This window comes from Colwellia sp. MB02u-14, assembly GCF_014076915.1.
In the GTDB taxonomy this organism is placed as follows: Bacteria; Pseudomonadota; Gammaproteobacteria; order Enterobacterales; family Alteromonadaceae; genus Colwellia_A.
On the sequence record NZ_JACGUX010000007.1, the window covers coordinates 1 to 57,671 of the forward strand.

Annotated in this window: 54 protein-coding genes (1 of these 54 running past the window's edge); 28 read left to right on the forward strand and 26 right to left on the reverse strand. The window is 36.9% G+C overall.

The window, feature by feature from the left end:
• Nucleotides 1-309: 309 nt before the first annotated feature.
• The gene (locus H4J52_RS02510; protein WP_182181510.1) at nucleotides 310-1,425 is read left to right on the forward strand and encodes an MltA domain-containing protein; all 1,116 of its coding nucleotides are present in this window, start codon (nucleotides 310-312) and stop codon (nucleotides 1,423-1,425) included.
• Between the two features lie 3 nt (nucleotides 1,426-1,428).
• Here the strand turns inward: H4J52_RS02510 and H4J52_RS02515 are convergent, their stop codons facing one another.
• The 4 genes from H4J52_RS02515 to H4J52_RS02530 form a co-directional block, all read right to left on the reverse strand.
• Nucleotides 1,429-3,366: a nucleoside-diphosphate sugar epimerase/dehydratase gene (locus H4J52_RS02515; RefSeq protein ID WP_182181509.1), complete on the reverse strand. Its 1,938-nt coding sequence runs from the start codon at nucleotides 3,364-3,366 to the stop codon at nucleotides 1,429-1,431.
• Nucleotides 3,367-3,462: 96 nt separating this feature from the next.
• Nucleotides 3,463-4,647 carry a DegT/DnrJ/EryC1/StrS aminotransferase family protein gene (locus H4J52_RS02520; RefSeq protein WP_182181508.1) on the reverse strand — a complete coding sequence of 395 codons (1,185 nt, stop codon included), beginning with the start codon at nucleotides 4,645-4,647 and terminating at the stop codon, nucleotides 3,463-3,465.
• Between the two features lie 11 nt (nucleotides 4,648-4,658).
• Complete coding sequence (locus H4J52_RS02525) at nucleotides 4,659-5,294, reverse strand: acetyltransferase (protein WP_182181507.1); 636 nt, start codon at nucleotides 5,292-5,294, stop codon at nucleotides 4,659-4,661.
• The gene (locus tag H4J52_RS02530) at nucleotides 5,291-5,887 is read right to left on the reverse strand and encodes a sugar transferase (RefSeq protein ID WP_310649627.1); all 597 of its coding nucleotides are present in this window, start codon (nucleotides 5,885-5,887) and stop codon (nucleotides 5,291-5,293) included. Before H4J52_RS02530 ends, H4J52_RS02525 begins: the two co-directional genes overlap by 4 nt.
• 157 nt (nucleotides 5,888-6,044) lie before the next feature.
• Between H4J52_RS02530 and H4J52_RS02535 the strand changes: the two genes are divergently transcribed.
• From H4J52_RS02535 to H4J52_RS02570, 8 genes are all read left to right on the forward strand, one after another.
• On the forward strand, nucleotides 6,045-7,277 hold the full coding sequence (locus H4J52_RS02535; RefSeq protein ID WP_182224168.1) for an oligosaccharide flippase family protein: 1,233 nt from the start codon (nucleotides 6,045-6,047) through the stop codon (nucleotides 7,275-7,277).
• Nucleotides 7,274-8,353, forward strand: a complete 1,080-nt coding sequence (locus H4J52_RS02540) for a CapA family protein (RefSeq protein WP_182181504.1) — start codon at nucleotides 7,274-7,276, stop codon at nucleotides 8,351-8,353. The genes H4J52_RS02535 and H4J52_RS02540 overlap by 4 nt, the downstream gene beginning before the upstream one ends.
• A 325-nt stretch (nucleotides 8,354-8,678) precedes the next feature.
• On the forward strand, nucleotides 8,679-9,521 hold the full coding sequence (locus H4J52_RS02545; RefSeq protein WP_182181503.1) for an O-antigen ligase: 843 nt from the start codon (nucleotides 8,679-8,681) through the stop codon (nucleotides 9,519-9,521).
• Nucleotides 9,518-10,888 (forward strand): phenylacetate--CoA ligase family protein, encoded by a 1,371-nt coding sequence (locus tag H4J52_RS02550; RefSeq protein ID WP_182181502.1) that lies wholly within the window; start codon nucleotides 9,518-9,520, stop codon nucleotides 10,886-10,888. The genes H4J52_RS02545 and H4J52_RS02550 overlap by 4 nt, the downstream gene beginning before the upstream one ends.
• On the forward strand, nucleotides 10,885-11,994 hold the full coding sequence (locus H4J52_RS02555; RefSeq protein WP_182224169.1) for a glycosyltransferase family 4 protein: 1,110 nt from the start codon (nucleotides 10,885-10,887) through the stop codon (nucleotides 11,992-11,994). Before H4J52_RS02550 ends, H4J52_RS02555 begins: the two co-directional genes overlap by 4 nt.
• A gap of 127 nt (nucleotides 11,995-12,121) precedes the next feature.
• Nucleotides 12,122-13,282, forward strand: a complete 1,161-nt coding sequence (locus tag H4J52_RS02560) for a porin (protein ID WP_182224180.1) — start codon at nucleotides 12,122-12,124, stop codon at nucleotides 13,280-13,282.
• Nucleotides 13,283-13,396: 114 nt separating this feature from the next.
• Nucleotides 13,397-13,909 carry an FMN-binding protein gene (locus H4J52_RS02565; protein ID WP_310649693.1) on the forward strand — a complete coding sequence of 171 codons (513 nt, stop codon included), beginning with the start codon at nucleotides 13,397-13,399 and terminating at the stop codon, nucleotides 13,907-13,909.
• Nucleotides 13,910-13,958: 49 nt separating this feature from the next.
• Nucleotides 13,959-14,723 (forward strand): PepSY-associated TM helix domain-containing protein, encoded by a 765-nt coding sequence (locus H4J52_RS02570; RefSeq protein ID WP_182224170.1) that lies wholly within the window; start codon nucleotides 13,959-13,961, stop codon nucleotides 14,721-14,723.
• Between the two features lie 85 nt (nucleotides 14,724-14,808).
• Here the strand turns inward: H4J52_RS02570 and H4J52_RS02575 are convergent, their stop codons facing one another.
• Nucleotides 14,809-15,300, reverse strand: coding sequence for a TlpA disulfide reductase family protein (locus H4J52_RS02575; protein ID WP_259367804.1), 492 nt, complete (start codon nucleotides 15,298-15,300; stop codon nucleotides 14,809-14,811).
• A 144-nt stretch (nucleotides 15,301-15,444) separates the two neighbouring features.
• Here H4J52_RS02575 and H4J52_RS02580 point away from each other — a divergent pair, with 144 nt between their 5' ends.
• Nucleotides 15,445-15,933: a hypothetical protein gene (locus H4J52_RS02580; protein ID WP_182224171.1), complete on the forward strand. Its 489-nt coding sequence runs from the start codon at nucleotides 15,445-15,447 to the stop codon at nucleotides 15,931-15,933.
• A gap of 160 nt (nucleotides 15,934-16,093) precedes the next feature.
• Here H4J52_RS02580 and H4J52_RS02585 read toward each other — a convergent pair whose 3' ends face one another.
• The 4 genes from H4J52_RS02585 to uvrA form a co-directional block, all read right to left on the reverse strand.
• Nucleotides 16,094-17,983: a formylglycine-generating enzyme family protein gene (locus tag H4J52_RS02585; protein WP_182224172.1), complete on the reverse strand. Its 1,890-nt coding sequence runs from the start codon at nucleotides 17,981-17,983 to the stop codon at nucleotides 16,094-16,096.
• A gap of 189 nt (nucleotides 17,984-18,172) precedes the next feature.
• Nucleotides 18,173-19,075, reverse strand: a complete 903-nt coding sequence (locus tag H4J52_RS02590) for a spermidine synthase (RefSeq protein ID WP_182224173.1) — start codon at nucleotides 19,073-19,075, stop codon at nucleotides 18,173-18,175.
• A complete protein-coding gene (locus tag H4J52_RS02595; RefSeq protein WP_182224174.1) occupies nucleotides 19,068-19,724 on the reverse strand; it encodes a fused MFS/spermidine synthase in 657 nt (218 codons plus the stop codon). Before H4J52_RS02595 ends, H4J52_RS02590 begins: the two co-directional genes overlap by 8 nt.
• 94 nt (nucleotides 19,725-19,818) lie before the next feature.
• Nucleotides 19,819-22,668: an excinuclease ABC subunit UvrA gene (gene uvrA / locus H4J52_RS02600; protein WP_182181494.1), complete on the reverse strand. Its 2,850-nt coding sequence runs from the start codon at nucleotides 22,666-22,668 to the stop codon at nucleotides 19,819-19,821.
• Nucleotides 22,669-22,871: 203 nt separating this feature from the next.
• On the opposite strand from uvrA, the gene H4J52_RS02605 reads away from it, so the two are divergent.
• Nucleotides 22,872-24,236, forward strand: coding sequence for an MFS transporter (locus H4J52_RS02605; RefSeq protein WP_182224175.1), 1,365 nt, complete (start codon nucleotides 22,872-22,874; stop codon nucleotides 24,234-24,236).
• 152 nt (nucleotides 24,237-24,388) lie between these two features.
• Here H4J52_RS02605 and H4J52_RS02610 read toward each other — a convergent pair whose 3' ends face one another.
• The gene (locus H4J52_RS02610) at nucleotides 24,389-24,871 is read right to left on the reverse strand and encodes a hypothetical protein (RefSeq protein WP_259366718.1); all 483 of its coding nucleotides are present in this window, start codon (nucleotides 24,869-24,871) and stop codon (nucleotides 24,389-24,391) included.
• A gap of 152 nt (nucleotides 24,872-25,023) precedes the next feature.
• Here H4J52_RS02610 and H4J52_RS02615 point away from each other — a divergent pair, with 152 nt between their 5' ends.
• From H4J52_RS02615 to pssA, 3 genes are all read left to right on the forward strand, one after another.
• Entirely contained in the window at nucleotides 25,024-27,090 is a 2,067-nt protein-coding gene (locus H4J52_RS02615; protein WP_182181491.1) for an NADPH-dependent 2,4-dienoyl-CoA reductase, read from the forward strand.
• 125 nt (nucleotides 27,091-27,215) lie between these two features.
• The gene (locus H4J52_RS02620) at nucleotides 27,216-29,168 is read left to right on the forward strand and encodes a methyl-accepting chemotaxis protein (protein ID WP_182224176.1); all 1,953 of its coding nucleotides are present in this window, start codon (nucleotides 27,216-27,218) and stop codon (nucleotides 29,166-29,168) included.
• A gap of 74 nt (nucleotides 29,169-29,242) precedes the next feature.
• Nucleotides 29,243-30,571, forward strand: a complete 1,329-nt coding sequence (pssA, locus tag H4J52_RS02625) for a CDP-diacylglycerol--serine O-phosphatidyltransferase (RefSeq protein ID WP_182181489.1) — start codon at nucleotides 29,243-29,245, stop codon at nucleotides 30,569-30,571.
• Nucleotides 30,572-30,589: 18 nt separating this feature from the next.
• On the opposite strand, the gene H4J52_RS02630 is transcribed toward pssA, so the two are convergent.
• Nucleotides 30,590-31,291: a 2OG-Fe(II) oxygenase gene (locus tag H4J52_RS02630; RefSeq protein WP_182181488.1), complete on the reverse strand. Its 702-nt coding sequence runs from the start codon at nucleotides 31,289-31,291 to the stop codon at nucleotides 30,590-30,592.
• Nucleotides 31,292-31,430: 139 nt separating this feature from the next.
• Between H4J52_RS02630 and H4J52_RS02635 the strand changes: the two genes are divergently transcribed.
• The 3 genes from H4J52_RS02635 (at nucleotide 31,431) to H4J52_RS02645 (ending at nucleotide 34,497) form a co-directional block, all read left to right on the forward strand.
• The gene (locus H4J52_RS02635) at nucleotides 31,431-31,826 is read left to right on the forward strand and encodes a thioesterase family protein (protein ID WP_182181487.1); all 396 of its coding nucleotides are present in this window, start codon (nucleotides 31,431-31,433) and stop codon (nucleotides 31,824-31,826) included.
• 180 nt (nucleotides 31,827-32,006) lie between these two features.
• Nucleotides 32,007-32,630, forward strand: a complete 624-nt coding sequence (gene ssb / locus H4J52_RS02640) for a single-stranded DNA-binding protein (RefSeq protein WP_182181486.1) — start codon at nucleotides 32,007-32,009, stop codon at nucleotides 32,628-32,630.
• Between the two features lie 259 nt (nucleotides 32,631-32,889).
• Nucleotides 32,890-34,497, forward strand: coding sequence for a methyl-accepting chemotaxis protein (locus H4J52_RS02645; RefSeq protein WP_182181485.1), 1,608 nt, complete (start codon nucleotides 32,890-32,892; stop codon nucleotides 34,495-34,497).
• 142 nt (nucleotides 34,498-34,639) lie between these two features.
• Here the strand turns inward: H4J52_RS02645 and H4J52_RS02650 are convergent, their stop codons facing one another.
• The 3 genes from H4J52_RS02650 to H4J52_RS02660 all read right to left on the reverse strand — a co-directional run bounded on the left by H4J52_RS02650 (nucleotide 34,640) and on the right by H4J52_RS02660 (nucleotide 37,512).
• Entirely contained in the window at nucleotides 34,640-34,831 is a 192-nt protein-coding gene (locus H4J52_RS02650) for a hypothetical protein (protein ID WP_182181484.1), read from the reverse strand.
• A gap of 162 nt (nucleotides 34,832-34,993) precedes the next feature.
• Nucleotides 34,994-36,118 (reverse strand): anhydro-N-acetylmuramic acid kinase, encoded by a 1,125-nt coding sequence (locus H4J52_RS02655; RefSeq protein WP_182224177.1) that lies wholly within the window; start codon nucleotides 36,116-36,118, stop codon nucleotides 34,994-34,996.
• 32 nt (nucleotides 36,119-36,150) lie between these two features.
• On the reverse strand, nucleotides 36,151-37,512 hold the full coding sequence (locus H4J52_RS02660; RefSeq protein WP_182181516.1) for a peptidoglycan DD-metalloendopeptidase family protein: 1,362 nt from the start codon (nucleotides 37,510-37,512) through the stop codon (nucleotides 36,151-36,153).
• Nucleotides 37,513-37,775: 263 nt separating this feature from the next.
• Here H4J52_RS02660 and tyrS point away from each other — a divergent pair, with 263 nt between their 5' ends.
• The 10 genes from tyrS (at nucleotide 37,776) to H4J52_RS19825 (ending at nucleotide 45,092) form a co-directional block, all read left to right on the forward strand.
• Complete coding sequence (gene tyrS, locus H4J52_RS02665) at nucleotides 37,776-38,981, forward strand: tyrosine--tRNA ligase (RefSeq protein WP_182181515.1); 1,206 nt, start codon at nucleotides 37,776-37,778, stop codon at nucleotides 38,979-38,981.
• Between the two features lie 360 nt (nucleotides 38,982-39,341).
• The gene (locus tag H4J52_RS02670; protein WP_259367805.1) at nucleotides 39,342-39,620 is read left to right on the forward strand and encodes a hypothetical protein; all 279 of its coding nucleotides are present in this window, start codon (nucleotides 39,342-39,344) and stop codon (nucleotides 39,618-39,620) included.
• 786 nt (nucleotides 39,621-40,406) lie between these two features.
• Nucleotides 40,407-40,907: an RNA polymerase sigma factor gene (locus H4J52_RS02675; RefSeq protein ID WP_182181482.1), complete on the forward strand. Its 501-nt coding sequence runs from the start codon at nucleotides 40,407-40,409 to the stop codon at nucleotides 40,905-40,907.
• On the forward strand, nucleotides 40,904-41,506 hold the full coding sequence (locus H4J52_RS02680; RefSeq protein ID WP_182181481.1) for a hypothetical protein: 603 nt from the start codon (nucleotides 40,904-40,906) through the stop codon (nucleotides 41,504-41,506). The genes H4J52_RS02675 and H4J52_RS02680 overlap by 4 nt, the downstream gene beginning before the upstream one ends.
• A 1,118-nt stretch (nucleotides 41,507-42,624) precedes the next feature.
• The gene (locus tag H4J52_RS19820; protein ID WP_259366715.1) at nucleotides 42,625-42,738 is read left to right on the forward strand and encodes a nitrous oxide reductase accessory protein NosL; all 114 of its coding nucleotides are present in this window, start codon (nucleotides 42,625-42,627) and stop codon (nucleotides 42,736-42,738) included.
• 180 nt (nucleotides 42,739-42,918) lie between these two features.
• Nucleotides 42,919-43,458 carry a DUF4136 domain-containing protein gene (locus tag H4J52_RS02690; protein ID WP_182181480.1) on the forward strand — a complete coding sequence of 180 codons (540 nt, stop codon included), beginning with the start codon at nucleotides 42,919-42,921 and terminating at the stop codon, nucleotides 43,456-43,458.
• Complete coding sequence (locus H4J52_RS02695; protein WP_182181479.1) at nucleotides 43,451-43,933, forward strand: hypothetical protein; 483 nt, start codon at nucleotides 43,451-43,453, stop codon at nucleotides 43,931-43,933. The genes H4J52_RS02690 and H4J52_RS02695 overlap by 8 nt, the downstream gene beginning before the upstream one ends.
• Nucleotides 43,934-44,001: 68 nt before the next feature.
• Nucleotides 44,002-44,325, forward strand: coding sequence for a ribonuclease E inhibitor RraB (locus tag H4J52_RS02700; protein ID WP_182181478.1), 324 nt, complete (start codon nucleotides 44,002-44,004; stop codon nucleotides 44,323-44,325).
• Nucleotides 44,326-44,481: 156 nt separating this feature from the next.
• A complete protein-coding gene (locus H4J52_RS02705) occupies nucleotides 44,482-44,769 on the forward strand; it encodes a hypothetical protein (RefSeq protein WP_182181477.1) in 288 nt (95 codons plus the stop codon).
• Nucleotides 44,770-44,963: 194 nt separating this feature from the next.
• Nucleotides 44,964-45,092, forward strand: coding sequence for a hypothetical protein (locus H4J52_RS19825; RefSeq protein WP_259366714.1), 129 nt, complete (start codon nucleotides 44,964-44,966; stop codon nucleotides 45,090-45,092).
• A gap of 53 nt (nucleotides 45,093-45,145) precedes the next feature.
• Here H4J52_RS19825 and H4J52_RS02710 read toward each other — a convergent pair whose 3' ends face one another.
• The 10 genes from H4J52_RS02710 to H4J52_RS02755 form a co-directional block, all read right to left on the reverse strand.
• Nucleotides 45,146-45,784 carry a trimeric intracellular cation channel family protein gene (locus H4J52_RS02710; protein WP_182181476.1) on the reverse strand — a complete coding sequence of 213 codons (639 nt, stop codon included), beginning with the start codon at nucleotides 45,782-45,784 and terminating at the stop codon, nucleotides 45,146-45,148.
• 5 nt (nucleotides 45,785-45,789) lie between these two features.
• Nucleotides 45,790-46,773 (reverse strand): cobalamin biosynthesis protein, encoded by a 984-nt coding sequence (locus tag H4J52_RS02715; RefSeq protein ID WP_182181475.1) that lies wholly within the window; start codon nucleotides 46,771-46,773, stop codon nucleotides 45,790-45,792.
• A gap of 32 nt (nucleotides 46,774-46,805) precedes the next feature.
• On the reverse strand, nucleotides 46,806-47,516 hold the full coding sequence (mtnN, locus tag H4J52_RS02720; protein ID WP_182181474.1) for a 5'-methylthioadenosine/S-adenosylhomocysteine nucleosidase: 711 nt from the start codon (nucleotides 47,514-47,516) through the stop codon (nucleotides 46,806-46,808).
• A 98-nt stretch (nucleotides 47,517-47,614) separates the two neighbouring features.
• Nucleotides 47,615-48,295 (reverse strand): DUF3313 domain-containing protein, encoded by a 681-nt coding sequence (locus H4J52_RS02725; protein WP_182181473.1) that lies wholly within the window; start codon nucleotides 48,293-48,295, stop codon nucleotides 47,615-47,617.
• A gap of 154 nt (nucleotides 48,296-48,449) precedes the next feature.
• On the reverse strand, nucleotides 48,450-49,124 hold the full coding sequence (locus H4J52_RS02730; protein ID WP_182181472.1) for a DUF2726 domain-containing protein: 675 nt from the start codon (nucleotides 49,122-49,124) through the stop codon (nucleotides 48,450-48,452).
• A 173-nt stretch (nucleotides 49,125-49,297) separates the two neighbouring features.
• Entirely contained in the window at nucleotides 49,298-49,927 is a 630-nt protein-coding gene (locus H4J52_RS02735) for a dUTP diphosphatase (protein WP_182181471.1), read from the reverse strand.
• Nucleotides 49,928-50,011: 84 nt separating this feature from the next.
• Complete coding sequence (locus tag H4J52_RS02740; RefSeq protein WP_182181470.1) at nucleotides 50,012-50,581, reverse strand: hypothetical protein; 570 nt, start codon at nucleotides 50,579-50,581, stop codon at nucleotides 50,012-50,014.
• 142 nt (nucleotides 50,582-50,723) lie between these two features.
• Nucleotides 50,724-51,983: a hypothetical protein gene (locus H4J52_RS02745; protein ID WP_182224178.1), complete on the reverse strand. Its 1,260-nt coding sequence runs from the start codon at nucleotides 51,981-51,983 to the stop codon at nucleotides 50,724-50,726.
• A gap of 90 nt (nucleotides 51,984-52,073) precedes the next feature.
• A complete protein-coding gene (locus H4J52_RS02750; protein WP_182181468.1) occupies nucleotides 52,074-52,865 on the reverse strand; it encodes an outer membrane lipoprotein-sorting protein in 792 nt (263 codons plus the stop codon).
• Between the two features lie 9 nt (nucleotides 52,866-52,874).
• Nucleotides 52,875-55,454, reverse strand: a complete 2,580-nt coding sequence (locus tag H4J52_RS02755) for an RND family transporter (RefSeq protein WP_259367806.1) — start codon at nucleotides 55,452-55,454, stop codon at nucleotides 52,875-52,877.
• 116 nt (nucleotides 55,455-55,570) lie between these two features.
• Here H4J52_RS02755 and H4J52_RS02760 point away from each other — a divergent pair, with 116 nt between their 5' ends.
• Complete coding sequence (locus H4J52_RS02760) at nucleotides 55,571-55,879, forward strand: metalloregulator ArsR/SmtB family transcription factor (RefSeq protein ID WP_220460101.1); 309 nt, start codon at nucleotides 55,571-55,573, stop codon at nucleotides 55,877-55,879.
• 61 nt (nucleotides 55,880-55,940) lie between these two features.
• Here the strand turns inward: H4J52_RS02760 and H4J52_RS02765 are convergent, their stop codons facing one another.
• On the reverse strand, nucleotides 55,941-57,059 hold the full coding sequence (locus H4J52_RS02765; protein WP_182181467.1) for a beta-ketoacyl-ACP synthase III: 1,119 nt from the start codon (nucleotides 57,057-57,059) through the stop codon (nucleotides 55,941-55,943).
• A gap of 104 nt (nucleotides 57,060-57,163) precedes the next feature.
• Nucleotides 57,164-57,671, reverse strand: partial view of a GlxA family transcriptional regulator gene (locus H4J52_RS02770; RefSeq protein WP_182181466.1) — the 3' portion only. Its footprint extends 497 nt past the window's final position; 508 of the gene's 1,005 nt are visible here — the last part of the coding sequence; its start codon lies beyond the right edge, outside the window; the stop codon is at nucleotides 57,164-57,166.

Sequence of the window (57,671 nt, forward strand, 5' to 3'; positions counted from 1 at the left end):
TCAGAAGTGAAACGCAGTAGCGCCGATGGTAGTGTGGGAGTTCCCATGTGAGAGTAGGACATTGCTAGGCGCCTATTAAGAGAAGCCCGATTCGAAAGAGTCGGGCTTTTTGCTGTCTGGCATTTCTGTAAATTTCTTTATTTTAAACTTGTCAGTATTACAGATAAAAAAGGGATAGCTTGCAATATCACATTTATTTTCAATGTAACGTGTGTATCAATGCGTAACTTGCTAAAATCTACACAATAAAATCATGTCTTTTCTTAGCCTAAAAGTTACAATATCGAAAAGTTTTAACAGGCAACACTGATGCGTTACTTAATATATATATATTTTCCCATATTACTCTGCTCATTCTCATTAAGTGCATACGAGTTTTTTCTCGAACGATCCCCTTTAATTAATCAGTTAGTTGATTTTAAAGCTAGCGAACTATGCAAAGTTTCTGAAAATACGCAATATTATTTACAAAACTTCACTGATGATAAATTTGCTGTTCACCCTGGCACGATATTCGTTAATAAAATTAGCATGAAAAATATTAAGAAAACGTTAGCGTTTATCTGTAAAATTTATCGTGAAGATGTTCGGGCAAACCGACAGAGCCGCTTACATGATATAAAGTTTATAAAACAAAACTTTGATTTTTATCGTTGGCTCCCTGATAAAAAAACAGCAGATACTATTGCAGCAAAAAGTACCAATGCGGTTAAAACTAGATTATTAAATGACATTCCCATAGATAAGATTTTTCTTACCAAATATTATACGAAGCTATTAGATGCAAGTCCGATAAAAACCGTAAAATACGTTCATGCTTTGTATGCTTTACCCTCCGACGAAGAAAGTCTCTCTATAGATCAAGCTGAAAGTATAAAAGATGAACTCATCCGATATAGATATAGTCGTCAAGAAGTTATGGCAGGTGCTTTGCTAGATAATAAATCAGTTAAACCGCTAATTTGGTTAACTGAAGAAGCACTTCATGATGTTTTACTGCAAGGTACGGGTGTCGTAAATGTAGGGGGGACAACTCGCTATTTTAATGTCCACCGTAATAATGGTGTTGACTATGATTATGCACTAGGTAAAAGAGAACAAGCAAGATACTGGTACTTTATCGAAGTGCCTAGCATAATGGGCTATGGTCAAAAACAAGAGAATAAAATAGCTATCAAATCTCAAGTAACTTTTGCGGGCAATGTAAAACAATTAGGCTTGGGGAAACTCTTTATGGTTAGCTATGAGCGTAATAATGTTAATATCTCACGTATAGGCGTATTAGCTGATCAGGGGGGCGCTTTTGACGGTAATTTATTTCAATTAGATATGTTGGTTGATAGCTATAAAGGCTGGAATGACTATTACCAAGCCAATAATCAGTTACCCGATTATGCTATGGCTTGGCTCATACTAGTTAAATAAATATTATGATTGAACGGCGTTGCAAATTGAAGATTTAAGCTCTTGATCAGTAATTAGATCAGCTTTATTTTTAGATTTCAAAAGTCTACTTGGGGTAGGTTGATAATCTAAATGTGCTTCAGTCAGTATTTGCTTTATTTTTGGTACATCCTCTTGGCGCATAGCATCGTTGAGGTCAGAAATAATCTTCTTTACCTCATTCCATGGCAGAGAACGTTCATTGGCACTAAGGATACGTTTATGTTGGGTCTTTTTAGCATTGTCATCAATCAGTAACTCCTCATAGAGCTTTTCACCAGGTCTTAATCCGCTAAATTTTATTTCTATATCACCCTTTGGATTTAATTTATCTTTAATGGTTAACCCCATCAAATGGGTCATCTTATAAGCTAAGTCAATTATCTTAACAGGTTTACCCATATCTAAAACAAATACATCTCCACCAGAGCCCATGGCACCTGCTTGCAAAACTAATTGTGCGGCTTCGGGGATAGTCATAAAATAACGAATGATATCAGGGTGAGTAATAGTAATTGGACCACCTTTCTTTATTTGCTTTTTAAATAAAGGAACAACGGATCCAGATGAACCTAATACATTACCAAATCTTACCATTACAAATCGCGTACTGTGATTTTGCTTCGCTAGGGCTTGTAGAACCAATTCAGCTAAACGCTTTGTTGCCCCCATTACATTGGTTGGGCGTACCGCTTTGTCAGTAGAAATGAGTACAAAGGTCTCAACTTCACAAAAAATAGCCGCCTGCGCTATTTCACTGGTACCCAATACATTATTAGTGACACCAGCAATAACATTATGTTCAACCATAGGAACATGTTTGTATGCAGCAGCATGATAAATAGTTTGTACTTGGTATTTATGAAAAATATGTTTCATTAACATACCATTTTGTACATTTCCAATGAGTGGCTCTACTATTAAATCATTTCGAGTTTCTGATAAGAATTCAGTTAACTCTTGGTGTATTTCGTAAAGAAAAGCTTCTGAAACATCAAGTAAAATAAGTGTTCTGGGTTTATGATGAGCAATTTGTCTACATAACTCTTTGCCTATTGAACCGCCTGCACCTGAAACCATGACAATTTTATCATTGATATTAGCGAATAATAGTTCTGGTATCGGCTCTACCGCTTTCCTACCCAATAACTCATCAACAGAGACTTCACGAAGTTCATCAATGGTTCGCTTACCAGAAACAATATCAGACATACTCGGTACAATTAAAAGTTCAAGTGCATGGGGTTCTAAAGAAGATACTATTTGTTTCAATCTAATAGGATCGACTTGAGGAATAGCAATGAGAACTTTAAATTGTCCATATTTTTTTATCAGTTGATTAACTTTAAAATGAGAATAGATCTTCAAACCTAATACTGTGCGCCCCTGATAGCGTTTCTTTTCATCAATGAATGCAAGAGGTTGGTATGTGCTCCCTAATGATAAGGCGTTAACTAATTGGCGACCTGTATTACTTGCTCCATAAATAACGACTCCTTCACGTTCATCGAACCACTTTTTGTGAACGATAATACCGACCAATGCTCTTGCACCTGCAATCATTATACTGGTCAAAACTAAGAAAACTATGGGAACCGAACGAGGAACAAAAGCACCAAAAACAATCCCAGAAAGATAGAATATTATGGTTGTTACTATTAGTAAACTTTGAACTTTTAAAAAGGATTTAGCGTTAAAATACCTAACAATAGAGCTATACATATCAAATGTATAAAATAAAACTAAGGTGCAAAGTGTAACAGTGGAAAATACAGCCATTTCAGGCCAAGAAATATGAATACCTTCAAAGCCCACACGAATAAAGTAGGAAAGAAAGAATGCCGAGCATATGGCAAATAAATCATAGGCTAATACGATTATTAACTTAAGGGACCCAGGAATTAAATCAATTCTTCTTACCATTACAACAACACCTTAGAATAACACTTTTATTATAACCTCAAGGATTAACAAATATTCTACAAGTTTTATTACAATTGTCATTAACTATTAACACATTTATTTGGTCATTTGTTCGATTTTGTCAAATACGGAAGTAAGTGTATGGCATGTTTTATCGATTTCTTGGCGTGTTAATGATGGATGAACTAAAAACATAAGGCTGTTTTCTCCAAGTAGCTGAGCATTCTTCAGAGGTTGAAGAGGCTTAAACTGGGTCTTGTCAAACGCTTTTTCTTTGTAAACCTCTGAACAACTTCCTGAGAAGCAAGGAACACCCTTACTTAAGATTGCATCAATTATTTTATCACGGGAATAATGAGATGGGAGCTTATCCATGTCTATCTGTATATAACATTTATAGTAGGCATGTTCTATATACCCAGGAACTTTAGGAACGATCAGCCAATTATATTTTTGGCATGTAGTACGAATTCTATAAGCATTATCTGTTCGTTTTTTTTGCCATTCTGGCATCCGTGTTAATTGAATTCTGCCAATTGCTGATTGCATTTCAGTTAAGCGCCAATTAGTACCAAATGATTCATGTAACCAACGAAATCCTGCTGGGTGTTCAGTTTCATATACTGCAGCATAAGATTTCCCATGATCTTTATAGGCCCAAGCTTTTCGCCAAAGTTGCTCATTGTTAGTAGTAAGCATGCCACCTTCGCCGCCAGTGGTCATTATCTTGTCTTGGCAAAAAGACCACGCCCCTATATGACCAATACTCCCTACAGGCTTACCTTTGTAGGTGGTTCCGTGAGCTTGTGCACAGTCTTCAATAACAGATAAATTATATTGCCCTGCTAAATGCATTATTTCATCCATTTCGCATGGCCAGCCAGCTAAATGAACACATATAATTGCTTTGGTTTTATTGCTGATTACTTCGGCAATAGTCCGGGCACTTATATTTTGGCTATTGAGCTCTACGTCAGCGAAAATCGGGGTAGCACCTGCATTTATTATGCTACTTATTGAAGCTATAAATGTACGGGAGGTTACAATGACTTCGTCACCTGCTTTAATATCCAATACTTTAAGAGCTAAATCTAGAGCAAGGGTACCATTGGCAACGGCTACTGCATATTTACTGTCACAGAACTGAGCAAACTCTTTCTCGAAAGCTTTACCTTCTTGCCCTGTCCAGTAATTTACCTTGTTAGAACGAAGAACAGCACTGACTGCATCAATTTCTTGTTCAGTAAAACTTGGCCACGGAGAAAAGGGTGTATTAAGCACGGAATATCCTATTAAATTTTGGTTAAAGAACGTACACGTTTTGCCGGTACACCTAAATAGAGTGAGTTGGCTTGTGTTGATTGGGTAACTACAGCGCCAGCACCAACTTGTGTATTATCTGCAAGGGTTATGCATTCAACGATAGTACTACCAATGCCAATCCAAGAAAGTTGCGCTATATGAACGCCTCCTGCGATATTGACGCCCGGTGACACATGTACGCATTGATGAAGTTCACAATCATGATCAACGGTAGCACCAGTATTAATAATACAGCCGTCAGCAATACTTGCACCTATGTTTATCACTGCGTTAGCAAATACTACAACGCCTTTACCAATGAAGGTATGTGGACTTACTGCTGCTGTTGGATGAATAAGAGAAACAATATTAGCTTTTGCTTGTTTTAGCTGTGTAAGGATCTTTTTACGTAAACGGTTATCACCAATTGCAACAACAAAATCGGCTTCATCAATATATTGTGGAAAGTCTTTCGCTGAACCAATGACTTGCCACTCGCTGTTTTCTTTACGCTCATAAAAGCAGTCATCTAAAAAAACAATTTGGCTATATTTACCTTGTTGCTGTGCACAATCAGCAACTACTCTGCCATGTCCGCCAGCACCAATAATGATCAATTTTTTCATGATTTATTCCCTGTGAATTTTTTCATGGTAGCCTCACCCGCAGCATTAATATCGCTACGTGCAAAAACTTTTTTCACCGTTAAATAAAGGATTTTTATATCTAACCAAAAAGACTGATTATCGACATACCAGACATCGAGCTCAAACTTTTTTTCCCAGCTAATAGCGTTACGACCATTAACTTGTGCCCAACCAGTGATACCTGGTTTTACATCATGTCGACGGGATTGTACTTTGGAATATAAGGGTAAGTATTCTACAAGTAGTGGTCTTGGGCCAACTAAACTCATATTACCTATCAATACATTCCACAGACCAGGAAGTTCGTCAAGACTCGTATTACGTAGCTTTTCACCAAAGGGTGCAAGGCGCTCGCTATCAGGTAAAGACTGGCCATGTTGATCAATTGCATCTCGCATAGAACGAAATTTAATTATTTCAAATATCTTGCCATGTAAACCAGGACGTTTTTGTTTGAATAGTACCGGTCTGCCAAGTTTTATTGCAACAATAACGCTCAAAACAATGATTACTGGAGCAAATATCAGTAATGCATTAGCAGAACAAATTCTATCAATTAGTGATTTTATCATTTTATTCATGTAGGGTATTGAGTAATAGCAAGTTTCAATTAATTTATCATAGCTATTGTATATCTGCAGGACAATCTTTATCTTTTTTTAAGCAAGCTAAGTCTACTTTCCTAAAATTGAAAAAAAGGTATGATTAAAACGAAAGTAGGGTTGATTTGTGAGTTTTGAGAAAAAAAATATAATTAAAAATTTCACCTATTTAGTTATAACTAAAGGGGGGGACTTTATCGTTCCAATTGTGCTTTTACCCTATTTGGTTAATGTTTTGGGACTGACACAGTTTGGTTTATTATCCTTTGCTCTAGCAATCGGTGTTTATTTTAGCTCAATGATGCAGTATGGCTATAATATAAGTGCTGTACGCACTATTGCACGCGTTCGTGATGACCCTTCACAATTAACTATATCATTTAGTGAACTACTCATATCATCAATTTTAATTTGCGTACTCTTTTCAGTTTGCTACCTATTTATGTTTTTCATTGATGCTATATACAATGAATATTTATTGTATCTAAGTGTACTTTTTTTTGTTTTGATGCAATCACTTTTCCCTGCTTGGTTGTTTCAAGGGCTTGAAAAAATGCATTTTATTGCGGTTAGCAATAGTTTGTGTAAATTTTTATATTTATGTAGTGTTCTTTATTGGGTTAATAATCCGGATGACACTTATTTAGTACCTTTTTTACAAGGACTTAGCTGGCTTATTGCTTTAGTTATTTCAGTAGTGATAATTTATAAGAATAAGTTGGTCAGGGTTGTAATGCCTTCTTTTAAAGGTGTTATAGAAACGTACAAACAAGGCTGGCCTGCATTTGTAACGCAATTTTCTCCAACACTCTACTCGAATAGTATGACGTTTATTTTAGGCGTTTTCCATGGCAATACAGTCGTTGGTTTATATAGTGCAGCGGTAAGAGTGATTGAAATAATTAATGCCATTGCTTTTTTATTGGTAAATGCCGCTTTACCACTTTTATCGAGAAATATTGAATTACACAAGTGGTTAAAAAACATGATGGTAATTACAGGCATAATACTTTGCTTTTTTGTCATGTTTGGTTCCGCATGGTTTGTGCCAGTGCTTTTTCCTGACGAAAGAGGCAAAGTACTAGAATTAGTCCAATTAGCTTCTCTAATGATCCCTTTTGTTTTTATTAGGTTAGCATGTGGCCCTGCATATTTAATGTTGGTAGGGGCGGAAAAAATCTATCAACGCATTGTTTTGTTTACATCCTTAAGTGGCTTTATTGCAGCATGGCTAGTTATTCCACAATGGCAAATAAAAGGTGCTATTTACGTTATGTTAGCTACAACGGTAATTATGACGCTGATGACTTATTTGGCATTTAAAAATTTTGAGAACCGTAAAAAGGTAGAAAAAACATGAAAGTAGCTTTACTTGGTGATATTGGTTTATTTGGTCGCTATGCGCTTGAAAATAATGATTCGATATTTGAGTACTTTAGTAAAGTAGCAAAATATTTAGAACAATTTGATTATGTAGTAGGTAATTTAGAGCTACCATTTTTAGCCGAAGGTAATGCTATAGGGGCAAAATCGGCGTATTTAAAGTCGTCGCCCAAGAATGTCGAACTGCTGAAATACTTGAATATAAATGTTGTAACCTTAGCGAATAATCATATTTATGATTATGGTAAAAAAGGACTCGATTCCACTATTTCATTGCTTGATAGTCATGATATTAAATATTTTGGCGTAAATGATAAGGATTTATTGCTTAGCGATGCTAAAATTGCCTTACATGGTTATTGTTGTTATTCAACTAATCCTTACGGTTTAAATAAAGGCGTTAATAAGCTTAATGTCGCAGCAGTAGACGAAAAATTAGCCCTGTATTCTCAACAAGGTTATCTTAATATCATTAGTGTTCATGCTGGACTTGAACATGTCAATTTCCCCGCTTATCACGACGTTAAGATGGCCCGCCAACTTAGTAACACCTGCCCTTATATATATTATGGTCACCACCCTCATGTGTTGCAGGGTATAGAAAAGCATAACGACTCCTTACTGGCATATAGTTTAGGAAATTTTTGTTTTGATGATGTGTATACGGATAAATCTTCTCACCCATTGGTGAAACAAAATGAAAATAATAAAACATCGAGTATTGTTGTATTAGACATTGTTGATGGAAAGTTGATTTCTCATGATGTAGTGAGTTTGTATATGGCTGAAGATGAAATGAAAGTCGGCTCTTTAGACATAAAGTCAATATTGAAAAATTATACTGATTTTTTACAAACAGATAGAACTAGTTACGTACAAGAAAGAAATAAATTACTGACAACTTATATCGATGGTAGAAAGTCGATGCGCGACTTTCAGTGGTATGTAAAACGATTGAATTATCGCAGTGTCATTATTCTCTTACGAGCTAGATATAATGCTTGGTTACATAAACGTAATGTTTTGAATTACTTGCGTTTTAATGATGACTGATAATGCAAAGAATATCAGGCGGTTAATTGTCTTTGGTTTAGTTATATCAACCTTTACGCAATTACGGTTTTCTTTCCTTGGCGTCGGCGAACTTATTTTTTTAATGTTAGGCGGTATCGCATTAATTCAATTATGGGATATGCCGGGATATAAGCATTACTTATTTTCAAAATTTTGGTTTTTTTACCTAATTTTATCCGTAATTGGCGGACTTTATAATCGTGCCGTTTATCTTAATACCGGCACTTTGGTTGGCACAATATTCGACTTCGCGGCCTACTTCATGCTATTGATTAGTTGCTTAAGTATAGAAAAGCGTTTTTTGATGTATCAAGATAATGCTTATTTGTATATCAAAGCGATATTTTATTTTTTCATTTGTTTTCTCAGTTTTTTTTATTTTTTAAGTTTTTTTACCAGTTCAATCGCTGGATTACAAATTAAGTATTATCAGTATTTTGCACCGCTGGTAAAAAACTTACACCAAGTGGCAATGGTGTTAACTCCCATGCCATTTATTGGTCTGTTGCTCTTGAAACGCGAAAAGAAACTCATGATGAAGGCAATAGTAATTGTACTCATTGCTTTGTCGGTTTTAATGATTTTTGAAACGGGTGCAAGTAAAGCCATATTGGGGGTAATATTAGGTCTTTTAGGCTACAGCATTGCTCAAGTATATCGTTACAGTGTTGTGTATTCGGTTATTTTAACGATCATTGTCTTTAGTATTTTAGCTGTGTTTTTTACCTTTTTTGTCGATATTTCTACTTTTTTCACAGAGCTGTTTAACCAGCATGACGGCAAGGGAGGACGTGCAGATCTTTATGGAGCGGCAATTGAGCTAATTAAAGAATCCTGGTTGCTTGGTCGAGGCACAGGGCCTCATATTTTTTACCTAGGCGAATATAACGATAGTCATCAAACTTTGTTGACGGTTTTACTACAAGTGGGCATTGTCGGGTTTTTTTTATTAATACATTTGTTATTTAAAATTTTCCATAAAGCGTTTTATTATGAGCCAGCAGTGTTTGCGGCCATTTTATCTATTATGTCTTATGCTGCCGGAGGAGATATTTTAAGGCGTTTGCCGATTTGGGGACTATTAATTATTTTATTTTATATTGCATTACAGAGCCAAGAAAACCTGCTGAAGAGAAAAAAACCATGAGCTTCAAAAATAAATTTTTAGAATTACTACCTGTTTTTGTACAAGATATTATTATCAGTTTTTATGGCTATATATTAATAAAGCAACGTTATGGTGATGAATATTATCAATACCGAAACAGCTTATTAGAGCAAGAATCTAAGTCATCTGCTGATTTATTGGTTGAGCAAAATATCTTACTTGATGACTTTGTTCGTTTTTCCTATGAAAATAGCAAATTTTATCAATCACTTTATAAGAAAGTTGATTTTGACCAAGCTATTACCTTAGAGTCATTAGCTGAACTCCCTATAGTAACGAAAGAAATGTTGAGAACTAACCTTGATGATGTTTACACCATTGACTGTGACCAAGGCATTTCCTCATTTACGGGGGGAACAACAGGTAAATCTTTGCAAGTTGTTTTTACTAAAGAAGACTTTCAAAAAAGAATGGCCTACCTCGACGCTTATAAAATTAGACTGGGCATTGACCCTTTTGAAAGTAAAAAAGCGACTTTTAGTGGGCGTGAATTTACGCGAGGTTGGGCAACATCTTTCACTAACAAGTTTTGGCGAAATAATTGGGCTTATAAGCAACGCTTGTATTCGACCTTCGACATGGTTGAAGGCAACTTACCTTTTTACGTGCAAGACCTAAATCGCTATAAGCCAGAGGTGATCAATGGTTTTGTATCGGCGATATTCCAGTTAGCAAAATTCATCGAGCAAAAGCAATTAACCTTAGATTTTCAAGTTAAAGCAATATTTACCACTTCAGAAACTTTACTACCTTTTCATCGAGAATTAATTGAAAGGGTTTTTAAATGCCCTGTTTACAATCAATACGCCTCAGCTGAAGGGGCACCTTTTATTACGGAATGTTCGGCTGGAAGTTTACATTATAATACTGATACAGGTGTAATTGAGGTGATTGAAACTAATGCTGGAACAGAGATGTTAGTTACCTCATTTACGACGCATGGCACGCCACTGATAAGATATAAAATTGGTGATTTAATTAAATTTAAAACAGGTGAGTGTCGTTGCGGTTCATTGCACCCCCTCGTTGATTCAATAGATGGGCGTCAAGTTGAATTTTTAATTTCTAAGCAATATGGTCATGTGTCTTTGAGTCATTTAGCTGATGTAATAAAAGGGCTTCCTAATTGTGTTATAAATGTTCAATTCCAACAGCATAAAGTTGATCTTATTGAGGTGCTGTTAAATGTGGATCAAACCTTATATGACCAAGAAGCAGAAGATAAAATAGCTAAAGCGTTAATGCATAGGTTCGGCAAAGATACAGAGTTTATCTTTAAGTTAGTGGGCCATATTCCGAAAGAAAGTAGTGGTAAGTTCTCCTTAATTAAAAACTTTATCAAATGAAAATACTTATCATTGGCGCTTACCCTCAATCTATAATTAGTTTTAGAGGGCAATTGATCAAAGATTTAGTTAGAAAAGGGCATGATGTAACGGTCATGACCGCAGAGGCTGACGACAGTGTTGTTAAGGACGTTAGGGAACTAGGTGCAAAATTTTGTTCGTATAGCGTACAAAGAAACGGCTTGAACCCTTTAGCTGATTTACAAACGTTTCTCCAGCTTAAAAAATTAATAAAATTCTATCAGCCAGATAAAATCTTAGCCTACACCATAAAGCCTATAATATGGGGAGGAATCGCTGCAAAATTCATAAAAAATGTTGATTTTTTCCCAATGATTACAGGGCTTGGCTATGCCTTTTCTACAGATACATTCAAGCGAACAGTTGTTAATTTCATCGCAAAAAATCTTTATCGACTTGCTTTAACTGACGCAAAGGCCGTTATTTTTCAAAATAACGATAATATGAATACTTTTGTTGAAAATGGTTTGATAAGTGGTCAAAAATGTCACCGTGTATATGGCTCAGGTGTAGATATCGATTTATTTGAACGATATCCCTTACCAAATAAAGAAATTACTTTTTTACTTATTGCACGTCTATTGGGTGATAAAGGTATTCGGGAATATGCTGAAGCGGCAGAAAGAATTAAATTAATTTATCCCAAGGTTAACTTTGAGCTGCTTGGGCCATACGATTCTTCTCCTGATGCCATCTCTGAAACAGAAATAAATAACTGGCATCACAATAATATAATTAACTATTTAGGTGAAACAAAAAATGTATTACCTTTCATAAAAAATTGTCATATATTCACTTTACCCTCTTATCATGAGGGACTACCAAGAACCGCATTAGAAGCTATGGCTGTTGGCAGGCCAATATTAACGACAGACACTTCTGGGTGTAGAGATACAGTCATTGAAAGAAAAAATGGCTTTCTTGTTCCAATTAAGGATAGTGAAGCACTTTTTCAGAAAATGAAATGGTTTATTGAGCAGCCAGAGTCATGGGAAAAGATGGCAGTTGAAAGCAGAAAGTTAGTTTGTGAATATTTTGATGTAAAAAAAGTGAATTCATCTATTTTGAAAATATTAAATTTATAACCTTTGATCTACATCAAATACAAACAAAAGACTTAATGATAATCGTTTGCATTAAGTTTTATTTGTATGTATCATCACCTCAATTAAAATTATCTCTCTACAAACTTTGACGGACATGAAATCCATGATGAAGAAAACCTTAATTGCTTCGGCACTTGTTGGATTATTTACTAGTTCGGCTGTTCTTGCAAATAACGATACTAAAGAATTACGTAAAGTTATTGCACAGCAACAAAAAGTATTAAAAAACTTAGAAGAACGTTTAGACGAAACAGAGCAACGTCTTGAGGCTACTGCTGACCAAGTTGAATCAAGCTCGACGGCAAGCTCATTTGCTAAAACGACCATTGGTGGCTATGGCGAATTACATTACAACAACTACGAAGATAAAGATGCAAAAGTTGATTTTCATCGCTTTGTTTTGTTTTTTGGCCATGAGTTTACAAACAAATTACGTTTTTTCTCTGAGTTTGAATTAGAGCATAGCATCGCTGGTGAAGGGCAAGATGGTGAAGTTGAGCTAGAGCAAGCTTATGTAGAGTATGACTACAGCGATACAATAACAACCAAAACAGGCTTATTTTTAGTGCCTGTAGGTATTATTAATGAAACGCATGAGCCGCCAACTTTTTACGGTGTTGAGCGCAACGGCGTTGAAAAGAATATTATCCCAGCCACTTGGTGGGAAGCGGGTGTTGCAGGGAATTTTAAATTAGCTCCAGGCTTAGCCGTTGATGCTGCTATAACAAGTGGTTTAAATGTAGGGAATGATTATAAAATCAGAGGCGGACGTCAAAAAGTTTCTAACGCTTCAGCTGAAAACTTAGCCTACACTGGTCGTATTAAATATACCGCTATTCCAGGATTAGAGTTAGCGGCAACTGTTCAGTATCAAACAGATTTGACTCAAAGTGCTGCTGGTGTTGACGATGCTGCTGCGACATTAATTGAAGCTCATGCTATTTATCAAGTTAATAACTTCACGGTTCGTGCTTTGTATGCAACCTGGAATATTGACGGTGATGAAGCCAAAGCTTTAGGTCGTGATGAGCAAACAGGTTGGTATATTGAACCTTCATATATGTTAAATGAAGACGTTGGCGCTTTTGCTCGTTATGCTCAATACAACAATGAAGCAGGGCTAAGTGGCTCTGATGCTGTTGAATCTACAAGTGTTGGTGTTAACTACTACTTGCATGAAAATGTTGTATTAAAAGCAGATTATGAAGAATTGGGTGGGTCGAAAGACTCAAAAGGTTTTAACTTAGGTTTTGGCTACCAGTTTTAATTTTACTTACTTTATGTAAATTTGCGTTAGGTCATAGTACACAAGGAAGTGAATGGATATTATATGTCCATTCACTTTTGTGCTTTAAACTATCTTTACTATAAGAGGTGACATGTGGTTAAAATTATATTCACTTTACTCGTCATGTTTAGCGTGGCAACACAAGTATCAGCGAACGGTACTTACCAAACCTCAAAACAGTTTGTTAGCACCTCCTTTCAGGGTGAAGTGCCAAAATCTAAAGCTTTATGGTTATCAGCAGACGACAAGCTCGTTATTAGTGAAATTATGAGCCACGAGTATAGCCGTTTACGTTTAAAGTATTGGCAACAAGCAAGTGAAACGGTGTGGGTACTTGAAGAGATAGGAAAAGAAAAACCTATTACTATTGGAGTGCACATTAATAATGAGCAAATTGTCGATGTTAAAGTTCTGGCTTATCGCGAATCTCGTGGTGACGAAGTACGACATGACTTTTTTACTAATCAATTTAAATCAGCATCTTTAACCAAAGAAAACATGCTTAATCAACATATTGATGGTATAACAGGCGCAACCATGTCAGTACGAGCGCTTACTAAAGTTGCACGGTTGGCACTTTGGTTAAATAAAAAGGTAAAAGTTTAATATTTTTGCCCATCATAATTTTATTTAGATAGGTTTAATTCACATCCCAATGATTAAGAATAAATCAGCACAAGCAATAGGTAATCGCCTTATTCGCCATTTACGAAAATGGCACCGTCGACTAGGTATCTTTGCCGCTTTCTTTCTTATTTTTCTCTCTATTTCGGGTATTGCCTTAAATCACACCACCGCATTTTCTTTATCACAGCATTCGATTACGAGTACTATACTGCTTAATCATTATGGTATTAAACCACCGACTGACGTTCGTTTTTATCAACAAAAAGAATGGTTAGTCACTAACCAACTTGTTTGGTTAGGTGATAAATTGGTTTTTCAAAGTGATAACCCTATTATCGGTATTAGCACTTTTCAATCATATCGCTTGGTCGTTACCACAAAGCAATTGGTCATTTTTACCGAAAAGGGCGACCTTGTTGATAAAATGGACAGTTCAAGTGATTTACCCATTCCAATCTCAGCATTTAGCGTTACAGACGAGCGGCTCATTTTAAATACACCACAAGGCTACTATCAAGGAGACAGTGACTTTTTTGAGTGGCAAATAATCAATACATTAATTGAACCTACTTGGGTTAATAATACTCCCCCAACAAAGCATGAGTTAACCATTGCCAATAGGCAGTTTCAGTCACAGTTTTTGAACTGGGAGCGCGTGATACTTGATGCACACTCAGGACGACTATTTGGTAATCTCGGCGTATGGTTTATGGATATTGTCGCTTTTATGCTTATTTTACTTTCAGTGAGTGGCATTTATATCTGGTTAAGGTATAAAAATAAGAAACGCTAATTCTCAATTTTTTATCGGCTATCGGCTTTTTAAAGCAGAAGTAGTTCATCATTTATCAGCCGCATACTTCGTTTAAAAAAACGCTCTAGTTAACCGTATTGAGTAACGCTATTAATTCTTGTTCATACTTTGTTTTCTTGCTTTGAGAGAAGCCTACATGAGCACTAACAACCTTTCCTGAACGGTCTATTATGTAGCTACTTGGCATACCTTTTAGCTTATATTGTCGAGCAACTTTTCCTTTTGGGTCATAAAAAACCGTAAAGTTAGAGGGGATTTCAGCAAGAAATTTATCTGCTAGAGCTTTGTTGTTATCAACGTTTACACTGATGATAACTAAGCCTTGTTGTTGATATTTATCTTGTATGTTGTTCATCCAAGGGAATGATTTTCGACAAGGACCACACCAAGATGCCCAGAAATCTACATAAATAACTTTTCCTTTATGAGAAGAAATTAACGTCTCAAAATTCTGTAATACATTTTTTTCAGCTGTTGTCTCAGCAAAACTTACATTTGACAAACAGAGACTAGTGATGAAAACGCATAACAGGGTAACTAACTTTTTAGACATCATAATATTTTACTTAAATAGATTTTTTCTTATTAAAGCATGAATATTTCATTGGGTGAAGTTATGGTTGATTATAAAAACGATAGTTGTATTTTTACTTATTAGTAGGGTAAATTGCAGCGTATACTTTACCCATAGAGCAACGTTATGAAAAAATTGTTACCAACAAACGCTTTGTTTGTTTTTTTGATTTTATCATCAAGCATAGCGAGTGCTTCACAAGATAATACCTCAGACAAACTTGAGCATGATAAGTGGCTAAAATTGCGTTTTAGTGCCCAGCATGAACGTTTAATACCTATCATTGCAGTGGCTGATATGTTTTTTGCTTGTAACAAGGCTAAAAACAGTGGTAATGCCAATTATCAGGTGAAAGAGCTTGTCGAGGATATGGATCGTGATTTACTGGCAGAAAAATTAATAACTTGTTTAGCGGGCGCGGCAACAAAATCAGATATCGCGTTGAATTACGGTTTGCAGGGGTGCTTTTTTGAGCAGTTGTCAGGTTTACCGCAACAAAAAAAATTAGAGAGAATGGCAATTGTAGTAGCTAGTATCTCATCATTAAGCCGTGAAGAAAGGCAAAAAAGTTTTTCTAAGTGTGTCACAGATCAAACTATCAGCTATTTAAAGTAAGGACATTCACCGCAGTAACTGCTGTTGGGTAAACACAGTAGTTACTCATACTTGTGAGAATACATTATTTATCAAGTGAGGTATTAATCCATTTAATTCTAGTTAATTTAAGGTATAAAAAAAGGAGCGATAAGCTCCTTGGATTTATTTAGACTGGCGATTAATTCTCGCGTAATGCTCTAAAACCTAAATAATTAGAACGAAATCCTGAAGATAACTCTAAACGTACTGAGGTACGGGCTAATTTAGGGGCAAAGTTCCAAGCACCGCCACGAGCAACAACTTTATCGCCATTCGTTAGTTCCCAAACATTACCTACTGTGTCATATAAGCCTAATTTATTGGCTCTAAATGATTTTACTGGCGCTGTGCTTCGGTTTGACCATTTGCTACCACAATAGGCACAATTCGCTTTACCATTGCCAATGTCATTACCCCACCAGTAATTTTCTACACTGCCGGCGCGAGCAACATATTCCCACTCCATTTCATTAGGTAAACGATATTCACGTTCTGTTTGCTTTGATAACCAAGTTAAATAGGCTTTGCTATCAATATCGCTAACGCATACTACAGGATGATCATCTGCTTGGCTGAAACCTGGGTTGCGCCAGTTTAATACATTATTATATTTTGGTTCGCCGTCAATAAAAGCAGCACAGCCATTAGTACTTTCAGCTTCTGTTACGTAATTTGTTTCTTTAACGAATTGCTTAAAGTCACCTACTGTTATTTGGTTTTGGCCAATGGCGAATGCTTTTAAAATTTGTTCGCCACGAGCAGGTTTCTCGTTGCTTAAACCCGCACCTTTCATATCGCCCATTTGAAAACGACCAGCGGGTACACCAATTAATTCTGGCCCTAATTCATCACCAGGCAAAATATCTTGAATTTTTTCACCATTAGCGAGGTTTATCGCCGCTTTTAAGAGCTCAACTTTAATGAGTGTGTTTTTTGATAAACGAATCTGTTGTTGATAATCACTGTAACCCGGCTTGGTCACATTAATATCATGATGACCCGCTGAAAGCATCACTGAAAGTTTTGTCGAGCCGTAGCTTACGCCATCAATAAAAACTTCGTCGTCGTACTGGTCAGAACGAACAGTTAATTCATACATTAATGTATCATCACTAAGGCCAGCTGTTTGTTGAAAGTTTGCTGTTTCATCAACAATAGGGGTCGAAGGTTGACCCTCTTGATAGCCACAATAGCGCGCAGAAATATTCAATAACACACAGGCTTCGTTATTGGGTAAAGAGCCTTGCATTTCAACAATAATAGTTGTGCCATAGTTACCTTGGCCACTAAATTCACCCGCTTTAACTTTATGCTTTACTAAGCGAACCTGCGCAGCAGAATCTTTTTTGTATTGATTAATCAAACTTGATTCAGTTGCAACATTAAACAATTTATCTAAAAATGTTTTTGATGCTTTTTGTTTGGCTAAACGATTGCCACGGGTAATACATTTATTAAGAGTCTCTTGAGTGTCACAGGTAACAACTTGGTAAACTTCGAGTTCATCTTGTTTTTCAAACTCACGACGTAAGCGCTTCACTCGGGCAATACGAATTTCCTCGATTAAAGCTTCACGGTTGTTTGCAAGTGTAAAACGGTCAATATTTGCTTTTGCTACTTCAGTTTTAGCGTCAGACAAATTAGTGACACTTGCTTTAATGGCATTTTTATTTTGTGTTTGATTGATAATAGATTGACGATAATTATTTTGCGATTGCGCAATATCTTGTTCGGGGTTATCAACCATCGACTCATATTGTTCATTCATATTAAGCAACGCTTCTTGGCGAAGCGTTTGTAATGCTTTACCTTGTGCACGCAAGCCGCTTAAGCGATCTTCTTCTGTCGTAACTTGTGCATTCAAATTATCTAAAGCATTGATGAAAACACTGTATTGAGTTTCTTTATTACTTAATTCAATTTCTAGACTTTCAACCGTTGTACTTTTGGATGAAGTGGTTTCAAAAGCATGAGTAAACGAACTTAATGAAAGACAACTTATGGTAAGAGCGAGTAAAGCCAAGCGCATGTTTAATATTCCCAAACAATAGAAGTTAATCGTAAATTCAAAAAATCACCGAAATGGAAGATAATGAATAACTACTGATTTATTTCAATTTATTATTGATATAATTTTAATTAACTCATCATATTTGCTCAACGCGAAAATCGCAAGTGATAAACATGATTTCCTACTGATTTATCTTGAATTAAAGGTTTAATTATTCAATAAATTCGCTGGTGAAAACTGGTCAGTCAGTAACTTAGTATCTTCTGACCAGTCTTGCTCTATGCTTGTTGGCGTCATTTGTTGGCTTACTTCTAATAAGTCAACATTGAAAGGTGTTAAACGACTTTGTAATTTTTTTGCTCGCTGATTTATTAATGCAAAGCTAGGTAATTGGCCTTTAGTGGCTAAAATAATGCGATTAGTGTTTTTATAGTTACGCACATTATAAAAATCGCCAAACACTTTTTTATATGTTGCTGACTCATGTGCATATAACTCACTCACTGAAAAAGTATTTGCACTTAATATCCCCTTCGGACTGAGTAGATCTTTAGTTTCCTGCAAAAACTCTTGTGTTAATAAATGTTCAGGTATGTAGTCACCGTTAAATGCATCAAGAATTATCCAGTCGTATTGTTGTTTTTTGATAAGTGCACGTTTGATAAAAATCCTTCCATCTTGAATAACAGAAGAAACATGTTGATTTTCGAAAAAACCAAAGTGTTTTCGGGCGACTTTGACAACCGCAGGATCTATTTCAACATTGATGATTTTACTGGTCGGATAGAGTTGTTGCAGGGTGTTAGACATAGTACCGCCACCTAAACCAATAATAAGAATGTTCTTTGGCTCTTCAATGAGTAGCAATCCAGAAAAAATTAATTTGGTATAATTAAACACTAAACGGTGTGGGGCGCTTTTATAAAAACAACTTTGATTAGTTTTACTTGTTTTAACATTAAATTTTAAACAACGTAAATCACCTTGATCATCAACCAAAATGTTCCGGTATAAAGAACGTTCTTGATGAACAGTTGCAGCAAAAACATTCGTCGAAAAAACGGCAGATATCAGAGCAAGTATGACTATTGAACTGCATAATTTATTCATGAACAACACCTGCTGTACTAATGTGAAGTGGCTTGACTGATTTATTTAATAAAATAGCGCAGATACCGAGTATCGCTAATACTGAACTAAACACCGTAATGATGTTGTTTACTTCAAAAAACAGCACAAAATAAAATGATGTAATAATCGTACCCAAGGCACTACCTAAGGTAGACACAAAGTAAAGTTTCCCCGCTGTTTGCCCACTACTATCTTTATCAGTAACTAATAAACGCACAGAATATGGGGATATCATGCCCAAAATAATGGTGGGTATGAAAAATAATGCGCCACAGGCAAGTAGAGAACCATAGCGAGAGTCTTCAACATTGAGGAATATTATTTCCATAATGCCCGTTGACCAAAATGCAACAGGTAAAATGGTAATGCCTGCTAAGACAAAAATTAAACCATATTTTTTTAAAGAAGCATTTTTTGTCGACAACTTACCACCAGCAAGGTAGCCAAACGATAGGCTCAACATAAATACGGTAATTATACTGCCCCAAATATGAACACTACTGCCAAAAAAAGGCGCAAGAATTCTACCGCCTAAAAGTTCAATACCCATAATGCAAAAGCCACTACAAAAAGCAAGCAGGTAAATAAATGGATTTTGCCATGATGGTTGAGCTTGATGATCCGTCATTTATGGTGTCAGTAATATGGTCTATTAAGTCACACTATCTTAACGACAAAAGGTGCAATATGCCAAGTTAACGCACCTTTTTGTTTGTTAAGATTTATTTCCGTTTTTTAGCTGATTGCTTATCAAGCAAAGGCTTTAAAAATCTAGCCGTGTGCGATGTTTTATGTTTCGCAACGTCTTCAGGCGTACCCGACACCAGAATTTCGCCACCACCAGAACCACCTTCAGGCCCTAAATCAATAATCCAATCTGCTGTTTTTATTACGTCTAGGTTATGCTCTATCACTACAACGGTATTGCCATGGTCACGTAAACGATGAATAACATGCATCAATTGTTTAATGTCGTGAAAATGCAAGCCGGTTGTTGGTTCATCAAGAATATAGAGGGTTTTACCGGTGTCACGCTTTGATAACTCTTTCGATAATTTAACACGTTGTGCTTCACCACCCGAAAGGGTAGTCGCCGATTGACCTAATTTAATATAACTTAAGCCAACATCCATTAGTGTTTGTAATTTACGGTTAATCGCGGGTATGGGCGCAAAAAACGTTAAAGCATCTTCAATGGTCATATCAAGCACTTCATGAATACTCTTGCCTTTATACTTTACTTCTAAGGTTTCACGATTATAACGCTTTGATTTACAGGCATCACAAGGTACGTAAACGTCAGGTAAGAAATGCATTTCAACTTTGATTAAACCGTCACCTTGACAAGCTTCACAACGTCCACCTTTTACGTTAAAACTAAAGCGGCCTGGCTTATAGCCCCTTGAACGTGACTCTTGCGTCGCAGCAAAAATCTCACGAATAGCGGTAAATATACCGGTATAGGTTGCAGGGTTTGAACGCGGTGTTCTGCCAATCGGGCTTTGGTCAATATCAATCACTTTATCAAGTAAATCTAAACCAATAATTTCTTTGTATGGTGCGGGTTCTTGTGTGGTTGCGCCATTTAATGCAATGTGAGCAAGTTTAAATAGGGTATCGTTAATTAAGGTCGATTTTCCAGAACCCGAAACGCCGGTCACACAAGTCATTAAACCATTGGGAATGATTAAATCAACATTTTTTAAGTTATTACCTGTTGCTCCTTTAAGTTCAACGACATTCTTTTTATCAAAGGGAACACGAACCTTCGGTATTTCAATGCCCTCTCTGCCTGAAAGGTATTGCCCGGTTAGCGAATTTTCACAGGCTAAAATATCATTTACATCGCCTTGTGCAATAATTTCACCGCCATGAACACCAGCCCCAGGGCCAATGTCAATGACATAATCGGCGGCACGAATGGCGTCTTCGTCATGTTCAACCACAATCACGGTATTGCCTAAATCACGTAAGTGGATCAAGGTTTTTAACAAACGTTCGTTATCGCGTTGATGTAAGCCAATTGACGGTTCGTCTAGCACATACATAACACCGACTAAACCAGCACCTATTTGGCTTGCTAAACGAATACGTTGTGCTTCACCTCCTGATAAAGTGCCAGCAGCACGTGAGAGATTAAGGTAATTTAAGCCAACGTTAACTAAAAAGCCTAAGCGTTCACACACTTCCTTAAGGATTTTTTCTGCAATTTGTGCTTTTTGGCCTGATAAATTTAAGTTTTCAAAAAAGGCTAGGGCATCAGAAATAGAAAGTTCAGCAATTGCAGTTAAGGGCGTATCAGCAATAAATACATTGCGCGCCTCAAGGCGTAAACGACTGCCATTACAATCAGGACAATGCTGGCTATTCAAATATTTTGATAATTCGTCACGAACCGCATTTGACTCCGTTTCACGAAAACGGCGTTCCATATTATTGATAATGCCTTCAAAAGGATGCTTGCGAACGATTACATCACCACGATCGTTCATGTATTTGAATTCAATCTCTTGTTTGCCACTACCGCGGAGAATAACGTCTTGGTCGTTTTTGGATAATTTTTCAAAAGGTTTATCAAGGGCAAATTTATAATGGTCTGACAACGCTTGTAGCATTTGAAAATAGTAAAAGTTGCGCTTGTCCCAGCCACGTATTGCACCACCTGACAGACTCAGTTCAGGGTTGGTGATCACTCGAGCAGCGTCAAAGAACTGTTGATTACCTAATCCATCACACGTTTTACAAGCGCCAGCAGGGTTATTAAATGAAAACAGCCGTGGTTCGAGTTCTTGCATGCTATAGCCACACTTTGAACAAGCAAAGTTGGCTGAAAAAATCAATTCTTCACGATCAGGTTCGTCCATAAAGGCAATTTTAGCGGTACCAGCGGTTAAATTTAATGCAGTTTCAAACGACTCAGACAAGCGAAGTTGAATATCGTCACGTACTTTTAATCGGTCAACGACCACTTCAATAGTATGTTTTTTATGAAGCTCTAGCGTTGGAGGATCTGATAAGTCACAAACCTCGCCATCGATTCTCGCGCGAATGTAACCTTGTGCTGCAAGATTATCGAGCAACTTTACATGCTCACCTTTTCGGCCCTGCAATACGGGGGCAAGCACCATAACTTTGGTGCCTTCTTCAAGCGACAAAACCTTATCCACCATTTGTGAATTTGTCTGTGCAGCTAAAGGCTGGTGGTGGGTCGGACAACGTGGTTCGCCAACACGAGCATAAAGTAATCGAAGGTAATCGTAAATTTCGGTGATAGTACCGACCGTCGAGCGAGGATTATGTGACGTTGACTTTTGTTCAATTGAAATAGCTGGCGATAACCCTTCTATATGGTCAACGTCAGGCTTTTCCATGAGTGACAAAAATTGACGAGCGTAAGCAGAAAGTGACTCTACATAGCGTCTTTGTCCTTCGGCATATAAGGTATCAAAAGCGAGTGATGATTTACCTGAGCCCGAAAGACCCGTAATAACGACTAACTTTTCTCTAGGAATATCCAAACTGATGTTTTTAAGGTTATGCGTTCTAGCGCCACGTACTTCAATATTTTTCATAAATATCCACGTTAATAAGTTTCTCCGAATTTGAACAAACTCAATAGATTCGCTATCGCTATTCCACATAAAGTTTGAACCAGGCATTATTGCATAATTATTTGGCAATAATCAGTAATAATCTCTGTTTTTGTTCAGGACTTTGTCGTGCTATTATAGTGCGAATTTTTGCTTTTTTATGACACGTTAGATAGAGACCCTCCATGAGTACGACAGGTTTAAACAGTATTGAAAAGAAAGCCGCATTTTCTTTAGCCGCCGTTTTTGGCTTACGTATGCTTGGCCTTTTTATGATCTTGCCCGTGTTTGCTATTTACGGCGAACAACTGATTGGCTTTAGTCCTATTTGGATTGGCTTAGCCATTGGAGCCTACGGGCTAACTCAGGCCATGCTACAAATTCCTATGGGTATTTTGTCAGATAAATATGGCAGAAAACCCATCATTTTATTTGGCCTAGTGATTTTCTTTTTAGGCAGTGTTGTTGCTGCGATGTCTGACACCATTTATGGCGTGGTGTTTGGTCGAGCCTTGCAAGGCACTGGTGCTATTGCAAGCGCCGTACTGGCGTTAGCTGCTGATTTGAGCCGAGAAGAGCAACGGCCAAAAGTTATGGCGACTATTGGTATGTTTATCGGACTGTCGTTTACTTTAGCGATGGTTTTTGGGCCTATTGTTGCGCAAGCGTTTGGCCTGAGTGGTTTATTCTGGTTTACAGCCGTACTCACTATTTTAGCCATGGTAATGATTCAATTCATGGTACCCAACTCAGTTAATAAGGCACCTAAAGGCGACAGTGTCGCTTTACCTGAGCAGCTAAGTAAACTAATGCGTCATCCTGAATTATCACGTTTAAATTGGGGCGTGTTTATTCTTCATATGGCGTTAACGGCCTGTTTTATAACCTTGCCTAAACAGTTTGTTGCCAGTGGCTTAGCACTTGAGCAACATTGGCAATTATATTTACCCGCTTTACTCGGCTCTTTTGTTTTGATGGTACCTTTTATGATCATGGCGATTAAAAAACAAAAAGAAAAACAGGTGTTTTCCGCCGCTATTTTATTATTGGCGGCATCGCTACTCTTACTCTGGTACTTACCGCTTGGCTTCTGGACGTTAGTGTTGTTGGTGGTGATGTTTTTTACTGCCTTCAATTATTTAGAAGCAACCATGCCATCTATTCTGTCACGCATTGCTCCTGCTGGTGTAAAAGGTAGCGTCATGGGTATTTATTCGAGTAGCCAATTTTTAGGTGCTTTTACCGGTGGCATTATTGGCGGCATTATTGCGAGTCAATTTGGCGAACAAGCCATATTTTTAGTGATGTCATTCATTACTTTATTATGGTTTTTTGCCGCAATGAGCATGAAACCGCTTAAAAAATCAAAAAGTTATACTTTTACCACCAGTATTAATTGCAAAGAAAAAGCAAATCAAGTGGCTGAAAAATTAATTGAATTACCTGGTGTTATTGAAGCTATATTGGTTCAAGAAGAGTCGGTTGTTTACCTGAAAGTTAACGACAAAGTGGTTAACTTAGCTGACATTAAAGCAGCGTTGAATCCCTAGGGTTATCGGTTACTCTAAGTACCAGCATAGATGCAGGTACTTAGATATTGAGAGTTTAGCTAGAAAAAAGAAGTCTTTATTTCACTGGCTCCTAAGCTAGAGAGAAACGTAGGTTAATATATAGTCTTAAAGTTATCTTTCATCAGTTTGCCCTAATAAATAGTCATTATTTCGTGATAATGTTTGTTCGCATTAATCATTAACTCGACATCATCATCAATGAATTTCCCCATTAATGCCTTTGCCATCGGTGAGCTTGGTGTGATCACCGTATAGTGTTTTTTATCTATTACACCTTTAAAACCACCGGCAGCCGGCGCAATAAAGAACCATTTCTTACCATCATTATCTTGTGACACCGCCACCATTGCCCCTAATGATATCGACATTTCTTTGTGAAAGTCTCGCACCACTAATTGTTCTATCGCTTGTTTCGCTCGTTGAATATCAGCTACCCGACGTGATTGCCCCTCAGCTAAATAACTTGCTTCAATAGCAAGTGTATCGTATTGAGTTTCAGCGATAGACTGATCATCAGTGGCGGCAAGGTGAGCATTGTTTGCGGCTGTTTTTATAGCGGATAATTCATGTGATAAGTGGGTAAGAATATCGCTAATAATTTTCTGTTTATTCATAACGCTTAGCATACTGACTTGAATTTTTTAGTAAATACATTTCTAATCTGACAGCTGTCAAAATAGTACTTGAATTTATCACTATAAACGTCTACTTTATAATGATAATAACTGGTTTGACCATCAAAACAATCCTGATAAAGTGAACTACTATGACAACTAAAACAGCCAATAGCGCCTTTCCTAACTTATTAGCCCCATTAGATTTGGGTTTTACCACCATAGCAAATCGTACTCTGATGGGCTCAATGCACACTGGGCTTGAAGAAGAAAAAGGTGGCTTTGATAAATTAGCGGCTTTTTATCAAGCGCGGGCAAAAGGCGGTGTTGGTTTAATTGTTACCGGCGGCATTAGTCCTAATGCTAGGGGGCGCCTAACGCCGTTTGGCTGTGAACTCAGTAAATTTTGGCACGTTGCTAAGCATAAAAAAATTACTGAAGCTGTTCATCAATATCCAACAAAAATTTGTCTGCAATTATTGCATGCGGGTCGCTATTCTTATCACCCCTTTAGTTTTGCGCCAAGTAAAGTAAAGTCACCTATAAACCCTTTTACACCCTCTGCGATGTCAGTTCGTCAAATTAAAGGTACGATTAAAGACTTTGCTCATTCAGCTTCATTAGCACAAAGAGCGGGTTATGACGGCGTTGAAATTATGGGCTCTGAAGGTTACTTACTTAATCAATTTTCATGTGTCCGTGTTAATAAAAGAACGGATAAGTGGGGTGGATGCGTAGAAAATCGTATGCGTTTAGCCATTGAAATAATAAAAGCGGTAAGAGAAAAAGTGGGTGAAAAGTTTATTCTTATTTTCCGCTTATCGATGCTCGATCTTGTCGATGGCGGCAATAGCTGGGCAGATGTCGTAACCATGGCAAAAGCTGTTGAAACCGCTGGAGCGACATTAATTAATACTGGTATTGGTTGGCATGAAGCCCGCATACCGACAATTACTACTTCAGTGCCTCGTGCTGCATTTACTTGGATCACTGAGAAAATGAAGCAAGAAGTTTCTATCCCATTGGTGGCGACTAACCGCATCAATACCCCAGAGATCGCTGAAGAAGTTTTATCATCAGGGCAAGCCGATATGGTATCAATGGCGCGACCCTTTTTGGCGGATGCTGAGTTTGTTAAAAAAGCGATTGAAAATAAAAGTGATGAAATTAATACCTGTATCGGTTGTAACCAAGCGTGTTTAGACCATGTTTTTCAGCAACAACGCGCTTCTTGTTTGGTTAACCCTACGGCGTGTTATGAAACGGAACTCACCTTTGAAAAAGCCATAAAAAGTAAGCGAATAGCCGTTGTAGGTGCAGGTCCTGCTGGTTTAGCCTTTAGTGTTTACGCGGCTCAACGAGGTCATAAAATTGAAATCTTTGATCGTGCGAGTGAAATTGGTGGGCAGTTTAACTTTGCCAAGCAAGTGCCGGGTAAAGAAGAGTTTTATGAAACAATTAGATATTTTAATAAGCAAATTAGCTTGCTTGATATTAAGTTACATTTATCAACCGAAGCGACCGCTAATGATTTAGCAAAGGGGGGATTTGACGAAATAGTGGTTGCAACCGGAATTTTACCGAGAAAACTCGATATAGAAGGTATCGATCATGAAAAAGTAAAAAACTACTTAGATGTACTACGCGATAAACAACCTATGGGTCAGAATGTTGCTATTATTGGTGCGGGTGGTATCGGTTTTGACGTTGCTGTTTACTTAGCGGAAGAGCATGAAAAAACCCCTTTAGTAAATAACAAAGAAAAATGGTTAAAGAGTTGGGGTGTTGATCAAAGCTATCAAAGTAACGGCGCGTTATTAGATAAGTCGACAGTAGCGCTTAATGAAAAAACATCACGTCACATTTATTTATTACAAAGAAAAACAACAAAAGTGGGGGCAGGGTTAGGGAAAACTACCGGTTGGGTCCACAGGACTACGTTGAAAAATAATGGTGTAAAAATGTTAGCGGGTGTTAATTATAAGAAGATAGATGATGCGGGATTAACTATTGAAATCGATGGTAAAGAGCAAGTACTTGATGTTGAACACGTTATTATTTGTGCTGGACAAGAGTCACAGCGTGGCTTGTATCACCAGTTAGAAAGCAATAAAGGGGCTGAACAAGGGCTACATTTAATTGGTGGCGCTAAAGTGGCCGCTGAGTTAGATGCGAAAAGAGCTATTCGTCAAGCTGCAGAATTGGCCGCGGTTATTTAACGTTACGTTTTAGCTCACTTGTTCATTATATAAATAATAACTTGAAAGAAAACCACTCTATTTATGGTCAACTGTTATGCTTAAATACATCCGCATAACGTTGGCCTATAAAAATAAGAGTAATTATGTCTTCATTTCTGAAACCCGCAATATCACTTTCTAATGCTTTACGTTTTAAAGCCAAATTCATCCTTCTAGCGAGTATGTTTTTCATTCCTGTTTTTTTTGGCTCATGGTGGATAGTTCAAGAGCAAAGTGGCTTAATCACCCAGCATCAAGAACAGTTGCTGGGATTAACCCAAGTACAGCAAGCAGTAAAACTTGAGCAAGCTATTGCTCATAGTAGGCTTCAAGCAGACCAACGTAGTTCTATTACCAACAAAATTTCACAATTAACTTTACCGCCAGATATTTCAGCCTCTGCATTATTGAAAACGTGGCAGGGTTTACTTGACGGTGAAAATTCAATTCAAACCGCAGCTTACCAAGTTGTTTATGAACAAAGCTTATCAATACGTGAACGCCTTGCTGCACTCAGTGGCTTAACCCGAGAAAACGATGCCATCGCCTTTTATCTGGCAGAGGCAAGTAGTCAACGAATTCCCGCTTTATTAGAATACTTAAAGCGCATTGAATCGGTCAGTGCACAAATTATTGGTAATGGTTTTGACGCTGAAAATTACACCTTAGTTGTCGCGCTTGATAAACGTCTCGATGAATTACAAGTACAACTTGATAAAACGACCCTACAGCTTAAGCGCGTTGCAGATAATGAATTGTCTTTGTATTTACCTGAACACAAAAATTTTAATCAGCAACTTGATGAATATCAGCAAATACTGCATCAACAAATGATCGACCCTGATAATATTTCGTTAAATCAAAAGCAAGCAACTCAATTTGCTCATACGGTTTATCAATTAATAGAAAGCTTACTCAAAATAAGTGACCGCTTATTGTTAACAAGAATTGACACACTGACACACAAGAGTGAACAAACGTTGTGGATCTTAGCCATCGTGTTGATGGTGGTTATTTTGGTGATCAGTTATTTACTGATGGGGATTTATCATTCGTTAATCCATAGTGTTAGTGCCATTAATAAGGCTGCGGAAAACTTAGGCAAAGGAAACTTTTCTCAACAGTTATTGGTTAACGCTTCTGATGAGCTTGGCGACATCGGCAAAAACTTTAGCCAAATGCAACAAAAGATACATCACTTATTGGCTATGTTTAGTCGAGATATCAGTAAATTACGTGCTTCGGCAAACAATATTCATCAACTTACTGACCATATGAAGCAGAGTATTGCGCAACAGCAGAACAATACACACAACGTTGTTCAGTCAATTAATGAAATCAGCGGTTCTGTTCAGGTGATCTGTGATAATACAACAGCAACGCTGCAACTAACCGAACAAACCAGTGCACATGCTAATCAAGGCCGTAGTATTATCAGTGACACCGCACAAGCCATTAATAACATTTCAGAAGATGTACATACTTCTGCAGGTATTATTGATGAATTAGCGGGCTACAGTAATGATATTGGTCAATTTGTTAATGTTATAAAAGAAATAGCCGATCAAACTAACTTACTTGCATTAAATGCTGCTATTGAAGCGGCACGTGCAGGTGAGCAAGGGCGTGGTTTTGCTGTTGTTGCCGATGAAGTAAGAACATTAGCAAGTCGTACCCAAGATTCTACAGCTGAAATTCAACGTATTATTGAATTATTACAATCAGGAACCAGTAAGTCTGTGCAAGCGATGCATCAAGGTGTTGCTATGGCTCAACAAGGCGTTGAAAAAACGTTACTTGTAAAAACGACCTTTACAGAAGTGACTGACAATGTTGATGAAATTGTTGGAGCAACTTTGCAAATATCGACAGCGGTTAATCAACAAGGTGTTATGGTTAAGGAAATGGCAAAAAATACAGAAAGTATTGCCCAAGATGCAGACCAGGTTATGCAGTCAGCAAAAGATGCTGCAAGTGCAGGCGAGCAATTATTAGCACTGGCTGACCACCTTTCGCAGCAATTGTCACAATTTAAACTTGATGACCTATCGAAATAAAGTGACTGTTTGAACAAATAAGGTATTATTGCCCGTTAAATTAATGTATTCATAAATTAAGTGGATTTTCCTGAATGAATAAAGTGTTAGCGGGTATTCCTCTTTTAGCTGAAAATATTACTGTGTTATCAAGTGCAAAAGAATATGCAAGTGCCTTGATTAGATTAATCGAAAACGCTGAATCACGTATTTATATAACGGCGTTATATTTACAAAACGATGATGCGGGCCAGCAAGTTTTAAATGCCTTGCACCAAGCTAAGCAAATTAATCCTAAATTAGATATTAAAGTGTTCGTTGACTTTCATCGCGCACAACGGGGGTTAATTGGTGATACATCTGGGCAAGGTAATCGAGACTTTTACCTTGAATTGGCTGCACAATATAGTGAGAGTATTGCTATTTACGGTGTCCCCGTTAAACGCAAAGAGTTGATGGGTGTTTGGCACTTCAAAGGTATGGTTTTCGATAACACTTTACTTTATACCGGTGCGAGTATTAATGATATTTACTTACACCAAGATGAAAAATATCGTTTAGACCGTTATTATCAAATTCAGTCTCCAGCGTTGTGTGAAAGCTTTTGTCACTTCCTTCAACAAACCTTCGTTAAAAGTGAATTAGCGCCACAATTAAATGTTGATGTTTTACCGAATAAACTTCAAATAAAGAATATAATATCGAAGCTAAAAGTTGCATTAAAAACCGTACGTTTTAATTATTATGCTCAGCAACCACAATATTCAGCAGAAGAACTATCGGTAATACCACTGATTGGCTTTGGTCGTAGAAAGAACCAACTAAATCAAAAGATTCGCGAAACTATTCGCTTGGCTAATCAACGTTTAGTACTTTTTACTCCTTACTTTAATTTACCTAAGCCGGTAATGCGTGATATACGTTCAGCATTAAAGCGTGGTGTCGAAGTTACTATTATTATTGGCGATAAAAAGGCCAATGATTTCTTTATTGCTGACCAAGAAAAGTTTTCCATGATAGGTATTATTCCCTATATTTATGAAACACTATTAAAGACATTTCTCAAAAGACAGCAAAAATACATTGATAACAACAAGCTGAAAGTTCGCTTATGGCAGCATGAAAGTAATAGCTTTCATTTAAAAGGTATTGTTGCTGATGACCGCTGGCATATATTAACAGGCAATAATTTAAATCCTCGAGCTTGGGGATTAGATTTAGAAAATGGTTTATTAATTGACGATGTACATCAAAAGTTACTACCAACGTTTACTCAAGAATTAACCGTAATTAATCAACACACGCAATTAATTACCAGTTATTTAGCGCTTGAATCACAAGATCAGTATCCTGACAAACCTAAAAAATTATTGAAAAAGTTAAGAATGGCGCAAATAGATCGTTTGTTGAAACTCTTTTTATAAATTAACAGGCAACACTTGTTAAGATTGTGGCGTGTAAATTTTATCTGCGGGATTAAATAACATCCATGAAGTTAAAACGTACTTGTCTGATGATACGGGCACATTGCCTCTGTGGGTATGCGTAAATCCACAAGGGGCAATAACCATAGTACCAGCTTTGGGTTTGATACTTTTTTCTTGATAGAAAAAATCAGTTTCACCGCCGTCCTCTACATCATTCAAATAAATAAGAAAAAGCAAATTCCGGTGTAAGGCATTATTCTCACCCAGCTGTGGGAAAATTTCAGAATGCCAATAATTATAATTACCCTTACCTTGTAAGTATTTTTGGGCATTAATAGGTGCAAGCCTAAATAAATATTGTATCAAGTTTACTAAATTTGGCTTGCCGACCTCTTCAAAATTATCGGCAGTAAGCTGAACCGGTTTTTTTGTCACTGGGTGTTGGACGGTTAAAGAAATACTGCTAATTAAACTAAAATAGTATTTAGTTACATACGCCGTAATATGATCGATGCAAGCTTGCAAAATAGTCGCTAGTGCAGGCTGAAACTCAGCATGTTGATTTAAATAAATGTCCTGGCTAATTTTTTTGCTTATATCAACACCTCCACCGGTGCGTCCTGCATTTTTATGGGGGCTTTGTTCAAAGTCATCAATGAATTTTTTACAAAATTCTTGAGAAAGGGCATTAGGGTATACTTCAATAAAGTCAGTCATGATTTTGATAACGATCAATAAATATTATCGATAAAAATACCATAGCAATAGGTTATATTCTATTAACTTCGTGAGTTTACTTCACCCGAATGAAAAAAAATGTAAAATAGCTTTATTTAAAATTTGTGGAAAATACTCAATGTTCAGTGAAAAATTAATGCCGAGATTTAGTGATACTGATGCACTAGGTCATATAAATAATACTTTATTACCTGTGTGGTTTGAAGGAGCTAGAGATCCTGTTTTTCGTTTTTTTATGCCAGAATTAGATACAAGTGATTGGCAGTTGATTTTGGCTAAAATTGATGTTGAATTTCATGCTCAGCTCTATTACGGCAAAGAAATTGAAATACGCTCCTATATTGGTCGCATTGGTGGTTCATCGTTTACGGTTTATCAAGAAGCGTGGCAAAAAAACACCAAGTGTGCCTCTGGAACCGCTGTTATGGTGCACTTTTGTTTTGAAAATCAATCGTCTTTACAAATACCAGATAACATAAAGGTAGAAATGAATACGCACCTTTTTATAGCGTAATAATTTCTGTGTAAAATAATCAAAAAAAAATTTAAAAATGCAGTAAAACTCAAAGAAATTTTTTACTCACAGTGATAGAATCATTGCCACTTTTTAAAATTACATCGATAAATTAATTACTATTTGTCGATAACGTAAATCAGTAAATAAAATATTTACGCATAAAGATAGGATTTATTCATGGCCGGTGTTAATAAAGTAATCATTTTAGGTAATTTAGGGAAAGACCCAGAAGTACGTTTTATGCCAAATGGCGGTGCAGTAGCAAATCTTACTATCGCAACGTCAGAAACCTGGAAAGATAAGCAAACTGGCGAGCAAAAAGAAAAGACAGAATGGCATAATATTGTGATGTATCAACGCTTAGCTGAGATTGCTGGTGAATATTTGAAAAAAGGTTCAAAGGTTTACCTTGAAGGTTCATTGCAAACAAGTAAATGGACAGATCAGCAAACAGGTCAAGACCGTTATAAAACAGAAATCAAAGCTAACACAATGCAAATGCTAGATGGTAAACCGTCTCAAGGACAGGGTGGTGGTTTCGCTAGTCAAGGGCAGCAACAAGGTGGTGGTTTTCAACAACAAGCACCCGCACAACAAGGTGGTTATTCCCAGCAAGCCGCACCACAACAGCAAGGTGGTTTCCAACAGCAAACACCAGCACAACAAGGTGGTTATACTCAGCAAGCTGCACCACAACAGCAAGGTGGTTTTGCTAACCAAGGACAACAACAAAAGCAATCAGCTCCTAAAGTTAATCCACAAGAGCCTACGATAGATTTTGATGATGATATTCCGTTCTAGGAAACGTATAATTCAAAAGTGTTAATATAAAACTATATTAACCACATATAAACATCAAACCCAGCGTAATTGCTGGGTTTTTTATGCGCTAAATGTTACTGATTACCCCAAATAGTAATCTATTTTACAAGGTTGTCTTCATCTCATTATTTTCTACTAGTAGCTGTTAATTGACTTTGTTATGAGATACATCAATGTTTTGTTATGGAAATAACCTAGAGTAAGCCTACTTGTTTTTATTATCGGATTCAGTCACTTTATGTTTTCTGCATTATCATTAGCGGCAAAGATTAATGCTGCGCTAGTACTTATCGCTATAGCATTCTTAAGTACAACAGTCATATTTTTCTATTATGATGAAAAAGAGTTAAGTGAAAACTTGGTTGAACGCAATCTAGAAAGTTTAGCCCTCAACTATTTTGATGCTGTTAACACCATGATGTTAACAGGGACGATAGCTAATCGTCAGTTAATACAAAATAAAATCCAAAGCCAAAATGAAATTGTTGAAGCGCGCATTATTAGGGCACCTGCTTTAGTTAATACGTTTGGTGAAGGTTTTTATGATCAAAAAGCCGTTGATGACTTCGAACGTCAAGGCATAAGTGGTACTAAAGCGTATGATCTTTTTGATCGTGATGGCAAACCGATGATGAGCTTTATTTCTCCGATCCGCGCAAGTTCTAATTACCGTGGCACTAATTGCTTAACGTGCCATCAGGTTAAAGAGAATGAAATATTAGGGGCAGTAAAAGTGACGTATGATCTCTCTAAAGTTGACCAACAAATTATGAGTTCTATGACTCAGGCAGGTATTTTACAGCTCATTATTACTATTGTGATTTTCTGGTTATTAAGTTTAACAATAAAAAAATTAATTTTTAGTCGCCTTAAGCGACTCAGAAAAACCATTAACAGTGTCGAACATAATTTAGATTTGAATCAAGAAATAAAAGTACATCATGACGATGAATTAGGTGCGGTTAGTGTGGCATTAAATAGCATGATGAAAAAATTTAGAACCAGTTTTGTATCAATATCATCAGCGACAGATAAATTAATCGACTCAGCAAAAAGTGTTGATGAAATTTCTAACTTAATGCGGAAAGCTGTTCTCAATCAAAAAAATGGTACAGACTCTGTTGCAGCAGCTATTAACGAGTTAGACACATCGGCAAGTGAGGTACATCGTAATACACAAACAGCAGCAGAGAATTCAGTCTGGGCTCGTGAGAAGGCAACTCAAGGGTTGGAATTAATCGAAAAAGCTAAAGAGGGCATTGGTTTATTGCGTGATAAAGTGATTGATAATACCGCTATGATAGCTGCTCTAAGCGATAAAACTCATGAAGTAGGTGGTGTGCTAGAAGTTATAACAAGTATTGCAGAGCAAACAAACTTATTGGCTTTAAATGCAGCGATTGAAGCGGCAAGAGCCGGTGAACAAGGGAGAGGTTTTGCGGTTGTTGCTGATGAAGTTCGTTCGTTAGCCACACGTACAAGAGAATCTATTGATCAAATTCAGTTTACAATCAGAGAGTTACAAGTTGACGCAGGTAATGCGGTTAGCTCTATGAATGATGTAAGCCAGCAAGCCAATGAAAAAGCGGAAGATGTAACGAATGTTGCCAGTTTATTAGTTGAAATCACCTCGCAAATAACTGAGCTTGATGACTTAAATACACAAATTGCTAGTGCGGCTCAGCAGCAGAATTTAGCGGCGGATGAAATTAATGTCAATGTTGTCAATATCAGTGATGTTGCAGAAAAATCGAGTAAAGATGCTATAAGAGGCAAAGAAATAAGTGAGCAGTTACTTGAGTTAGCGTACGAACTTAACCAGCAGCTATCAAAATTTAAAATGTAAGATGCTCTGTTAAATGTCTATACCCTATGCAGCAGCGTGTGATTTCAGCATGTTTCTTACTTTATAAAATTTAAATAACTCAATAAATAGACCACTTATTATAAGAGGTCTATTTATGATGTGCTTAGCGGGATAATCTCTCTTAGTAATAAGTATCTTTTATATTGTGCGCTTGAGGGTCTTCTATGATTTCTTCAAAGTCTACTTCAAAGCTATCGTTTTCTTCTGTATTTGCCATGTAAATAGTGCGCGTTGAACCGTCAATCCAGGTTACCGTACCACTGCCTTTTTTACTGCCACATTTCATACCAATATGGATATCATTAAATTTCATTGTTCCTCCTCGGCCAAATTGCTGGTTTGATGTTGAATAACTAACCCAATATAACTTAGATTGATAATGAATGGATTAGTTCAATTAATTCGCTGAATGAGCATATTAATTTCAACAGGAACATTTTATTATAAAGATAAAGTGAATTAGGTCTAGAGTGAATTAAGCAAAAAACTCACAACCAAGTACTGCCGACTTTCTAGCCCCTGTGACTGCTGGGATATTTCCATAGATTTTTTTGTCATAAGCGAATGCTAGCCAAGCGAATGCCATTGCCTCAAGTGCGTTATTATTCAGCTTTAGTGCATGTATCTTATTGATGTTAAAATCGTTAAGTTCCTGTTTTATAAGCTTATAACAGAAATCATTCTCAATACCTCCTCCGCATAAATATACATCAGCAGAATTTGATATTTTTCTAATTTCTGCAGATATAGAGCAAGCAGTAAGAGCCGTTAAAGTTGCTTGTACATCAACCGCTGTTATTTTAAAAGGCGAGATAAAGTGTTCTAACCATTGTAAGGTGAAATATTCACGGCCTGTGCTTTTGGGAGCTAACCGTGAAAAGTAATCATCAGATAATAATTGCATTAATAGTGCTTGGTTAATCGTTCCTGATTTCCCCCAGTCGCCATTATTGTCGAATCTATCGCCAGAGTGCTTAAAACACCATGCATCTAACAGTGCGTTTCCTGGGCCTGTGTCAAAGCCTAATACATTTCTTGTCGAATCTTTTTTGGGAAGAAAAGTAAGATTAGCGATGCCCCCTATATTTACTAAAAATGTATCGCGTTGAGCCGGAGGGAGTAAAAATTGATGAAATGCAGGCACCAAAGGGGCTCCTTGTCCGCCTAAAGCGATATCCTTTGTCCTGAAGTCACCAATAACTCTAATGCCTGTTAATACGGCTAAGGTTTGATTACAACCCAATTGTAAAGTAAAAGGTGCTTCTATTTCTGAATTTTGAGTGGGGCGATGACGAATAGTTTGTCCATGATTACCGATGGCAATAATATCATCAGGGACTAATTCTTCTTGTTTGAGTAACGCTTTAATCGCGTCGCTAAATTGATGGGCAAGCGTTATGTCGAGTGAGAAGGCCCGGTCTATTTCATTATTGCTTGGCAGATAAAGCTCAGTAATATTCTGCCTTGTCATATTGTCATAAGCTTGATAATAACTCGCAACTAACGCAACATCCCCAGCATTAAAATCAACAAGCGCTAGATCGATACCGTCAGCACTGGTGCCGGACATTAACCCAATATAAAATTTAGCTGGTGCCATTTTTGCTCGCTATTTATTATTGGGCTGAGGGCTTAATGGGTTTGCATCGCCAATAATGCTTGTCTAGAGCCTGAAAGCTCTAATAAACGTTGGCTTGATAATACGGCAAATTCAGCTTTATATTTCTTATTAATCGGCTTGGCATCAGGCAGTTTTACCGTTCGAGGGTTACGATGTACACCATTCAGTAAAAATTCATAATGTAAATGTGATGCCTCAGACATACCGGTAGAGCCTACATAACCAATGACTTGACCTTGTTTTACACGTTGGCCTTTTTTCACCGCTCGCTTGGAGAAGTGAAGGTATTTAGTGACAATGCCATTACCATGCTGAATAAAGACGTAATTGCCATTATATTTATTATAGGTTGAGTGAGTCACTTTACCGTTACCTGAAGCAACTACAGGCGTGCCTTTATTTGCCCTATAATCAGTACCACGATGAGCCTTCCAGCGTTTTTGAATAGGATGAAAGCGTTTAGGTTTGAAGTTTGAGCTAATATACCTAAAGTTTACTGGCGCACGTAAAAAGGCTTTGCGCATGCTTCTGCCATCTGGAGAATAGTATTCACCGTCGGTAAAACGAATCGCTTGAAAAGGGTCATCTTTATTAATAAATTCAGCAGCAAGAATTTTTCCGGTGCCAATGTGATCGCCATCGACATAACGATTTTCAAAGACAACATGAAAACTATCCCCTTGACGAATATCTAAAGCAAAGTCGATATCCCAACCAAAAATATTAGCAAGGTTAATGATTTGTGCATCGCTTAAACCTGATTCTATACCGGCATTCCAAAAATTACTTTTTATAACACCATGGGCAATGGTCTCTCGCACTTCAACTGTTTTAGTTTCTTTAGTTGACAGGTAGCTGCCATCAGCCTGTAATTTTACATATAAGGTTTCTGTTTTGGATAACGGATAGGTCAGTGCTGCGAGATCCCCCGCGGGGGTTTGGCCGATTGTAAATACATCACCGACATTAATCCTTTTCAATAATTTACTGTACTTACCCTCTGCTGAGCTAACATCGTATGTAGTTCTAGCGCTATAACCCAAACGTTTGAATACTTTAGCTAGTGAGTCACCGTTACGTACTTTTGCGTTTGTCCAGGTTAGCGACTCGTTAATATGCGTTATGTTAGTTACTATTTTTTTTTCGGGTATTGATTGTGGAAGATCACTAGTAGCAGTCTCTATGGTTATATCTTGTGCTGCTGGCAAAGCTAACGGATAACGTTTACCGACTTCAAGTGATGTATCGTCAGTTTGACGACTCGCTGTTGCCTTTTCTGAGGGGATAAGCAGTAATACCAGCATAATCATGCTGAATGAGCTAATAATTATTTTGTGCTGCTTTGGTAACTGCAAATAGAATTTTTTTAAGATTTTCAAAACATTACAACCTAATCAGGGGTTCTTAATACGACAACTATCGTTTACTATATCAAAAAAAAGCGTGGAGTAAAATTTTATTGCTGAAAACGTCGATGTATTCAGGCACTCAGCAATGCGTTTGTCATTAAAATGAAGGCGCAATATTTAAAAAATAGAACAATTGCCCTAAATATAAAGTTAAGGCTTTTAACCACGGGCATTATTGCAGTAGAATCGAACAATAAATTATGACTATATTTTTTGGAGCTAAGTCGATGACTGATGTCAGCCAAGCGTTTGCTGAAATTAAGCGTGGTGCAGAAGAAATTTTGCTAGAGAGTGAATTACTAGAAAAATTAAAAACGGGTAAATCACTAAAAATTAAAGCAGGGTTTGACCCTACAGCGCCAGACTTACATTTAGGTCATACGGTATTAATTAATAAGTTGCGTCAGTTTCAGCAGCTGGGCCATGAAGTTATTTTCTTAATTGGCGACTTTACCGGTATGATTGGAGATCCAACGGGTAAAAACGTTACGCGTAAAGCATTAACTAAAGAAGATGTGCTCGCGAATGCTGAAACGTATAAAGAACAAGTTTTTAAAATTCTAGATCCGGCCAAAACAACCGTCGCTTTTAACTCTACCTGGATGGATAAGCTCGGTGCTGCAGGAATGTTAAAATTAGCTTCTCGTCAAACTGTTGCTCGCATGATGGAACGCGATGATTTTAAGAAACGTTACACCAGCGGTCAATCAATTGCGATTCATGAATTTATGTATCCTTTAGTACAAGGCTGGGATTCAGTCGCACTAGAAGCCGATGTTGAACTCGGCGGTACTGATCAAAAATTCAATTTGCTGATGGGGCGTGAGTTACAAAAATCAGAAGGCCAACGGCCACAAACTGTTTTAATGATGCCACTTTTGGAAGGTTTAGACGGTGTACAGAAAATGTCTAAGTCGCTAAATAACTATATTGGCATTACGGATAGCCCAACAGAAATGTTTGGTAAAATCATGTCTATCTCTGATGTGTTGATGTGGCGTTATTTCGAACTATTGAGCTTTAAGCCGATGGAAGAAGTCGCTGCTTACCGGACAAAAATTGCTGAGGGAATGAACCCTCGCGATGTTAAAATTGATTTAGCAAAAGAATTAATCGGTCGATTTCATGATGATGCAGCAGCAGAAGTCGCTCATCAAGAGTTTATTAATCGTTTTCAAAAAGGTGCTATGCCTGATGAAATTGAAGATAAAGTCGTTAACATACAAGACGACAGTGGTGAAATTGCTATTGCTAACCTATTAAAAGAAGCCGGATTAGTGGCAAGTACTTCAGATGCCATGCGCATGATTAAGCAGGGTGCAGCTAAAATTGAAGGTGAAAAAATTACGGATAACAAGCTTCGTGTCGCTTTGGGTACTACGGCTATTTATCAAGTAGGCAAGCGAAAATTTGCTAAAGTAACAGTGAAATAATCCAAAATATTTTAGCTATATTTAAAGCCAGTATTCTTACTGGTTTTTTTATGACTAAAATAAGCATTCATGTCTTTCATCATTGTTGCATTTTACCTAAATGCTTTTATAAATTGTGATCGGTTAAGTTCATAATATTAAAAGCTTAAAAAATCTTCGTCAAAAATTTTTACACTGTGCTCTATAATTGCAGTATTGACAGCATGATATTGGGCTAGCCTCTTGTTTAAAAACAAATTTTTAGTAGTGGAATGATTTATGCTTAAATATAGCTAGTCGAGTTAAAATAATTAACTGACAAATTCCACTCATTTAAGTTGTAGAGTTATCATTTTGTTGAACCAAATAGTAAATATAGTATTGAGCCGCAATATGGAAAATAAGTCTAATAGAAATAGCTTAATTGAACGGCGGCAGTATCTAGTTGGGGACGAGACAGAGCCCGAACAGAATTGGAAAAAATTGACGTTAGCACAACGTTTTTCAGCACTCAGTTTAACTAAATATGGTTACGAACTTGTGTTTACCCGCTTTACATCGATTGGTAGCACTGCTGTCCTTATGTTAAAAAATGGTAGACCAGCAACGATAAGTGAAGATGGCGATATTAATACCACGCCGGATATTCATATTAGATAGTGGCTACTTCCATATTCCCTCTATTAATTTAGCAGTAAGCGTAGTACATGCAACATATTTTTAGTCATAATACCTGAGAATCAATCAGCAATATTTAGGATCAGTGTCGTGGAGAAGTAAGGGCTTTAAGTTGTGATTCTTTATCGAGGTCCACTATAACTAACTTATATAGTTTCCTGCATAGCGAACTTTCTTAAAATTGGCTTTGAGACTAATTTTATTATCAAAAAAAAATACATTCATACAGCGACAATAACATCTATGATCGCTGCAAGCTGATACCTGCCGATGACATTTCACCTTTTACAACTAACTAACATCACTTAAGAAACTAAGTTAATATTAATAATTTCGTCTGTCCTATATTACAATCCGAACTTGACAGATAAGTTCATCCAATATTATGCAATTTTTTAAAATCAGTTACTTACTAATGAATCAGCGAACGTCGGGCTCTTTCGTATTCTGTATTATCTAAATAACTAATATTAACTGAACGTATAGCATCCATTCAACAATTAAAATGAACACGGAAAATATACTGCTAACCTCTGTTTAAAGAGAGGCAATGTAATTACCTTTATTATTTTAAAAGGTACAAAATAAAAATATTTGTAATAAATCTTTAGTCATACCTACTAACGAGGTACCAATCATTAAGGAGATAATAAATGAATCATCAATCGAATATTATAAACCAACAACTTATAGCTTTGTATGAGCCTTTATTGTTTGTTGGACGCGTTGGCTTTTCGACACATGTGTTCTTGATAAATGCGTTTAAGCATGTCTGAATATCAACAGGACTTCGAGTCAATTATTGTAAAGTACAGGCTGTCTTTATTCAAGGTCGCTGCCACATTTGAAGCCGATCCTGTTATTCAGCAAGACCTGTTGCAAGAAATATTTTTAGCTATATGGCAAGCATTGGCTTCTTTTAAGGAGCAAAGCTCTCTGCATACCTTTATCTATAGAGTTGCTTATAATCAGGCATTAACCCACGTGACTAAACAAAGCCGAAAGCAAAATTATGATGAGCTTACTGAAAATATTGAATGTCAACATAGTGATATTGAATCTAATGTTAGTGCCACGAAATCAGTCGAGTATTTAATAAGAAAAATAGGGTTGTTACCCGTCATAGAAAGACAGTTAGTTGTTTTGTCATTGGAAGGTATTTCTTACAATGATATGGCCGAGATATCTGGCTTATCTGTAACAAATGTTGGCGTGCAATTAAATAGAGCCAAAACCAAACTTAAAAAACTACTGGAGAGAAAGTCATGAGTCAGCAACAAGGTTCTTGGAATAATTTACTTCAAAGCTGGAACGAAAATGATGCAGAAATCGACAAAAAGGTTCTATCGGAAAAAACTTTAATAGATCAAATAAACAAACAAAACCGTAAAAATAAGAGAGAAGCCATATTGTGTGGGATTGTAAGTATTGCATTGATTAGCTATATCATCTCAGAGATGTACTCAGGATTACCATCCATTGCTGATACTATTCTTTATTCAGTATTTTTAGTCTTGGGGTTATCCACGGGGCTGTATACACTTGCTTTAGCAAGAAGTTCCATTGTTGCTTCAACAGACAGTTCTAAAAGCCATATAAACGTATTACTTGAACAGTCTAAAAATAATCTGAAAGCCTTGTTATTCAGCCGAATTGTTTGTGCAATAGTATTTTTAATAGCCTTGTTCTTATTAGGTATGATCGTGTACGTTGCACTGAATAAAACATTAGAGTTTCAACACTACTTAGTCGGAGGTATTGCTTTAGGGTGCTGCCTACTTTTTGTTGGCATTTCTATCTGGTTCAAAAAAGAGAAGATCCAGCTAGAGCAACAATTAGAATTTTTAACTAAGCTTGAGCACACTTAGTTCTCGCCATGAAAAGATATTCTGGCACGTCTACGTACCTACTTTATACCATCACGAAAAATATGCTTGTTGATAGATTACAGCGTTCTTTGCTATGCATTCATTGACCATTATATCTATGAGTGTTGAGGTGGCGCAGGAGCCAGATACCAAATATGGATCTGGCATATTATCTAATAACCTATACTTTCTGAAATATCAAGATTATCATCCATCACAGTTCCTAAATACCTGACAGTGCTTTTAACCTTTCGATGCTTTAACAATAATTGGCATGCTCTCAAGTTTTAGTTTTTTATATATCAACGGTGGTTTCGTTCCTCTCATCGTATGAGTCCCACCCTGATTTTGATCTAAACCAATCAGGGAAACCCAACCATCAACAATCCTTTCATATTGAGATGTTAATAGGTGTTTTGATGGATGGCTACGAGATTTAAATAAATAATCCTTTGGGCTTAGTTGGAAATTTGTAAGGAAAGCTTGAACTGAATTACCTGTATTTTCAGTAAGTTCACATTGAATGGGCAATTTTTTTGAACAATAATAACTCGTTATAAAATAGTTTTTCTGTGGGTAATCCCCCTTATTTTAAGAGTTACTAATTGCATTCTCTTAATTCACTATAATAGAGAGTACTAAGAATATATCTATTAGGGCCCTGTCATGGCTTAACTTTATTGTGTGTATTATTTTTTGGTACTCTTGTCTTATTAACCAAGATAACCTCTGAGAATAAAATGGGGTGGGCATCATACACAGGAGGGATTGTCTTATCATTAGCATATATAATGTACATCTATAGCGCTGAAAATCAACAAAAAAGCGACGAACCGATATGAATAATGCTAAATTCGATCCCTTAATTTATAGGAAAATAGACATGAAAATATGTGTGGTGTTAGCTCTAACTGCTGAAATTGAATTTAAAGTGTTGCGAGAAAAAGTAGCAGTAAGCTAATTATATGTGCTTAATCAAACATTCAGATTTTGGACTGTAACGTTACTTCTGTACTCGTACACGACATGAGCAAGTCGCCATGGGATACCCCAAATGATGCTTACTTTATTGGTGCACGCAATGCCTAGTTTGTTGCTGGCTCAAGTAAAATGCGGCAATGGGTAAAACACTCGTAAGTTTTAGCAAACACGTTAATGCAACAACCTTTGCTGATGAATTCGGCGGTAAGGTGATTGATTTTTCGCAAGTCAATTTATCCGTATTAATGTAAAGTGTTTTATTAACACGTTACCGCACCTATTAGTTACACAAATAGTTGTAATTTTTTTTCAGCAAGGTAGTCTGAAGTTTAACTCTTTTGTGATTGATGTGCTTACTCTTGATTAAAAATACTCAGCCAAAACGCTTTCGTATTAATTTTTTTATGACCTTTTTATGCTTTACAGTTTGTATGCTTTTAGGTTGTACTGCATCTGAATCTGCGATTTCAAAATATCAAACCACTTTTAATTTTTCACAAGTAAACAGTTACGCTTTTTATAAAAGGAATTCTGACTTTAGTGAATTTCAAAATATCAGCGATACCACGCGAAATAGTATTGAACTGGCAATAGAGCAAGTATTAGACAAAAATGGCTTTATTTATAGGTTAACAAATGATGCTGACATTATTATTACGTATCATATGGTTAATAAAAACAGCAAGGAGCTTTTAAACTATAATAAAGGTGTCGCTTATTGTTCCTTTTGTTTACGTGGCGGCGAAGCACAAAAAGACAAAAAACAGTGGAAAATTAGGCCTGGAAGTTTAATTATTGATGTTATAGACCCAGAACAAAAACGTTCAGTTTGGCGAAGTGTTTATTATTTAAAAATTAATGACAAAAAAGATAATAGTACAGAAACACAGATTAAAATATATCAAGCTATTGATGCCATGATAAAAAAATATCCATATTCACGTAATCTAAGTACGGCTGATAATGCTTAAATGGCTAACGATAACATTGATAGCTGTTGTGGTTTTTGCCACACTTCTATTAGGTTTAGGCTACTTACTAAAAGAACATAAAATTACTACAATACAGTTAAAGCAGCAACTTGACCAAGAGCGCGCTGACAAAAAGCTAAAAAAAAAAGTAGAAAAAGAAAAACGTAATACTTTTATTGAAACATCCCTTGCTGACGTTGTTAATAAACAAAGCCTTCCCAGTAAAACTGCTTATTCGACCAAGCAAAAAATATTGATTGAAAATTTAACATGTTCTTCAAAAGTGCAATGTGTATTCGTTGAGATCCAATTTGCAGATTTACATTGTCCCTTTGCTATTAATAAGATTGGTGCCTCTTTAGTGGCCAAAACAGCTGAAGATATGAGTAAGGTTGGAAAGTGTCCTCGTTACCCCACCAACAGTCAATTAAGTTGTCTGAATAATTTATGTACCTATGGAGACATTAATAATTAACTCTGCTGTGGAGTTGCAGAAAATAGCGGTTTATAATAACAATACTTTTTACAAAGATATTAACCTTTATGACATTCCCTAACGATGAAACGGGCCAAGTTTTGGCTGAAATGCAAGATGCTGGTATTGATTTGTCTATTGTTCATCCCGTCGTGTTTTTTCAACTCTTCGAAAAAAAAGAACAAGCGCAAGCAATGGCTGACTACTTAACGGAATATGCGCCAGAAATTGAACTCGTCATTCACCCTGATGAAACACCCAATGTTTGGGATTTAGACTGTACCGTGAAAATGCTGCCTAGCTACGACGCTGTTGTTGCCCAAGAAGCACAATTTGAACAAATAGCCGCAAAATATCAAGGTTATAATGATGGCTGGGGCATTGATGCATAAAGTCATGCAGTAGTCTTTTGGTAACTTGCACAACTTATTATAAATCCAACATAAATAAACATCTTCCCAACATTTGTAAGACACAGTGTTGGGAACTTCTCAATCATAATAACGCCATCTTAATCCTAACGGGATTAACAACTAAAGAATGTTATTATGAAACGCTCAAATACTCTTGCCACACTATTATTAACACTTTCAGCAAGTACGTTTTCAATGAATGCTTTTGCCAATACCGAACTAGAATCACGACACACCGTAGGTTTACAAAATGGTGGTCGTGGTATTGAATATAAAGGTAAAGACACTGATGGTGAAGGTGTTGGTCTTAGCTATCTTTATTATAATTATCAATTTTCACCGAGTTACTATTTAGAAGTAGGTTTAGTTGGCGCTGCCGATATTGACGATTGGGAATGTAAAGAAAAGTCAGGAGATTCCTGAGATTGCTTTTCAGATTACGATAATAATTTTGACTTACAAGCTGATAATTTCGAATATGGCGCCGTTGTTTTGGCGCTAAAAACAGACTTATCTTTATCAAAGCGCAATCGTTTGTACGCCAAAGTAGGTGCGGCATTTATGATTATCAAATTGACCTAAACCACACGCGTATTGCCGAAGAAAGTGGAACAGGTTTGTTCTTAGAAGCCGGTTGGGAATATCGCTGGGATAACGGTTTTGGGCTTAATGCGAGTTTACAATATCAAGGTGCTGGGGACTTAGATATTGATACTTTCAATGTTGGTATTAGCTACGCATTTTAAAAGGATAGCTTATTTGTAAATTGCCACAATCGTCGGTATAAAAGACGGTGGTATTATTTCTTTTCTTCTGGCTCTTCTTTTTCTGCTATGTGAAAGGCAGGCAGGGAGACTCGCCAATATATAGCGGCGAGTCTGAGTGTTAGCGCCCCCAGTATGGCTAAAATGATAGCGACATCTTCCGGCCATGCTAAATAATGAAATAACGCATATAAACTTCCGCCTAATATTGCTGCTGTAGCATAAATTTCTTTTTGTAAGATCATTGGAATAACATTACATATTACATCACGGATCATCCCACCAGCGACGCCGGTAATAGTACCCATTACAACAGCAACAGAAATTGGAGCGCCCAAACTTAATGCTTTTTCTGTACCTAATACCGCAAATAATGCCAAACCGAAGGCATCAGCAATAAGTAAAAATCGCTTTGGAATACGTTTCGGGCGTCGAATAATGACAATGGTTAAAACAGCAGTAACTAAAATGAAATGAAGATAAATGGGGTCGGCAACCCAGAATACAGGAGTATCTAAAGTGATGTCGCGTATGGTGCCGCCGCCAATGGCAGTAACAGAAGCTAAAACAACAACGCCAAAAGGGTCAAGCTTATAGCGCCCAGCCATTAATGCACCAGATAAAGCAAAAACAATTATACCAAATAAGTCTAACCAGTAGAGTAATTCATACATGCGAGTTACCTATTGATATTAAATGAGTAAGTGAATAATGTCAGCATTGCTAAAAATAGAAAACAAAAATAAAACACTTGTCTGATACGGCTACTTGCATGAATTATATCTGTAGCTTGGGGTTGTCTACCATGATCATTGTAACTTGTTTTACGTAGCTTTATATTTTGGTACATTGCGACACCACCAAGCTTTATTTCTAAAGACAGGGCGAATACATTTAATAAATAGCGGTTATTTCGTTGAAAAAAGTAGCGGCGACTGAGCCTAAAAAATAAAATAAAATTTTTGCCAATACAGCCAAAAAGCAGTACCAATGAAAAAATACGACTGGGTAACCATTGAATAATATTAACAATGAACGCCACACTGTCACCAAAAGGCTGAAAATTACTTTGTTTATGATTCCAGCTGTAATGCATTTCAATCAGTAGTCGGCTAACTAATGCGGCAAGCGGGCCAATAAGCAAAAATATAAAGCTAATGGTGAATAAATTTTGCATCGCTCGAAGTAATAACATTTCAATACAGCTTTTCGCTAAACCCAAAGACGAAAGTTGCTCTGTATCTCTTAATAACCAGGGATTTAATAACTGTTTAGCTTCAAAGTTTTTGTTAGCAACGACTAATTTAGCAATTTCTTTACTGGTTTTTCCTAGATGGAGATCACCTAAAGCAAGATAAAGTAAAAAGCTCTGCCAAAGCCAAGTTGCTTCAACAAAAGCTTCAAATAACCACAGAATAATAGTTAAAGGTGCCAGTGTAACTAAAATAGCAATAAAGCCAGAGATAAAGCGCTGACGAGCACTGTTTTTAGTTTTATTGACCTTTTTAGCTAACTGATCACAAAAAAAACGGAAAAACCGTAAAGGTTCATGACTGGCTAAATAATGGGTAAAATACTTAATCAAAATCACACCATAAAGCATGACAACTGAATAGGCGAAAGGGCTTATCTCAATTAAGTTTGTTAGATTATTAGCAGTCATATTTAGTTTTTAACTTCGTGTTAATAGAGTTATTAATTTAACTGTTTACCCTGTAATGCCTTCAGCATATTCTCAACTAATTGAGATGAGTTCACGGAGGCTGTTTCTAAATAAGCTTCAAATGAGGTAGGAGACTCCTTACCTGCAATATCAGACATAGATCGAATCACGACAAAAGGTATATTAAATTGATGACAAGTATGCGCTATTGCGGCACCTTCCATTTCAACTGCGGCCATGCTCGGGAAATTAGCACGCGCTTTAGCAATATCTTCATCGGCGGTCATAAAAGTATCACCCGTTGTGATTAAGCCAAGTAATGTTTGTATATTCTCAAGCTTGGCAACGCCTGCTTGCGCTGCACTAACAAGTATTGGGTGAGGAATGTAAGCGGCAGGGTTTCCAGGTAACTGACCTATTTCATAGCCAAATGCGGTTACATCAACATCGTGATATCGAACTTCTGTACTAATAACAATGTCGCCCACTTTTAATGATTGCTCGAAGCCACCAGCAGAACCGGTATTAACGATGTAATCAGGTTGGAATTTATCAATTAAAATGGCGGTAGCTAATGCGGCAGCGACTTTACCAATACCTGATTGTACTATAACAACGTCACTGCCATTAAGTTGGCCTTGATAAAAGGTATAGCCTGCATGTTCTGTTGTTGTCGAATTTGTTAATTTTGCTTTTAAAATAGCAACTTCTGGCTCCATTGCGCCAATTATTCCAGCTTTCATATAATTATCTTTTTGGTAAATAAATGAGTATTGTAAAATTATACCTCAAAGTAATATTAAATTAGCTTTAAAATTTTTATTTAGCTGAACCCAAACAATTAATTAAGGTTTTCCTCATTTAATGTGATGGCTAATTGTTCCACCCAACCATTTATAATTACTTTGATACTGTCAATATTATTAGGGTTATCATCAACATTCATTTCGTCACTTTTACTGTTCATAATAATAGCAATTAACGTATCATTGGAGTTAGTATCAACAAATTCAGCTTCAAAACCAGCTTCACCAATAACAGCCTTTTGATTAGTGGCTAACCGGTATGCACCTTCACCCGCATTTATAACAATACGAAAAGGTAATACATCTAAAACTTCAAATTCCGGTGAACTCTCTTCGAGGTTGGTTAAAGCGAGTCGAATTAATAACGAATTTTTTGTCCCCGGTGGGACTATTTGATATTCATCACCGATTTTTTCTTTTAGTAGCTGTTCGAAATAAGCGTTCAATGCTTTTTGCTTATTTTCATCCTTAATATAAGAAGGCTTATTTGATTCCAACCACAGTTCTATCGGTGCGATAGCAATTTTTTTATAATTTTGTAGAGTTTTGAGGCTAACATTTTCTTCAGCCCTTACCCAAGAATTATCCATACGCGGGTTTGGTTTAAATAAGTCATAACTGCTTAGGAAGCCTGACTTTGAATCTGGTAATTGTAATTGGTTACTGCAGCCAAGAAAAAGAGGGATAATAGTAAAAAAAGCAATTAATTTTATCATGATGATAATGTCATAAAATAGACGCTCGTTGATGGTTTGGCAAGGTTATCATATTTCAATTGAGAAGATGGTTATAATTTGTACATTAAGATATGTTGATCTAAAAGATGAAAGTAACGCATTGACTCAATGAATGGGCAATGCTACTTATTTACTAGTGGGGTAATGCCGCAACTTGTGGTGCTGAAATATGCTGAGACATGGCGTTACTTGCTGATGCGCCTAATTGTGCTCGAGCTGCTATTGGCGACAATGCACCAACGGTTTCTCTATTTTTGTTAGGACGAGGCTTAAGCATAGGAGCAGGAATGATTTTTCCTTTAATTTTGGGCTCAGGTGGTCTATTACCTAACAGTCGGCTGTAAATACAAGCGCGGATTTCGTCGACAGTATAATTAGTTTTAACTTTTATGCGAATATGAGGAATTGAAGACGATTCTAATGCGCCACTGACAAACCAGTCTTTTTTAATTTTATAGCCCTTACCTTGCGTATCAACTAAATCGATAACACCACACAGTTTCATCGTTTCACGGTCACAGATAGCAAAGTCTAAGTATTTACTGTTTGCATTGGCTACCGCTGTTTGGCTTGCTCTGCTTGAAACACCATGACGAATAGTGACAATGTCAGCCAGTTTAACACGGTTAACAATACGGTACTTTCCGCCAAGCGCTTGTTCTAACAAATTCTGAAAATTTTTCTCTGCTGGCGTAAAAAGACTTTGCTTTTTATCAAAGGGAAAAGGAAAACTATTGTCATTCAAGCGGCTAGCTAATAAAGCAACAATAACAATTAGGCTGATCATGGCAAATAGAATTAATTCCATAGACTGCTCCTGCGGTTCAAATTCTTGACGGTACTCTTAATAACAGTTGAATAAGCAGTATTTGTGCCACAGTTCTTAATTTCGTAGATTGTTTTACCATGAGGGGAGGAGCAATAATAAAAAGACCGAAGATAATACTTATCTACGGCCTTTTTTAGGTTTATAGCTAAGTCTTATGAAGGATACTTTGCTTCAAGAGCGGCATAAAGTTGTTGTTGAAAATCACTCGCGCCTGCATCTAATGTATTAACTAATTTGGCTAATACTTCGTTGTCTTCTTCACCATGCCAAATCTTGATGTATGTACCTTCTTTATAACCATGATCTTGGCGGAAGAAGTTTAGTGTATTTTTGCCAACGTATTGACGAAATAATTCATCAAGATCCATGTTCATCAGGCGCATACAATCAGCTAAGGCAATAGCATCAAAACTTTTATCAGTTACTGCGGCAGATGCTAAGTTTTCTAAAGCGATTTTAAAATCTTTTTCATTAGAACTTTGCGTTAATTCAGTTGCTAAGGTATCAGTGATACTTTCAACCGTTGCGCCCGTCATTAAGCGAAGACTTAAGCCAAAATGAAAAATATCAACTAACTCTAATTGTACTTGAGCAATATCAATCTCTTGATGTTTCCACCATTTCCAACCGTGATGGTCTAACATTTCAGCACACTCAACCCAAATGGCGCGATACCATTCATAACCATTTTCCTGCCATGTCTCACTTACGCGAGCGTTCATCGCGTTTTGCATGGTTAGCATTTGCTTTATTTGATTTTTTGCTGCTGAATTTCCGCTCATTTTTTTCTCTATTAATCGTAAATTTCTATTACCACTATTTTGCCGCAGCAGAAAGAAACAAGCAAATAATCCCGGTTAATTTCATTAGAAAACGACAGCTAATTCAATTCCACTAAAAGTATTGTTTGCTGCTTGCCAGTTATAACCACTTATTTCACGAAAACGAACAAAGCCTGTCACTTTTAATCGTTCAATCATAAATGAACTCCCGATACCGACATAACCATCTATATCATTGTCACTGTAAGCTGGGTCAAAATTATTATTTTCGAAATCGGTGTTATATCTATTCTTGTGATGCCAGTTATTGTCATCACTCCGGTCATTAAAGGCAAGTTCAAGGAGATCAACACCAAATTCTACATAAAGACTAACGTCAGAAAAATAACCAAATTTCATCCCTCCTTCCCATGAGATAAAACTATGTTGATAATTGGTTTTATCAGTAATCTGAGCATAACCGAGCGAGCTGGTGACTGAAAATCCTAAGTAGCTATTAAGTGTACGATGAACAACTTCGGTGCCAATACTTGAGTAATAGTCGCTGTCGTTTGCATCATGATGAAGATAAATAATAAAGTCATTTGATTTTTTACCGTAACTATTGAAAGAAAAAAGTAGGTTAAAACAGATGAAAATAATAATTTTTTTCATAATAAGCTCAGCAAAATATTTGAAGCTATTTTCTTCTGAATGCTCGTAAGTTTCAGTGATCGAATCGTTAGGATATGCTGAAAAACTGTAAGTTATTGTCAGATTGATACTGACGAAATCGGGTCTTAAGCGGTGGCGTCATTTAAAACTGGGCTTTTACTCTAAGCCAAGCATTACTATTTTGTTGATGTTGGCCAAAAAAGGTATGTTTTTCGTCACCCCAAAACAAATTAGCACCGGCTGAAAATAACCACTGGTCGTTATAACGGTAGGTTACAGAAGGTTTTAAGTAACTGTCGTTGTCTGTTGGCGAATAAAAATTGAATAGGCTATAAATTAACTTTTGCTGAAACGCTCTGTACGTGAGACGAAAAGTTAATAATTGACGGTATTCATCAACTTCTGTTGCTGGTGTGACTGAATTAACGATAAATTCATTATAATGTTTCGTTTGCTCAACATAGAACTGCACGCTGGCGGTAAGGTTTTTAATGACCTCGCTTTCAAACCCGACTAGAAATCGGTTTTGACCATTAGCAACAAAGGGATCACTCCCACTATTATCTTCAACACTGTTATAGCTAGCATATTCAGCATTAAATAATCCTCCCGCTAATGGTAACCTAACACTTGCTCCCCAAGCATTCATTTTGGGAAAGTAAGGCTGTAATTGCTGGTTTTGATTTTCTGATATACCAACAGGTGTTGTCCAGAAACCTTTATAGCCATAAAAAGCATATTCGGTGCCATTCTTGTTGGTTGCAATACGTACTGAATATTGTGCCTGATTATTTTTTTGTACGCTAAAATCAGCAGCCGGAGCAACAATATCTTGCGCTTGTGGAGAATAAAAAGAAAAGCGCTCGCCCGTTAAATAAACATCGGGTGTGAACGCTGGCGTCCAAGTAAAATCAAGTGAATAACCACCGATATACCATGTACCTTTCGCGCTGTCTGAAGGGGCTTTTAAGTATTGATTGTCACGCCCTGAAAAGAATGATTGCCAGTTTTTAGCAAATAAATCATTTAGGAAGATATAATCTCCGGTACCCCAGGTCAAAATTTGTCGACCCACTTTAACGTCAGTATTATTACTTGGACTAAAACGGATATTTAATTCGCGCGTTTCCCAAAAAGTATCGGCTAATACATCGTCATAAATTAGCTCACCTTTTGAAACCAGCTCAAAAGACTCATGACTGTAATCAATATTTAAACGTGCTGTTATTTCACCTAGCGACAAATTTGATTCAACAATATTATTTTGTAATAAATAACCATAGCCAGCTTCAACAAAACCTGAAAGCTTCCAGGGTGAAACAACTTTTTCACCCCAGTCATCGCTCGCCCAATCGTCTAGTTCACTTATTTCTAAGTTACTGGCCAAGCTTTGCCAAGCCATCAGTAGGCTGCTTATGAGTAAAATATATTGTGATGATTTATGCACGATAAGCGTGTCCATGTTTGGTGATAATTAAGTGCATTTTTTATCTTAATCTAACCATGCCTTTGGCGGATTACGTAAACTACGTTCAGAAAAAATATCATCAGGTAAGCCGACATTATATTTTACGTTTCGAAATTGCATTTCAGTATAACTGCCATCGTTATGTTGGGTTATTTTTGAATGCATGACCGTGGCAAAACCATCAATAATTTCAGTTTTTAATACTTCAAGTGAGCGTGATTTTTTACCTTGGCTGTTATAAAAATCAACGTGCATAGGTAAAAAGGTACGCTTATCAATGTTAACCATATAGTGCTCGAACTCAACACTGTTTGGATCTTTAGGTTGAGCTTTAAGGGTATAAAACTTATCGTCAGTTTTTAGTAAAGTAAAGTTGTCTTCTGCAGGATTTCTACCTGAGACATCTTCATAAAAAAAATGCGCGCCGACAAAAGAGGTACGTTTATCACCAGCTGAAATCCGTTTAACTAAATCTAGTGCTGGTAAATATAGCCAGCGGTCATCATCGCTTGCTACTTTTTTTACCACCCTAAATACTGTGCCTTGGACATCAGTAGGGCGAGAGAAAAACACCAAAATATCTTGGTTACCTAAATCTGCTTGGTCTTTACGCAAGATAGTAAATTGTCGCATCTGTTTATTACCCTGCGCATCAACAATAATCATTCTCGCTTGAGCACTGCCGTCGTCTGCAGAATAATATGAGGCTAAATTTGCTTTAGTTATAATATCATTGGCGTTTGTTAAGTCGCCCGCATGGGTCATAAAACTTAAAATAGCCCCAGCAATAATGAAAAGAGTTGATAAATATTTCATTTGTATATCCTATGAATGTTTATTTTTTAAGGGATGCTTGCCAGCAAAAAGTGTCATTAACGCGGGTAGTAACATCAGAGTAACTAATGCTGAGAGCGCCATAATACTTGCCAGAAAAAATCCAACCGTAATATAAGGTATTAGAGGCGAAAGTAATAAAGGCGTAAAGCCAATCGCAATTACAATAGCATTGCGTGAAATTGCGCGACTTGGCTCTTGGAACATCGCCGATAATGCCAGCGCTAAACTGCCCAGTTCTTTCTCTAACTCTCGTGCACGTTGTAAAAAGTGAATGGCAAAATCGATTGAAAGCCCTAAAGTCAGGGCTGACAAAACCGCGATAGGCATATCGTAATCTTTACCTATCCAGCCAATTAACCCGTAGATCATTGAAATGGTAAGTGTTAGCGGTAGCATGGCTAAAATACCGTATTTTAATGAACGAAAGAGTACAACCATCATTAAGAAAACGATGACAAACGATGATAATAAACTGTCGATCATACCGTTCACCATTGCGTCTTGCCAAACGATGTTTAAGTAAGACTTACCCGCCCATTGATAACTAATATCTTTTGGCATCGGATGTTTGGTAATGTAGGCCTCGGTCCAGTTAACGACTTTGGTAGTATGTTGATTATCACCACTGATCATTTGCAGCCATAATAAACTTTGCTGATAATCTTTGGTGACAAAATGCCATAAGTCTTGCGGACGATGCGACGACTGATATTGCAGTAATGTTTGTGCAACACCGTTACTCGATTCAGGCAGGGCAAAGTCTTTATCTTCGCCTGAGAAGAGCTCACGATTTACTGTTTTGACAATATCAGCTAAACCATTACTTTTGCCTACTAAGCCAGTTGTCAATAGTGCTTGCTGGAAGTCGCTTTGCCACTTTAATAGATCAGGGTCGAGAAATACTTTGTTTTCGTTAAAAGCAGTATCGGTAATATTAACTAACTGTTCTAGTATTAGCTGTTCTTCATCGTTAGCTGAAAAGGCTAAATCATCTAATAAAACTAATAAGTTCTGATTAATAAATGAATCTTGCCCAGTCGATTTAACGTCAGCTATAAAGGCATTAATTTGCTTTGCGCTAGTTAAATTTATATCAAGGGTCGCTAGTACTTTTTTGAAATTACTCACCGCAGCACTATTTTCACGGTTGTTATTTCTAAAGACTAGCCAAGCATCATAAGTGCCAGCAAAATGTGCATTGAGTACTTTGTCCGCTATTCTAATTTCGTGATCAGCTTTAAACCAGTTGACGGGGTTATCATTAATTTCAATACGGCTAACACCTTCAATGCTGATTAAAAATAATGCAACAAAGCCCATAAGAATCAGTTTGGTTTTTTGAGTCGCAAATCTGCCAAGGCTTTCTAATGCATTGGCTAAACGGCCTTTTTGTTCTGTACGTAAAATAGCGTCGTGTAATTTGGCTAACGTTTTGGGTTTTAAACTAGAAATATAAGCAGGAATGTAAATAATAGTCAGTGCGAAGGCTAATAAAATACCTGTGCCAATAAAAGCGCCAAATACTTTAACAGGTGGAATAGGGGTTAGCATTAATGAATAAAAACCAATGGCAGAGGTGATTGAAGTATAAAGCATAGGAGTGTATAAGTGCTTCATTACACCCTTAACTACGTCGCCTGCATCATCACCTGTTTTATATTTTTCCGCAAACTCTGAGAGAATATGTACCGAGTCAACGACCGCTATTGGCATTAAGAATATGGCAATCATCGATGACATTATATGAACAGTAAAGCCCATACCAATCAGTGAACCCATAACGATAATCACCGTTGCCATAGCGACCACCATCGGCGCAATAATTAACGGAAAATTACGGAAAAAGTACCAAAGTAAAACAAAAATAGCTAATCCCGCTAATGGTGCAGCAACGCCCATTTGTACAAACATCTCATAGCCAAATTGGTCTTCAGCGACAGGTAAGCCGGTAATATGAAAATCTACATTAGCCACTAGTTCGGCAGGGAAACTTTTGCTAATAGTACGAATTTGCTCGGCGATATTATAACTCATGTCTTTGGCTTGAATGGGCACATAAATCGCAATGGCTTTGTTATCACCAGAAACTAACGTGTTGTTAAGCATGGGTAAACGTTTAACTGCTTGCTGAATTTCCAAGCTGCCTTCGAGAGAAGATGGTGCTTGTTTCATTAAATATTCAAAACGTATACCACTATTTTTACCTTGGCTGTCTTTTTCTTGAGTAATGTTATCAACGACACTCAGTGATAATAAATCTTGTGCTATGACTCCTTCAATCTGCAAAACTTTTGTTGATAACTGCTCAACAACTTGCAGTGAATTAGGCGTAAAAATATTATTTTTACTGACAATACCAACGACGATCATATCGCGCATTTGAAAGTCAGCTTTTGTTTGGTTATGAAAAATACGCGCTGGAGCATCACGACTCAACATATTTTCAGGGTCAGTATCTATTTTCAGGTTTGGCATCATCGCCAGACTTATTGCCACCATCAGTAATACTACGGTGTAAACAAGTTTAGGTTTCTCAACCGCGATTTGTAGGAGTCTGGTGTAATTCAAAAGGGATCCTTAACTGAAAATTGTATATTAGACAAGCGTAATGTACTTTTATATTAGCACTATCTAATGTAATATCAATCAATATTTACTTTCTGCTGACAATAAAGACTTAGATAATGAATAATGAAACTCAAATAAACATAGCTGAAATGCGTGGCAATGCGACTCAAGCCGCAGAGTTATTGAAAGCGATGAGTAATGAAAATAGACTATTGATACTTTGCTATTTAGGAGAGAAAGAAATGTCGGTGTCAGAGCTTAATGGCTTTATTGATTTAAGCCAGTCGAGTTTATCGCAGCATTTAGCCCGATTGAGAAAAGATGGTTTGGTAAAGACTCGCCGAGAATCACAAACGATTTACTATACAATTGCGCATCCATCGATAGTAAAGTTAATCACTTTTTTACACAGTGAATTTTGTTAATAAGCTTAGTAAAAGCTCAAATCAGTAAGGTTTTCTTCAGTGATTTGAGCATGTCGCTTGATTAAAGATGCTCTATAACAAGACAACCCGCCGAATAACCCGCACCAAAAGAACAAATGAGTGCTTTATCGCCCGCTATCATATCGTCATGATTTAAGTGAAAAGCAATAATAGAACCTGCTGAAGCCGTATTAGCAAACTTGTCTAAAATAATGGGTGCTTCATTACCTATCGGGTCGCGGCCCAATACTTTTTTCGCCACAAAGTTATTCATGTTGATATTGGCTTGATGTAAAAATAACCTTTTTAAATCTTTAGCTTCAACATTTGCAGCTTCCATTTGCTCCGTAATTAATTGCGAAACCATTGGCAGTACTTCTTTAAATACTTTTCGCCCTTGCTGAACAAACATTTTATCGTTATCAAGCATTGTTTCAGGGTCACATTTATTTGTATGGCCAAAGTTACTGCGAATATTATTAGAGAAGGTGGTGATGGGTTTTTTTGTTAAGATTTTAAAGCAATGATCAGCAGTGGCGGTTGCTTGTTTTTCAATAACAATAGCGGTCGCAACATCCCCAAAAATAAAATGGCTGTCTCGATCGCGTAAATTAATTTGTGGAAAGTTAAGCTCAGGATTAATCACTAATACGGTTTTGGCTGTGTCGCCACATAAAGCATTTGAGGCATTCATAATACCGAATGTTGCTGATGAACAAGCAACAAGCATATCGTATGCCCAGCCTTTACAGCCCAATGCTTGTTGTACTTCAATCGCTATTGCAGGGTAAGCGCGTTGTGTATATGAACAAGCAACAATAATTAAGTCGATATCGTCTGCTGTTTTATTGGCTGCTGCCATCGCTTGTCTCGCTGCGCCTACCGCCATTTCAGCTTGTGCTGATAATTGCTCATCACTGCGCTGAGGGATAAGTGGCATCATCGTTTTAGGATCAAGTGCGCCATCTTTATACATAACATAGCGACTTTTAATACCTGATGCTTTTTCAATAAACTCACTTGAAGAAGGTTTTAAAGCCGTTAACTGTTCATTGTTAATCGCTTCTTCATTTTCGGCGTTGTAATTTTCAACATATTGATTAAATGCTGTGACTAATTCGTCATTTGAAATACTGTGTGGCGGGGTGAATAGACCGGTACCACTGATCACGATTGACATGTATTGACTCCATTTATAATTTTTTTCTAGTGGTCGTACCATGGGTCTTATTCCATAAAAGTACAAGCACTTCAGTGTTTTTAATTGATGTATTGTTTATTATATTACATAAAAAGTTTTTTTCTCACCATCGCGCGATAATCTCTTGGCGTAAGTGTTAATTGTTTCTTAAAAAGCCTTGTTAGTTGGCCTTGGTCTTGGTAACCGACTTGAAACGCTATTTCTTGTATTGATAAATTACTTGATGACAACAAATCTTTCACCGTTTCAACCCTCACCTTTTGCCAATAATGAGAAGCGCTAACTCCTGTCGCATTCTTAAATCGTCGGCTAAACGTTCTCTCGCTAATCTCAAATTGTAAGGCAATTTCAGAGAGGGTTAATGTTGATGAGAGATTGGTTCGCATCCAAAATTGAATTTGAGTGATCAATTCATCAGGGTGGCGATCAACCGCTCCTTCTAAATATCGCTGCTCTTCATAAGGTTTTCTAATTTCATGAGAAAAATTACGCTCTACGTGCTGAGCGGCTGGTTCACCATAAGTTTGATGAATAACATGCACGGTAATATCAGCTAAGGCATTTAAGCTCGCCGCACAATAAATACGTTCA

Excerpts from the sequence above, each read along its gene's own strand:
- H4J52_RS02510 (WP_182181510.1), top strand. The coding sequence starts at position 310 with ATGCGTTACTTAATATATATATATTTTCCCATATTACTCTGCTCATTC.
- H4J52_RS02515 (WP_182181509.1), bottom strand. The coding sequence starts at position 3,366 with ATGGTAAGAAGAATTGATTTAATTCCTGGGTCCCTTAAGTTAATAATC.
- H4J52_RS02525 (WP_182181507.1), bottom strand. The coding sequence starts at position 5,294 with ATGAAAAAATTGATCATTATTGGTGCTGGCGGACATGGCAGAGTAGTT.
- H4J52_RS02530 (WP_310649627.1), bottom strand. The coding sequence starts at position 5,887 with ATGATAAAATCACTAATTGATAGAATTTGTTCTGCTAATGCATTACTG.
- H4J52_RS02540 (WP_182181504.1), top strand. The coding sequence starts at position 7,274 with ATGAAAGTAGCTTTACTTGGTGATATTGGTTTATTTGGTCGCTATGCG.
- H4J52_RS02545 (WP_182181503.1), top strand. The coding sequence starts at position 8,679 with ATGTATCAAGATAATGCTTATTTGTATATCAAAGCGATATTTTATTTT.
- H4J52_RS02550 (WP_182181502.1), top strand. The coding sequence starts at position 9,518 with ATGAGCTTCAAAAATAAATTTTTAGAATTACTACCTGTTTTTGTACAA.
- H4J52_RS02555 (WP_182224169.1), top strand. The coding sequence starts at position 10,885 with ATGAAAATACTTATCATTGGCGCTTACCCTCAATCTATAATTAGTTTT.
- H4J52_RS02560 (WP_182224180.1), top strand. The coding sequence starts at position 12,122 with ATGAAGAAAACCTTAATTGCTTCGGCACTTGTTGGATTATTTACTAGT.
- H4J52_RS02570 (WP_182224170.1), top strand. The coding sequence starts at position 13,959 with ATGATTAAGAATAAATCAGCACAAGCAATAGGTAATCGCCTTATTCGC.
- H4J52_RS02575 (WP_259367804.1), bottom strand. The coding sequence starts at position 15,300 with ATGATGTCTAAAAAGTTAGTTACCCTGTTATGCGTTTTCATCACTAGT.
- H4J52_RS02580 (WP_182224171.1), top strand. The coding sequence starts at position 15,445 with ATGAAAAAATTGTTACCAACAAACGCTTTGTTTGTTTTTTTGATTTTA.
- H4J52_RS02585 (WP_182224172.1), bottom strand. The coding sequence starts at position 17,983 with ATGCGCTTGGCTTTACTCGCTCTTACCATAAGTTGTCTTTCATTAAGT.
- H4J52_RS02590 (WP_182224173.1), bottom strand. The coding sequence starts at position 19,075 with ATGAATAAATTATGCAGTTCAATAGTCATACTTGCTCTGATATCTGCC.
- H4J52_RS02595 (WP_182224174.1), bottom strand. The coding sequence starts at position 19,724 with ATGACGGATCATCAAGCTCAACCATCATGGCAAAATCCATTTATTTAC.
- uvrA (WP_182181494.1), bottom strand. The coding sequence starts at position 22,668 with ATGAAAAATATTGAAGTACGTGGCGCTAGAACGCATAACCTTAAAAAC.
- H4J52_RS02605 (WP_182224175.1), top strand. The coding sequence starts at position 22,872 with ATGAGTACGACAGGTTTAAACAGTATTGAAAAGAAAGCCGCATTTTCT.
- H4J52_RS02610 (WP_259366718.1), bottom strand. The coding sequence starts at position 24,871 with ATGAATAAACAGAAAATTATTAGCGATATTCTTACCCACTTATCACAT.
- H4J52_RS02615 (WP_182181491.1), top strand. The coding sequence starts at position 25,024 with ATGACAACTAAAACAGCCAATAGCGCCTTTCCTAACTTATTAGCCCCA.
- H4J52_RS02620 (WP_182224176.1), top strand. The coding sequence starts at position 27,216 with ATGTCTTCATTTCTGAAACCCGCAATATCACTTTCTAATGCTTTACGT.
- pssA (WP_182181489.1), top strand. The coding sequence starts at position 29,243 with ATGAATAAAGTGTTAGCGGGTATTCCTCTTTTAGCTGAAAATATTACT.
- H4J52_RS02630 (WP_182181488.1), bottom strand. The coding sequence starts at position 31,291 with ATGACTGACTTTATTGAAGTATACCCTAATGCCCTTTCTCAAGAATTT.
- H4J52_RS02635 (WP_182181487.1), top strand. The coding sequence starts at position 31,431 with ATGTTCAGTGAAAAATTAATGCCGAGATTTAGTGATACTGATGCACTA.
- ssb (WP_182181486.1), top strand. The coding sequence starts at position 32,007 with ATGGCCGGTGTTAATAAAGTAATCATTTTAGGTAATTTAGGGAAAGAC.
- H4J52_RS02645 (WP_182181485.1), top strand. The coding sequence starts at position 32,890 with ATGTTTTCTGCATTATCATTAGCGGCAAAGATTAATGCTGCGCTAGTA.
- H4J52_RS02650 (WP_182181484.1), bottom strand. The coding sequence starts at position 34,831 with ATGAAATTTAATGATATCCATATTGGTATGAAATGTGGCAGTAAAAAA.
- H4J52_RS02655 (WP_182224177.1), bottom strand. The coding sequence starts at position 36,118 with ATGGCACCAGCTAAATTTTATATTGGGTTAATGTCCGGCACCAGTGCT.
- tyrS (WP_182181515.1), top strand. The coding sequence starts at position 37,776 with ATGACTGATGTCAGCCAAGCGTTTGCTGAAATTAAGCGTGGTGCAGAA.
- H4J52_RS02675 (WP_182181482.1), top strand. The coding sequence starts at position 40,407 with ATGTCTGAATATCAACAGGACTTCGAGTCAATTATTGTAAAGTACAGG.
- H4J52_RS02680 (WP_182181481.1), top strand. The coding sequence starts at position 40,904 with ATGAGTCAGCAACAAGGTTCTTGGAATAATTTACTTCAAAGCTGGAAC.
- H4J52_RS19820 (WP_259366715.1), top strand. The coding sequence starts at position 42,625 with ATGGGTAAAACACTCGTAAGTTTTAGCAAACACGTTAATGCAACAACC.
- H4J52_RS02690 (WP_182181480.1), top strand. The coding sequence starts at position 42,919 with ATGCTTTTAGGTTGTACTGCATCTGAATCTGCGATTTCAAAATATCAA.
- H4J52_RS02695 (WP_182181479.1), top strand. The coding sequence starts at position 43,451 with ATGCTTAAATGGCTAACGATAACATTGATAGCTGTTGTGGTTTTTGCC.
- H4J52_RS02700 (WP_182181478.1), top strand. The coding sequence starts at position 44,002 with ATGACATTCCCTAACGATGAAACGGGCCAAGTTTTGGCTGAAATGCAA.
- H4J52_RS02705 (WP_182181477.1), top strand. The coding sequence starts at position 44,482 with ATGAAACGCTCAAATACTCTTGCCACACTATTATTAACACTTTCAGCA.
- H4J52_RS02710 (WP_182181476.1), bottom strand. The coding sequence starts at position 45,784 with ATGTATGAATTACTCTACTGGTTAGACTTATTTGGTATAATTGTTTTT.
- H4J52_RS02715 (WP_182181475.1), bottom strand. The coding sequence starts at position 46,773 with ATGACTGCTAATAATCTAACAAACTTAATTGAGATAAGCCCTTTCGCC.
- mtnN (WP_182181474.1), bottom strand. The coding sequence starts at position 47,516 with ATGAAAGCTGGAATAATTGGCGCAATGGAGCCAGAAGTTGCTATTTTA.
- H4J52_RS02725 (WP_182181473.1), bottom strand. The coding sequence starts at position 48,295 with ATGATAAAATTAATTGCTTTTTTTACTATTATCCCTCTTTTTCTTGGC.
- H4J52_RS02730 (WP_182181472.1), bottom strand. The coding sequence starts at position 49,124 with ATGGAATTAATTCTATTTGCCATGATCAGCCTAATTGTTATTGTTGCT.
- H4J52_RS02735 (WP_182181471.1), bottom strand. The coding sequence starts at position 49,927 with ATGAGCGGAAATTCAGCAGCAAAAAATCAAATAAAGCAAATGCTAACC.
- H4J52_RS02740 (WP_182181470.1), bottom strand. The coding sequence starts at position 50,581 with ATGAAAAAAATTATTATTTTCATCTGTTTTAACCTACTTTTTTCTTTC.
- H4J52_RS02745 (WP_182224178.1), bottom strand. The coding sequence starts at position 51,983 with ATGGCTTGGCAAAGCTTGGCCAGTAACTTAGAAATAAGTGAACTAGAC.
- H4J52_RS02750 (WP_182181468.1), bottom strand. The coding sequence starts at position 52,865 with ATGAAATATTTATCAACTCTTTTCATTATTGCTGGGGCTATTTTAAGT.
- H4J52_RS02760 (WP_220460101.1), top strand. The coding sequence starts at position 55,571 with ATGAATAATGAAACTCAAATAAACATAGCTGAAATGCGTGGCAATGCG.
- H4J52_RS02765 (WP_182181467.1), bottom strand. The coding sequence starts at position 57,059 with ATGTCAATCGTGATCAGTGGTACCGGTCTATTCACCCCGCCACACAGT.